Annotated in this window: 55 protein-coding genes and 2 other annotated features (1 of these 57 running past the window's edge); of the genes, 4 read left to right on the forward strand and 51 right to left on the reverse strand. The window is 42.1% G+C overall.

Going from position 1 to position 57,671, the window contains the following annotated elements; all coding sequences use genetic code 11:
- Window positions 1-194 precede the first annotated feature (194 nt).
- The 12 genes from trxA to zapA all read right to left on the reverse strand — a co-directional run bounded on the left by trxA (window position 195) and on the right by zapA (window position 12,254).
- Complete coding sequence (gene trxA / locus BK139_RS15875; protein WP_035330252.1) at window positions 195-509, reverse strand: thioredoxin; 315 nt, start codon at window positions 507-509, stop codon at window positions 195-197.
- 170 nt (window positions 510-679) lie between these two features.
- A complete protein-coding gene (locus tag BK139_RS15880) occupies window positions 680-1,657 on the reverse strand; it encodes an electron transfer flavoprotein subunit alpha/FixB family protein (protein WP_076260617.1) in 978 nt (325 codons plus the stop codon).
- Between the two features lie 41 nt (window positions 1,658-1,698).
- A complete protein-coding gene (locus BK139_RS15885; RefSeq protein WP_076260620.1) occupies window positions 1,699-2,472 on the reverse strand; it encodes an electron transfer flavoprotein subunit beta/FixA family protein in 774 nt (257 codons plus the stop codon).
- 265 nt (window positions 2,473-2,737) lie between these two features.
- The gene (locus BK139_RS15890; RefSeq protein WP_076260623.1) at window positions 2,738-3,511 is read right to left on the reverse strand and encodes an enoyl-CoA hydratase; all 774 of its coding nucleotides are present in this window, start codon (window positions 3,509-3,511) and stop codon (window positions 2,738-2,740) included.
- Between the two features lie 39 nt (window positions 3,512-3,550).
- Window positions 3,551-4,135, reverse strand: a complete 585-nt coding sequence (locus tag BK139_RS15895; protein ID WP_076260626.1) for a fatty acid metabolism transcriptional regulator FadR — start codon at window positions 4,133-4,135, stop codon at window positions 3,551-3,553.
- Between the two features lie 274 nt (window positions 4,136-4,409).
- Window positions 4,410-6,113 (reverse strand): AMP-binding protein, encoded by a 1,704-nt coding sequence (locus BK139_RS15900; protein ID WP_076260629.1) that lies wholly within the window; start codon window positions 6,111-6,113, stop codon window positions 4,410-4,412.
- Entirely contained in the window at window positions 6,088-6,345 is a 258-nt protein-coding gene (locus tag BK139_RS24055; protein ID WP_076260633.1) for a hypothetical protein, read from the reverse strand. Before BK139_RS24055 ends, BK139_RS15900 begins: the two co-directional genes overlap by 26 nt.
- Window positions 6,346-6,463: 118 nt before the next feature.
- A complete protein-coding gene (locus tag BK139_RS15910; protein WP_076260637.1) occupies window positions 6,464-6,871 on the reverse strand; it encodes a DUF350 domain-containing protein in 408 nt (135 codons plus the stop codon).
- A 64-nt stretch (window positions 6,872-6,935) separates the two neighbouring features.
- Complete coding sequence (locus tag BK139_RS15915) at window positions 6,936-9,293, reverse strand: endonuclease MutS2 (RefSeq protein ID WP_076260639.1); 2,358 nt, start codon at window positions 9,291-9,293, stop codon at window positions 6,936-6,938.
- Window positions 9,294-9,323: 30 nt separating this feature from the next.
- Window positions 9,324-11,042, reverse strand: coding sequence for a DNA polymerase/3'-5' exonuclease PolX (gene polX / locus BK139_RS15920; RefSeq protein WP_076260641.1), 1,719 nt, complete (start codon window positions 11,040-11,042; stop codon window positions 9,324-9,326).
- A 400-nt stretch (window positions 11,043-11,442) separates the two neighbouring features.
- Entirely contained in the window at window positions 11,443-11,985 is a 543-nt protein-coding gene (locus BK139_RS15925; protein ID WP_076260643.1) for a CvpA family protein, read from the reverse strand.
- 2 nt (window positions 11,986-11,987) lie between these two features.
- Window positions 11,988-12,254 (reverse strand): cell division protein ZapA, encoded by a 267-nt coding sequence (zapA, locus tag BK139_RS15930; protein WP_009333202.1) that lies wholly within the window; start codon window positions 12,252-12,254, stop codon window positions 11,988-11,990.
- Window positions 12,255-12,410: 156 nt separating this feature from the next.
- Here zapA and rnhC point away from each other — a divergent pair, with 156 nt between their 5' ends.
- Window positions 12,411-13,349: a ribonuclease HIII gene (rnhC, locus tag BK139_RS15935; RefSeq protein WP_076260645.1), complete on the forward strand. Its 939-nt coding sequence runs from the start codon at window positions 12,411-12,413 to the stop codon at window positions 13,347-13,349.
- Window positions 13,350-13,512: 163 nt separating this feature from the next.
- Here the strand turns inward: rnhC and pheT are convergent, their stop codons facing one another.
- The 3 genes from pheT to BK139_RS15950 form a co-directional block, all read right to left on the reverse strand.
- Window positions 13,513-15,927: a phenylalanine--tRNA ligase subunit beta gene (gene pheT / locus BK139_RS15940; RefSeq protein ID WP_076260648.1), complete on the reverse strand. Its 2,415-nt coding sequence runs from the start codon at window positions 15,925-15,927 to the stop codon at window positions 13,513-13,515.
- 42 nt (window positions 15,928-15,969) lie between these two features.
- Window positions 15,970-17,007 (reverse strand): phenylalanine--tRNA ligase subunit alpha, encoded by a 1,038-nt coding sequence (pheS, locus tag BK139_RS15945; protein WP_076260650.1) that lies wholly within the window; start codon window positions 17,005-17,007, stop codon window positions 15,970-15,972.
- 65 nt (window positions 17,008-17,072) lie between these two features.
- Window positions 17,073-17,351, reverse strand: a binding site (T-box leader).
- A gap of 76 nt (window positions 17,352-17,427) precedes the next feature.
- On the reverse strand, window positions 17,428-18,177 hold the full coding sequence (locus BK139_RS15950) for a TrmH family RNA methyltransferase (RefSeq protein WP_076260652.1): 750 nt from the start codon (window positions 18,175-18,177) through the stop codon (window positions 17,428-17,430).
- A 140-nt stretch (window positions 18,178-18,317) separates the two neighbouring features.
- On the opposite strand from BK139_RS15950, the gene sspI reads away from it, so the two are divergent.
- Window positions 18,318-18,524: a small acid-soluble spore protein SspI gene (sspI, locus tag BK139_RS15955; RefSeq protein ID WP_035330267.1), complete on the forward strand. Its 207-nt coding sequence runs from the start codon at window positions 18,318-18,320 to the stop codon at window positions 18,522-18,524.
- A 148-nt stretch (window positions 18,525-18,672) separates the two neighbouring features.
- Here the strand turns inward: sspI and BK139_RS15960 are convergent, their stop codons facing one another.
- Window positions 18,673-19,758 carry a M42 family metallopeptidase gene (locus BK139_RS15960; protein ID WP_076260654.1) on the reverse strand — a complete coding sequence of 362 codons (1,086 nt, stop codon included), beginning with the start codon at window positions 19,756-19,758 and terminating at the stop codon, window positions 18,673-18,675.
- A gap of 107 nt (window positions 19,759-19,865) precedes the next feature.
- Window positions 19,866-20,357 (reverse strand): dUTP diphosphatase, encoded by a 492-nt coding sequence (locus tag BK139_RS15965; protein ID WP_076260656.1) that lies wholly within the window; start codon window positions 20,355-20,357, stop codon window positions 19,866-19,868.
- A 141-nt stretch (window positions 20,358-20,498) separates the two neighbouring features.
- Between BK139_RS15965 and BK139_RS15970 the strand changes: the two genes are divergently transcribed.
- Window positions 20,499-20,912, forward strand: coding sequence for a sigma-w pathway protein ysdB (locus tag BK139_RS15970; protein ID WP_076260658.1), 414 nt, complete (start codon window positions 20,499-20,501; stop codon window positions 20,910-20,912).
- A 27-nt stretch (window positions 20,913-20,939) separates the two neighbouring features.
- Here the strand turns inward: BK139_RS15970 and BK139_RS15975 are convergent, their stop codons facing one another.
- The 26 genes from BK139_RS15975 to BK139_RS16100 form a co-directional block, all read right to left on the reverse strand.
- Window positions 20,940-21,509 (reverse strand): TVP38/TMEM64 family protein, encoded by a 570-nt coding sequence (locus BK139_RS15975; RefSeq protein WP_076260660.1) that lies wholly within the window; start codon window positions 21,507-21,509, stop codon window positions 20,940-20,942.
- Between the two features lie 65 nt (window positions 21,510-21,574).
- On the reverse strand, window positions 21,575-21,847 hold the full coding sequence (locus BK139_RS15980) for a DUF1294 domain-containing protein (protein ID WP_076260662.1): 273 nt from the start codon (window positions 21,845-21,847) through the stop codon (window positions 21,575-21,577).
- Window positions 21,848-21,964: 117 nt separating this feature from the next.
- Window positions 21,965-22,324: a 50S ribosomal protein L20 gene (rplT, locus tag BK139_RS15985; RefSeq protein ID WP_009333214.1), complete on the reverse strand. Its 360-nt coding sequence runs from the start codon at window positions 22,322-22,324 to the stop codon at window positions 21,965-21,967.
- A gap of 26 nt (window positions 22,325-22,350) precedes the next feature.
- On the reverse strand, window positions 22,351-22,551 hold the full coding sequence (gene rpmI, locus BK139_RS15990) for a 50S ribosomal protein L35 (protein WP_009333215.1): 201 nt from the start codon (window positions 22,549-22,551) through the stop codon (window positions 22,351-22,353).
- Between the two features lie 14 nt (window positions 22,552-22,565).
- Window positions 22,566-23,069, reverse strand: a complete 504-nt coding sequence (infC, locus tag BK139_RS15995; protein ID WP_048008086.1) for a translation initiation factor IF-3 — start codon at window positions 23,067-23,069, stop codon at window positions 22,566-22,568.
- Between the two features lie 176 nt (window positions 23,070-23,245).
- Window positions 23,246-23,369: a sequence feature (ribosomal protein L20 leader region), on the reverse strand.
- Between the two features lie 240 nt (window positions 23,370-23,609).
- The gene (gene thrS / locus BK139_RS16000) at window positions 23,610-25,541 is read right to left on the reverse strand and encodes a threonine--tRNA ligase (protein WP_076260664.1); all 1,932 of its coding nucleotides are present in this window, start codon (window positions 25,539-25,541) and stop codon (window positions 23,610-23,612) included.
- A gap of 462 nt (window positions 25,542-26,003) precedes the next feature.
- Window positions 26,004-26,888, reverse strand: coding sequence for a putative sporulation protein YtxC (gene ytxC / locus BK139_RS16005; protein ID WP_076260666.1), 885 nt, complete (start codon window positions 26,886-26,888; stop codon window positions 26,004-26,006).
- Window positions 26,889-27,031: 143 nt separating this feature from the next.
- On the reverse strand, window positions 27,032-27,961 hold the full coding sequence (gene dnaI / locus BK139_RS16010; RefSeq protein WP_076260811.1) for a primosomal protein DnaI: 930 nt from the start codon (window positions 27,959-27,961) through the stop codon (window positions 27,032-27,034).
- Window positions 27,961-29,391 carry a replication initiation and membrane attachment family protein gene (locus tag BK139_RS16015; protein ID WP_076260669.1) on the reverse strand — a complete coding sequence of 477 codons (1,431 nt, stop codon included), beginning with the start codon at window positions 29,389-29,391 and terminating at the stop codon, window positions 27,961-27,963. The genes dnaI and BK139_RS16015 overlap by 1 nt, the downstream gene beginning before the upstream one ends.
- Window positions 29,392-29,528: 137 nt before the next feature.
- A complete protein-coding gene (gene nrdR / locus BK139_RS16020) occupies window positions 29,529-29,990 on the reverse strand; it encodes a transcriptional regulator NrdR (protein ID WP_048008385.1) in 462 nt (153 codons plus the stop codon).
- 102 nt (window positions 29,991-30,092) lie between these two features.
- The gene (locus tag BK139_RS16025; protein ID WP_076260671.1) at window positions 30,093-30,497 is read right to left on the reverse strand and encodes a hypothetical protein; all 405 of its coding nucleotides are present in this window, start codon (window positions 30,495-30,497) and stop codon (window positions 30,093-30,095) included.
- Window positions 30,498-30,630: 133 nt separating this feature from the next.
- Complete coding sequence (speD, locus tag BK139_RS16030) at window positions 30,631-31,005, reverse strand: adenosylmethionine decarboxylase (protein ID WP_048008383.1); 375 nt, start codon at window positions 31,003-31,005, stop codon at window positions 30,631-30,633.
- Window positions 31,006-31,325: 320 nt separating this feature from the next.
- A complete protein-coding gene (locus BK139_RS16035; RefSeq protein WP_048008382.1) occupies window positions 31,326-32,357 on the reverse strand; it encodes a glyceraldehyde-3-phosphate dehydrogenase in 1,032 nt (343 codons plus the stop codon).
- 247 nt (window positions 32,358-32,604) lie between these two features.
- On the reverse strand, window positions 32,605-33,204 hold the full coding sequence (gene coaE, locus BK139_RS16040; protein WP_076260674.1) for a dephospho-CoA kinase: 600 nt from the start codon (window positions 33,202-33,204) through the stop codon (window positions 32,605-32,607).
- Window positions 33,205-33,227: 23 nt separating this feature from the next.
- Entirely contained in the window at window positions 33,228-33,863 is a 636-nt protein-coding gene (ytaF, locus tag BK139_RS16045; protein WP_076260677.1) for a sporulation membrane protein YtaF, read from the reverse strand.
- 94 nt (window positions 33,864-33,957) lie between these two features.
- The gene (gene mutM, locus BK139_RS16050) at window positions 33,958-34,785 is read right to left on the reverse strand and encodes a DNA-formamidopyrimidine glycosylase (RefSeq protein WP_076260679.1); all 828 of its coding nucleotides are present in this window, start codon (window positions 34,783-34,785) and stop codon (window positions 33,958-33,960) included.
- A gap of 51 nt (window positions 34,786-34,836) precedes the next feature.
- Window positions 34,837-37,470, reverse strand: a complete 2,634-nt coding sequence (gene polA, locus BK139_RS16055) for a DNA polymerase I (RefSeq protein WP_076260682.1) — start codon at window positions 37,468-37,470, stop codon at window positions 34,837-34,839.
- Between the two features lie 261 nt (window positions 37,471-37,731).
- Window positions 37,732-38,664, reverse strand: a complete 933-nt coding sequence (hflC, locus tag BK139_RS16060; RefSeq protein ID WP_076260684.1) for a protease modulator HflC — start codon at window positions 38,662-38,664, stop codon at window positions 37,732-37,734.
- On the reverse strand, window positions 38,657-39,622 hold the full coding sequence (gene hflK / locus BK139_RS16065) for an FtsH protease activity modulator HflK (RefSeq protein WP_076260687.1): 966 nt from the start codon (window positions 39,620-39,622) through the stop codon (window positions 38,657-38,659). Before hflK ends, hflC begins: the two co-directional genes overlap by 8 nt.
- A gap of 263 nt (window positions 39,623-39,885) precedes the next feature.
- Window positions 39,886-41,646, reverse strand: a complete 1,761-nt coding sequence (gene pnpS / locus BK139_RS16070) for a two-component system histidine kinase PnpS (protein ID WP_076260689.1) — start codon at window positions 41,644-41,646, stop codon at window positions 39,886-39,888.
- The gene (locus tag BK139_RS16075; protein ID WP_076260692.1) at window positions 41,643-42,359 is read right to left on the reverse strand and encodes a response regulator transcription factor; all 717 of its coding nucleotides are present in this window, start codon (window positions 42,357-42,359) and stop codon (window positions 41,643-41,645) included. The genes pnpS and BK139_RS16075 overlap by 4 nt, the downstream gene beginning before the upstream one ends.
- Window positions 42,360-42,570: 211 nt before the next feature.
- A complete protein-coding gene (locus BK139_RS16080) occupies window positions 42,571-43,047 on the reverse strand; it encodes a MaoC/PaaZ C-terminal domain-containing protein (protein ID WP_076260694.1) in 477 nt (158 codons plus the stop codon).
- 185 nt (window positions 43,048-43,232) lie between these two features.
- Window positions 43,233-44,174 (reverse strand): malate dehydrogenase, encoded by a 942-nt coding sequence (gene mdh / locus BK139_RS16085; RefSeq protein ID WP_076260697.1) that lies wholly within the window; start codon window positions 44,172-44,174, stop codon window positions 43,233-43,235.
- Window positions 44,175-44,383: 209 nt separating this feature from the next.
- The gene (gene icd / locus BK139_RS16090) at window positions 44,384-45,652 is read right to left on the reverse strand and encodes an NADP-dependent isocitrate dehydrogenase (RefSeq protein ID WP_076260699.1); all 1,269 of its coding nucleotides are present in this window, start codon (window positions 45,650-45,652) and stop codon (window positions 44,384-44,386) included.
- A 212-nt stretch (window positions 45,653-45,864) separates the two neighbouring features.
- Window positions 45,865-46,986, reverse strand: a complete 1,122-nt coding sequence (citZ, locus tag BK139_RS16095; protein ID WP_076260701.1) for a citrate synthase — start codon at window positions 46,984-46,986, stop codon at window positions 45,865-45,867.
- A gap of 656 nt (window positions 46,987-47,642) precedes the next feature.
- Window positions 47,643-48,104: a DUF441 domain-containing protein gene (locus BK139_RS16100; RefSeq protein WP_076260703.1), complete on the reverse strand. Its 462-nt coding sequence runs from the start codon at window positions 48,102-48,104 to the stop codon at window positions 47,643-47,645.
- A gap of 374 nt (window positions 48,105-48,478) precedes the next feature.
- Here BK139_RS16100 and ytvI point away from each other — a divergent pair, with 374 nt between their 5' ends.
- Window positions 48,479-49,600, forward strand: a complete 1,122-nt coding sequence (gene ytvI, locus BK139_RS16105) for a sporulation integral membrane protein YtvI (RefSeq protein WP_076260705.1) — start codon at window positions 48,479-48,481, stop codon at window positions 49,598-49,600.
- Between the two features lie 177 nt (window positions 49,601-49,777).
- On the opposite strand, the gene BK139_RS16110 is transcribed toward ytvI, so the two are convergent.
- The 8 genes from BK139_RS16110 to dnaE form a co-directional block, all read right to left on the reverse strand.
- Window positions 49,778-50,164, reverse strand: coding sequence for an FxsA family protein (locus BK139_RS16110; RefSeq protein ID WP_076260707.1), 387 nt, complete (start codon window positions 50,162-50,164; stop codon window positions 49,778-49,780).
- 121 nt (window positions 50,165-50,285) lie between these two features.
- A complete protein-coding gene (gene pyk, locus BK139_RS16115; protein WP_076260709.1) occupies window positions 50,286-52,046 on the reverse strand; it encodes a pyruvate kinase in 1,761 nt (586 codons plus the stop codon).
- An 85-nt stretch (window positions 52,047-52,131) separates the two neighbouring features.
- Complete coding sequence (pfkA, locus tag BK139_RS16120) at window positions 52,132-53,091, reverse strand: 6-phosphofructokinase (protein ID WP_035330297.1); 960 nt, start codon at window positions 53,089-53,091, stop codon at window positions 52,132-52,134.
- A gap of 399 nt (window positions 53,092-53,490) precedes the next feature.
- The gene (accA, locus tag BK139_RS16125; protein ID WP_076260711.1) at window positions 53,491-54,468 is read right to left on the reverse strand and encodes an acetyl-CoA carboxylase carboxyl transferase subunit alpha; all 978 of its coding nucleotides are present in this window, start codon (window positions 54,466-54,468) and stop codon (window positions 53,491-53,493) included.
- Window positions 54,453-55,331, reverse strand: coding sequence for an acetyl-CoA carboxylase, carboxyltransferase subunit beta (accD, locus tag BK139_RS16130; protein ID WP_048008363.1), 879 nt, complete (start codon window positions 55,329-55,331; stop codon window positions 54,453-54,455). The genes accA and accD overlap by 16 nt, the downstream gene beginning before the upstream one ends.
- Window positions 55,332-55,493: 162 nt before the next feature.
- Window positions 55,494-56,117 carry a FadR/GntR family transcriptional regulator gene (locus BK139_RS16135; protein ID WP_076260714.1) on the reverse strand — a complete coding sequence of 208 codons (624 nt, stop codon included), beginning with the start codon at window positions 56,115-56,117 and terminating at the stop codon, window positions 55,494-55,496.
- 8 nt (window positions 56,118-56,125) lie between these two features.
- On the reverse strand, window positions 56,126-57,364 hold the full coding sequence (gene ystJ / locus BK139_RS16140) for an NADP-dependent malic enzyme (protein ID WP_048008362.1): 1,239 nt from the start codon (window positions 57,362-57,364) through the stop codon (window positions 56,126-56,128).
- Window positions 57,365-57,553: 189 nt separating this feature from the next.
- On the reverse strand, window positions 57,554-57,671 hold the final stretch of the coding sequence (gene dnaE, locus BK139_RS16145; RefSeq protein WP_076260815.1) for a DNA polymerase III subunit alpha. Its footprint extends 3,242 nt past the window's final position; 118 of the gene's 3,360 nt are visible here — the last part of the coding sequence; the start codon falls outside the window, past its right edge; the stop codon is at window positions 57,554-57,556.

Raw genomic sequence — 57,671 nt, forward strand, 5'->3', positions numbered from 1 at the left:
GGAGTGCTTTTCTTCCCATCAGCTGATTGGCTTATGACCTCGAGCCCCTAGGAGCCGCAGCTAGATCGGGCAGTTTGATCCCCGCTTATCCTCCTTTGTTTCCTCTGAGTCTTGAAGCGGGGGTCTTACTGCCCGTTAGACTGCGATAAAAAAATCCCGATGTCCGCATGGGACACCGGGAAATTTCTTTTAGATTAAGCATGTTTTGAAAGTAATTCAGCAAGAGCTTCTTTCGGCTGGAAGCCAACCGCTTTATCCACCACTTCACCGTCTTTTAGTACGATCAAAGTTGGGATGCTCATTACGCCAAACTTGCCGGCTGTTTCCTGGTTTTCGTCAACATCGATTTTTACAATTTTGACTTTATCGCCCATTTCAGAATCAAGTTCTTCTAATACAGGAGCGATCATTTTACAAGGGCCGCACCATGGAGCCCAGAAATCTGCCAATACTAATCCCGAACCAGTTTCAGCAGTGAAATTTTGGTCAGTCGCGTGTGTAATAGCCATTTGATATGCCTCCTAAAATTTAACTCAAATACTAACGACAGTATATCATCGTTTATTCTATGATGCGAACAATCTGCTCGATCGTAATTTACCCTATGTAAAGCAAATTATTCTCTTCTTTCTTATGGACTTTATGTATAATGGGCGGCCATCTGCCGCCCATTTGTACTTTATGCGTTTACTTTAAGCTTTTTGAACTCTTCTGTTAACAGAGGAACAACCTCAAACAGGTCTCCGACAATACCGTAATCAGCTACTTTAAAGATATTGGCTTCCGGATCTTTGTTAATCGCTACGATTACTTTGGAGTTGGACATCCCCGCTAAGTGCTGAATAGCTCCGGAGATACCGCATGCAATATACAGATCTGGTGTTACAACCTTACCCGTCTGTCCAATTTGCAGTGAGTAATCGCAATAATCAGCATCACAGGCTCCGCGTGATGCCCCTACCGCTCCGTTTAAAACAGAAGCAAGCTCTTTTAATGGCTCAAAGCCTTCCTCGCTCTTAACACCGCGGCCGCCGGCAATAATAACCTTAGCTTCGGATAAGTCAACGCCTTCACTCGCTTTGCGGACAACTTCCTTAATGATTGTGCGAAGATCCTTGATCTCTGCAGCAACAGAAGCAACCTCTCCTGATCTTGATTCATCCTTTTCCAAAGGAGCTATGTTATTTGGACGGATTGTGGCAAAAAGGAGACCATCTGTCACAATCTTCTTTTCAAAAGCTTTGCCTGAATAAATCGGGCGTGTGAAGACCAGATTGCCGCCTGCTTCTTCAAGGCTTGTTACGTCAGAGATTAAACCAGACTCTAGCTTGGCAGCAATTTTAGGAGCAAGATCTTTCCCCATTGCTGTATGTCCAAAAATAAGACCATCCGGACTTTCGGAATCAATCACAGCCATTAAAGCCTGTGAAAAACCATCAGGCGTATACTGCTTCAGCTTCTCATCTTCAACAGTTACAACACGGTCAGCACCATAATGAATCATCCCACTCGCTAAAGCGCTTACAGAATCACCAATTAAAACTCCTACAACTTCTCCGCCTTCTGATGCAGTCTTACCGGCTGCAACAGCTTCGAAGGATACATTACGCAATGAACCGTCACGGACTTCACCTAACACTAATACTTTTCTAGCCATATGTTTTACCCCCTGCGTTATTATTAATCAGTTATTGATGATCAGACAACTTTAGCTTCAGTATGAAGAAGCTTCACCAGTTCCTTAACTTGATTTTCCAATTCGCCTTCAAGAACTTTACCTGCTTCTTTTTTAGGCGGCATATAGATTTCAATTGTCTTTGTCTTAGCTTCAACATCGTCCTCATCAAGATCAAGATCGTCAAGCTCAAGCTCATCAAGAGGCTTCTTTTTCGCCTTCATAATTCCTGGCAAGGATGGATAGCGAGGCTCATTCAGACCCTGCTGGGCAGTGACCAATAATGGAAGAGATGCCTCAATTACTTCTGAATCCCCTTCAACATCACGTACTACTGTGGCAGAACTGCCATTAATATCAAGTTTAGTGATAGTTGTTACATAAGAAATTCCTAAAATCTCTGCTACACGCGGTCCAACCTGTCCGGAACCCCCATCAATTGCTACATTCCCAGCAATGATTAAGTCAGCATCTTTGTCTTTCAGGAATTCAGATAAGATTTTTGCCGTCGTGAACTGATCCCCATTCTCAACGTCATCTTCTGTATTTATTAAAACAGCTTTATCAGCACCCATCGCAAGAGCGGTACGAAGCTGCTTTTCAGCTTCTTCTGTTCCCACAGAAACAACTGTTACTTCTCCGCCATTCGCATCGCGAACCTGGATTGCTTCTTCAATTGCATATTCATCATAAGGATTAATGATAAATTCAGCGCCATCTTCATTGATTTTGCCGCCGGAGATTGTAATTTTTTCTTCAGTATCAAATGTTCTCTTCATTAATACGTAGATGTTCATGATTTCCCTCCTAGTAATTAAGCATTGTCCTATAACAAAGCCATTAATTAAAACATTTCTTCACTTCGAAAGATTGAAAATATTTAATGCGTACAGAAAGGTTCATCTGCTTCGAAGTGCCCGCTTATTTTAAAATTGAGCGGGCGCTCGCTCACAGACCATAACTTAACCAATGAATCTTCTGAAGATTAAATTAACCGCTTACATGTCTATTATAATAGATTATTAAGATGAATGTAATCTTTCAGCTCAATTCTTTTAACTGCTATTTTCCGGTGAAGTTTGGCTCCCGCTTATTAATAAATGCAGATATGCCTTCCTTGCCATCTTCAGATACAAACACTTCTCCAAACAATTCCGCTTCTTTCTTTACACCTTCGTAGAATTGTCCGGTTTTTCCGAAGTTTAATAGCTCAATAGCCGCCTTGATGGAGCCTGGGCTCTTCTTGGCAATTTTCTTTGCCATATTATAGGCATTTTCCAAAAGCTGCTCCTCAGGAAAGGCATGGTTAGCCAAACCGTATTGAACTGCTTCAAGCCCGGTGATCGGGTCGCTTGTGAACAGCATTTCAGCTGCACGAGCAGTACCTACATAGCGGGGAAGCCGCTGAGTTCCGGCAAAACCGGGAATTAATCCAAGCTGAAGCTCCGGAAGACCGAGCTTTGCGTTATCAGCTACAAGACGGAAGTGACAGCCCATCGCAAGCTCCAGGCCGCCGCCAAGTGCTGCACCATGAATGGCTGCAATAATTGGCTTAGGGAACTTTTCCATCCTCTCAAAGAGATTCTGTCCATAGGCCGCTAAGCTTGAAAAATCCTCTCCGCTTTCAATAGTAGTAAATTCTTTTATATCAGCTCCTGCTGAAAAGAATCTGCCTTCTCCGTGAATTAAAATAACTCTAACGTCACTATTATCTTCAACTTCATCCAGGACAGCTGAAAGCTCTTTTAATACACCTGATGAAAGAGCATTCGCAGGCGGACGTTCAATTGTAATCGTCGCTACGAAGTCGTTATGGGACCATTTCAGGTATTCCATCGTATCCCTCCTACAATATTATTGAGCACTTTATCATTTTCAAGGTTTTCCGCACCCGCTGATTAAAAGTTTATGGACAGGTCCTGCCAATGCCGTAAGATCATATTTCTGCTCATTCATTACCCATGTGGTCACGGTTTCGTCCATGGTGCCAAAAATCATCTGACGCGCCAGCCTGATATCCAGATCTGCTGAAAACTCACCGTTCTCCCTGCCGTCATCAAGAATCCTTTCCACTAAAGTGAGGTAGCCTTTGAGCACCTCATTAATTTTGTGGCGCAGGTCTTTATTGGACTGCCTCAACTCGAGCTGGGTTACAATTGCCAGGTGCTTGTCTTCCGAGAGCATTTTAAAGTGCGATTCTACCATCATTAATAGTTTCTCTGCAGCTTTCTCTTTTCCTGCAATTTTTTCCTCAATTTTCTCAACAAAGTAGCCCATTTTATCCTGAAAGAGGGATATTAATATATCTTCTTTGTTTTTAAAATATAAGTAGATCGTGCCATCAGCGACACCAGCCTGTTTGGCAATCTTTGATACCTGAGCCTGGTGATAGCCATTTTCAGCGATCACGACTACAGCCGCATCAATAATTTGCCGGTATTTAGGCTTTGTTTTTTTCATGTGGCTCCCTCCTTTCAGAATAAACGGGGCATTGATTTCTATCGGGCAGCAGTGCGGGGAAATTCCTATCCTGCTGCCGGGATCAGCCAATCCACTGGGTTTATTATTTTTAAACTAAAATGAATGAATCATCATTCATATTTTTATAATAGTAGGACAATTCATTTGTGTCAAGAATTTCCCTGTAAATATATTTTATTATTACATTTCCTTTATATCTAGACAAGCTTATTGATTCAAAAATAAAGAGCCGATTGAAAATCGGTCTCTGAAGCTAAGCCCGCTTTTCCTCTTCTTCTTTAAATTTCTTCTTTTCTTCATCCACTAACGCCCTTCTCAGTATTTTTCCAACTGCTGTCTTAGGAAGCTCTCTGCGGAATTCATATAGCCGTGGAACCTTATAAGCTGCCAGATGCTTTCTTGCAAACTGATCCAGTTCATCTTCCGTTGCCTCTTTTTCCTCCTTCAGCACAATATAAGCTTTTACTGTTTCTCCGCGATACGGATCCGGTATTCCGGCAGCAACCACTTCCTGTACTGCTGGATGCTCATATAGCACTTCTTCTATTTCACGCGGGTAAATATTGAATCCTCCTGCAATAATCATATCCTTTTTCCTGTCCACTACATAGAAATATCCCTTCTCATCCATGTAGCCCAGGTCACCTGTGAGCAGCCAGCCATCTCTTAAGGTTTGCTCCGTTTCTTCGGAGCGGTTCCAATAGCCTTTCATTACCTGAGGCCCTTTAACCGCAATTTCGCCAACTTCTCCTGCCGGAAGTGCTTCTCCTGTCTCCAGTGAGAAAATTGCTGCATCTGTATCAGGCCATGGGACACCTATACTGCCTTTGACACGGGGGCGGTCCCATAAGAAGTTCGCATGAGTAACAGGTGATGATTCAGTCAGACCGTAGCCCTCTACAAGCTTGCCTCCTGTTATTTCTTCAAATTTCTGCTGGACTTCAACTGGCAGGGCAGCAGATCCGCTAATGCAGGAGTCTATAGAAGACAGATCATATTTTTTTATATCCGGATGGTTCAATAACCCAATGTAAATAGTAGGTGCTCCAGGAAATAAGGTTGGCCTTTGTTTATGAATGGTTTTCAGGGTAGTTTCAGGGTCAAACTTCGGAAGGAGGACCATTTTATGCGCATCCATTACAGATAAAATCATGACTGTTGTCATTCCATACACGTGAAAGAATGGAAGTATGCCAAGCACCGTCTCCTCGCCGCGCCTGCACTTATAAAGCCAGGCCTTGCACATCGCTGTATTGGATACAAGGTTGCTGTGAGATAGCATGACACCCTTAGGGAAACCGGTCGTGCCGCCTGTGTACTGCAATAATGCCAAATCTTCTTCAAAATCAAAGTCATGGATTCTAAGAGGCTCTGCCGGTCTTTTTAATATTTCTGTCAGCAAATGATTATGACCTTCATGTTTTACATTAACAACGATTCCATATTGTTTTTTCTGGATAAAAGGGTATATTAAATTTTTTGGGAATGGAAGTGCATCTTTGATTGCCGTTACAATTATATGCTTCAATTCTGTATGCGGCATCACTTTGGTCACTCTGGGAAATAAGATATCCATTGTAATGATCGCTTTTGCTCCTGAGTCTTTCATTTGGTATTCCAATTCCCGTTCCATGTACAGCGGATTTGTCTGGACAACAATCCCGCCAGCCATCAGAATTCCATAATAGCTGATAACGGACTGAGGAGTATTCGGAAGCATGATCGCTACCCGGTCTCCCTTTTCAATTCCAAGACTCTGCAAATATGCAGCGAGCTTCAGGGAACATTCGTATATATATTTATATGTGAATTCCTTCCCCATAAAGTGGATTGCTATTTTTTCCGGAAATTCTTCTGCAGCATTTTTCAAATAATCCTGTACCGGCTGTTTTGGATATGACAAAGTTGAGGGGATTTCTTCCGGATATTGCTTAAGCCATGGTTTTGCTTCTGCCATTTTGTCCCTCCTTCATTCTTGCTAAAGTTTCAGAATAGCGATGTACTCCTTCTGAACTTTTTGAACATTCTAACTGTTCGTTCTTATTATAATATAATGCTGGATCTATGACAATTAGAATAAGACCTTGCACACAGGAAGAAATTTTTCCATAGGCTGTCCAATCTATTTGCAATATTCTTCTAATGATTAAAATAAAAAAAATCGCCATATAAATTGGCGATTTCTTCATTTCCCTATTTCACAAAAATATTATGCAATGAAAAATAAATAAATGGCCCCAATAAGAAGAAATACTCCGCTAAGAACCAGCAGAACTTTTGCTAACTTTTCCAATGTTAATTCTCTCCTTATAATAAACCTGCACCAATGACATAAGACAAACCAATTGACAGCACCATGGAAATAAAGCCGACAGCTTTGTTATTATTCTCAATTTCTTCGTCTATTCTAAACTTTGGTGTTAAAAATTCAAATATGAAATAGCCTATTAACAAAAGAAAGAAGCCAAAAACACCCCAGGTAATCATTGTCAGCAAGGTATCATTATGCATAATGGAGTGCCTGAAGATATTGGCGATCCCAAAAATTTTCCCGCCGGTCGCCATCGCTACTGCAAGATTACCGTTTTTTATTTCGTCCCAATTGCGGTACTTGGTGACTAATTCAAAAACGGCTAAAAAAACGATCAAACACAAAATGACAACACTGTAATAAGCAGCTGTCTGGATAAACTCATTTTCCCAAAATTCTTTCATTTATATTCTCCCCGCCGGTATTAAATCCCCTTCCCCTTTGAATAATCATAAGGGGATGGGAAGCTTATTTGAATTCAACGATTGTAACCCCTGTACCGCCTTCTCCAGCTTCACCAAACCGGATTTTCTTTACAGATCTGTGATTTCTCAGAAATTCCTGCACACCCTGCCTCAATGCACCGGTCCCTTTACCATGAATAATGGAGACACGGGGATATCCAGCCAGCAGGGCATCATCTAAATATTTCTCGACTCTTAAGAGCGCGTTTTCATAGCGCTCGCCACGTAAATCAAGCTCAAGGCTGACGTGAAAATCTCTTCCTTTCACCGTTGCCACTGGTTTTGTTTCCACAGGTTTTGGGCTTTTAATGTACTCCAGATCTTTTTCGGCAACTTTCATTTTCAGGATACCAATCTGAACCTGCCATTCATTTTCAGACACCTTTTCAAGCAGATGCCCTTTTTGCCCAAAACTCAGAACTTTAACCTCATCGCCAGCTTCAAAAACGTGCTTAGTATTCTTTGGCTTTAGTTTATTTTTGGCTGTACTCATCTGGGGCGCAGCATCGGACAGGCGTTTCTTTGCTTCTATTAGCTCGTGTTCCTTCACCTCAGCATGTTTCTCCATCCGCATCTTTCTTAATTCACGGATAATCTCTTCTGCTTCAGCCTTGGCTTTCTCAACGATATCGCCTGCTTTCTCTGCAGCCTTCTCATGCATAGCATCTTTTTGCTCATAAAATTCAGCCATTTGCTTTTGCAGATCTTTATGGAGTTTTTCAGCGCTTTTTAAAAAGTCATTGGCTTCTTCCATATCAGCCTCTGCTTGTCTGCGGCTTTCCTCCAGTGAAGCAATCATATTCTCAACCTGATTTGTATCTGTTCCGATATAGGATCGTGCTGTCTCAATCACTTGATCATTGAGGCCGAGCCGTTTGGATATTTCAAAAGCATTGCTTCGGCCCGGAACCCCAATCAGCAGCTTATAGGTCGGGCTTAGCGTTTCAATATCAAATTCTACACTGGCATTGATAACTCCTTCTCTGTTATAGCCATAGGCTTTCAGTTCAGGGTAATGAGTTGTGGCAATAACTCTTGCCCCCCGCTTGTATACTTCATCAAGAATGGAAATCGCGAGAGCTGCACCTTCCTGCGGATCTGTGCCTGCACCAAGCTCATCGAATAAAACCAGACTATTGAAATCAACCTGGTTAAGAATATCCACGATATTAACCATATGAGAAGAAAAGGTACTTAAGCTTTGTTCAATTGACTGTTCATCTCCGATATCAGCATAAACATTTCCGAAGACCGCTGTTTCAGAACCATCAAGCGCCGGAATTTGCAGACCGGCCTGTGCCATCAATGTGCAAAGCCCTACTGTTTTTAAAGTAACAGTCTTACCGCCGGTATTAGGTCCCGTTATGACTATTGTTGAATAATCATCTCCGAGCTTTATATCATTTGCCACCACTTCATCATATGGAATAAGCGGATGCCGGGCTTTGAATAATGAAATTTTCCCTTGATTATTAACTTTTGGCTTGGAGGCTTTTATGCGTTTACTGTATCTGGCTTTCGCAAACGTAAAATCGACTTCTCCAAGCACATCTACAATGGTTTCCAGTTCACTGCTATTCTCAGCTGTCTGTCCTGACAGCACTATGAGAATCCGTTCAATCTCCTGCTGTTCTTTTACCCTGATGCCCTGTAATTCATTGTTCAGCTGGACAATGGACGCGGGCTCAATGAATAATGTCTGGCCGGAAGAACTTTGGTCATGGATTATGCCTCCATAATGGCCCCGGTATTCCTGCTTAACCGGTATGACAAACCGGTCATTTCGGATCGTTATAATCGCATCGGAAAGCATTTTTTGTGCGCTGGTAGACCGAATCATGCTCTCCAGCCGCTCCCTTACACGCGATTCTTTTGTACGGAGCTGATTTCGAAGGGAACGGAGAGTCTCGCTCGCACTGTCAAGAACTTCCCCATTATCATCGACCGCATTGCGGATAGATGTTTCCAAATCAGCCAGAACAATAATTTTATCTGTATATCCCAATAGGATCGGCAGGCTGCTTTCTTCCTCGGCAAATTCCTCGATGAACCGTTTCATCTGCCTGCTTGCATGAATCGTGCTGGATATCTGGTTAAGTTCCTGGGGACTAAGCATTCCGCCAATAACCGCCCGCTTCACATGAGGACGGATGTCAAAAATGCCGCCAAGCGGTACATTCCCTTTAATTCTAAGCACTGTTACGGCTTCATCTGTTTCTTCCTGCCTGCGGATTACTTCTTCATAGTCAGTTGAAGGAAGAATATTTAAGGCCTTTTTTCTTCCCAGGGACGAAGAAACATGTTCCAGCAGCTGTTCCTTCACTTTATTGAACTCAAGTATCTTCAATACTCTTTCTTGCATGAGGACTTTCCCCTTTCATGCCCAATTTTCCTACTGGCGTTCTTTCAGAAATTTGAACAAATCTTTTGTTTCCATGGCATTTAGAACGGATTCTTTCTTGATCCATCCTTTCTTTGCCGCAGAAACACCGATTTCCATGTGATTTAAAGTGTCTATTTTATGTGCATCTGTATTAATCACTATCTTCACACCGGCTTCCTGAGCTTGTCTGATATGTTCGGCAGCAAGATCAAGCCGGTTCGGATTTGCATTCAGCTCAAGGGCTGTATTTGTTTCCCTGGCGAGCTCGATGAGCATTTCCATGTCTACTTCATAGCCTTCCCTGCGCCCGATCAATCTTCCCGTAGGGTGGGCAATAATGTCAACATGGGCATTCTGCAGCGCCGTTTTCAAGCGGGCCATGATTTTTTCCTTCGGCTGTGAAAAAGAAGAATGGATGGAAGCAATGACAATGTCCAGCTCCTCCAGAAGTTCATCGTCATAATCGAGCGATCCGTCAGGCAGAATATCCATTTCTACCCCTGATAAGATGGTGAAATCATCGAATTGCTCATTAAGCCTCTTTATTTCTTCTTTCTGCCTTCGAAGCCTTTCGGCTGTCAAACCGTTCGCCACTCTCAGGTATTGGGAGTGATCTGTTATAGCCATGTATTTATAGCCTCGGGCACGGCACGCTTCAATCATTTCCTCTATGGAATAGGCGCCATCACTCCAGGTTGAGTGCATATGAAGATCACCCTTAATATCTTCAAGTGAAATGAGCTCCATGTCCTGCGTGTATTCATCTACTTCCTTCCCATCCTCCCTAATTTCAGGAGGGAGAAATGGAAGCCCAAAATGTGCGTAAAAATCCTCTTCATTTTTAAATGTAAGGATTTCACCTGTTCCTGTATTTTCGACTCCATATTCACTGATTTTTTCCCCGCGCTCTTTTGCGAGCTGGCGCATTCTGACATTATGGTCCTTTGATCCAGTAAAATGATGGAGGGTTGTGGCAAATTCATGCGGCTCAACTAATCGGAAATCAGCCGATATATCATAGGAATGCTGAAAGACAACGGAAACCTTTGTATCTCCTGCGGCAATTACTTCTTTAATGCCGGCAAGGCTTAATAACTGTTCTTTCACAGAAGCAGGATTGTCAGTAGCTATTATAAAGTCGAGGTCTTTGATTGTTTCCCTCATTCTCCTTAAGCTTCCTGCCCTTGAATACTTATCGATATCCTTCATTTCAGCCAGGGCTGCTTCTATGCCTTCTGCTATCGGGAGCATGAATGCAAGCGGGAGCCGTTCCGGTCTGGTTCCTGCATTTTCAAGGGCTGCGAGTATCTTATCTTCAGATTTTTCCCCGAAGCCTGCCAGTCCCCGGACCTTCTGATTGCGGCACGCATCCTCAAGGTCTGCTGCATTTTCGACGCCCAGCTCTTTATATAGCTTGGCTATTTTCTTGCCGCCAAGTCCCGGGAGCTGAAGCAGAGGAATTAATCCAGCAGGGACTTCTTCTTTCAGTTCATCCAGAACAGAAGACTTACCTTCTTTGATGTACTCCTCTATAACAGCAGCGGTTCCTTTTCCGATGCCGGATAGCTTTGTAAAGTCATCAATTTCAGTCAAGCTTTCATCATTTGATTCAAGTGCGAGTGCCGCTTTCCGGAAGGCGGCTGTTTTAAACGGATTTTCTCCTTTTAACTCCATATAAACAGCGATCGTTTCTAAAAGTCTGACTACATCTTTTTTATTTATACTCATGAAAACCACCTGCCCGTAACTGTATTCGTAACCGTATTATCTCTTATTTTGCAGTGCAACTTCAAATCATGGCTATTTTCAAAAGACTGTTTTTCGCAATGTTTGTTGCTTTTTATATATTATATTCACTGAGTTGATTGGAGCGGAAGGTGCGAGATCCTCGAAAATGCATTCGTATTTACTTCGTGCGGTGTTTACTCAAGGAAGCTTATTCAAAGTCCAGCGGGAGTAGCGGGACAGGTGAGACCCAACAGACGCGCAGCGTCGAGGAGGCTCACCGCCCGCCCCGCGGTTCGCTGAGCAGCCTGGAGCGGAAATCAACGGACAACATAGCTGGCGAATAACAACATTTTTTACAAAACAGCCTTTCAAAAAGAAAACTCCTCTAGAAATAGAGAAGTTACGCAGCCATATATTCAACCCACATTTCTTTGAGCTGGTCAGAGAGAACAGGCGTATTCTTAACCATTAATTCTGCCATAAAGGAATTATTGATCGGTCCCTGCAGGACTTCGATTGGAACGAGTGCTGCTATGTATAATAGAATAAACATGATAAGATAGACTTCGATAAATCCGAGAATTCCGCCAGCCCAAACATTCAGCTGTTTCAGGACCGGAAGATGGGCAACAAAGTCGAGCATGCTTCCAATAATCTGCAGTAATATTTTTACCGCAAAAAAAATCACGACAAATGCAATGGCGCGATAGTAAGCATCTTCAAGATCCCCATTCTCAAATAACGTCTTAATCGCCGAGTCACTGCTAAAGCTTGGATATGGTACCCATAAGGTCAGCTTAGGCGCAAGCTCACCGTAATACATACGGGCAACAATGAAAGCAATGATGAATCCGGTCAAATGAATTAATTGGAGGATAAACCCTCTTTTCAAGCCTATTAAAAAACCAAAAACCAAAATAATGATAATTGCAAGATCCAGCATGACTACTTTCCGTCCTTTACTCTATTTAATTCGTTTTCCAGCCGTTCCAGACGGTCTGTTAGCTTTATATAATCATTAACTGCATTAACTGCGGTCAGCACGGCCAGCTTACTAATGTCGAGTGAAGGATTCTTCGAACTGATCTCACGCATTTTATCGTCAACCAGCGAAGCGACAAGGCGAACATGGCTGGAGCTTTCTGAGCCAACTATTACATATTGCTGTCCATAAATATCTACACTTGTTCGGTTTCTTTGTATCTCTGACAACGTCCATGCCCCCTTCTTTAAAGAATCCTAATCAATATCATAACACGAACGCATATTGGTGGGAAGTCAAAGCATGTCAGATGAGCTCAGTTAATGCAGGTTTTTTCCAAATAGAGGGAATAAATTCAACAGTACACTAAGATGAGGAGAATTAATATGAGCCAGGTAGTACTATTAAAAAAAGCAAGTGAAATCTCAAAAATGAAGGCCCATTATTCAGGCAGCCTAAATGACAAACAGCCTCCGGGAAGCGTATTTGCTGCAAAAGTGCCAGGATGTTCGATCACTGCCTATAAATCAGGCAAGGTTCTCTTCCAAGGGAGCGGATGTGAAGCAGAGGCCAAAAAGTGGGGAGATACCGCCCGCAGTGCACAGCCCAGCAAAAAAACCAGCCCTGCCGCAGCAAACCTGCCTGAAAATATCAGTTCCCTTTCAGTCGTCGGTTCAGATGAAGTGGGTACCGGGGATTATTTTGGCCCCATTACGGTGGTTGCAGCTTACGTAAAAAAAGATCAAATTCCTTTGCTGAAGGAGCTTGGAGTTAAGGATTCAAAAAACCTCGGAGATGAAAAGATCATCGAAATCGCAAAGCAGATCAAAGATATCGTTCCCCACAGCCTGTTAACACTGCATAATGAAAAATATAATAAACTTCAGCAATCAGGGATGTCACAGGGGAAAATCAAAGCATTGCTGCACAATCAGGCAATCGGGCATGTTTTAGGGAAAATCTCTCCTGAAAAGCCTGAGGCCATTCTGATTGACCAATTTGCCAAGGAAGAAATTTACTACAATTATATAAAAAACCAGCAGACCATACAGAGGGAACGGGTCTTTTTCAGCACAAAAGCGGAAGGAATCCATCTGGCAGTTGCAGCAGCATCCATCCTGGCACGCTATGCATTTGTGCGCCACTTTGAAAATCTTAGCACAAAGGCCGGTTTCCGGCTCACTAAAGGCGCCGGTCCGAAGGTTGATGAGGCAGCTGCCCGGCTTATAAAGGAAAAAGGACGAGAGGTATTGCCTTCTTTTGTAAAACTGCATTTTGCCAATACTGAAAAGGCCATGAAGCTGTATAACAGGAAATATAATTGATAATGAAGCATTCAATCTAATGAGAGATTGGATGCTTTTTTGTTTAAGAGACCTTCATTCTTCTGAGTATATCTTTTCAGCCAACAATCAGAATTTATCGGCTACTTTTGGGTATTTATCGGCCAAACGAAGAAAAGGCAGCCCCCAGGCTGCCTTCCTTATTTTATCCTCTCAATACTGCTCCGGCTTTTTCCTTCACAGCTTCCAATACTTTGTCATGCGCTTTTGTTACATCTTCATCCGTCAGAGTACGTTCAGGGTCGAAGTATTTAAGGGAGAAAGCAAGCGATTTTTTGCCTGGCTCCATCCTTTCGCCTTCGTACAAGTCAAAAACAAGGACGTCTTTCAGTAATTTGCCGCCAGCTTCTTTAATGATCCCTTTAAGCTCGCCTGCTGCTGTTTCCTGATCTGCCACAAGTGCAATATCCCTTGTGATTGAAGGGAAACGCGGAATAGCTTCATACTGCAAAGGTGAAACCTCTTCTTCCAGAATCGCTTTTAATGAAAGCTCAAATGCATAGGTTTCTTTCAAATCAAGCTCTTTCTCGACAGTCGGATGGATTTGGCCGACAAATCCCACTGATTCCCCGGAAAGGAATACTTCTGCTGTTCTGCCAGGATGCATTCCATCCTTTTGCGCTTGACGGAATTCAAGCTTATCAGAAAGCCCCAGCTTTTCAAATAACCCTTCAAGGATACCTTTTACAACGTAGAAATCTACCGGCTTCTTTTCTCCCTGCCATGGATGGCTGTGCCATAGACCAGTAACCGCACCGGCAAGATGCTCACGCTCTTCAGGCAATTCCTCTTCTCCATTGGAGAGGAACACTGCTCCTGTTTCATAAACTGCCAGGCTGTCGTTCTGGCGTGCCGAATTATATTTTAATACCTCCAGAAGCTGCGGAACAATACTTAACCGAAGCAGACTGCGATCCTCACTCATAGGCATTGCCAGCTGCACAGGCTTGCGTTCCTCCAGTGCATATTGAGCCGCCTTTGCTTCATTTGTTAATGAATAAGTTACTGCCTGATATAGTCCCGCACCTTCAAGAAAGCGGCGGACCAATCTGCGTTTATTCTGGTATTGGGTAAGATGCCCTGGTGTAGATGAGCCAACCGGTAAAGTTGATGCTAGGTTATCATAGCCAAATAAACGGCCAACTTCTTCAATCAGGTCTTCTTCAATCGTGATGTCGCCTCTGCGGGTCGGAACTGTAACAGTAATTGTATCGTTATCAGTATTCGCTGCAAATTGAAGGCGGGCAAAAATATCCTCTACTTCTTTCATGGATAATTCCGTGCCAAGGACACGATTGATTTTTTCAAGCGTTACAGACACCACAGCAGGCTCCACCTGCAGTGCATCAGCTTCCACAGAACCTTCAAGCACTTCCCCGTCCGCATATTGTGCAAGCAATTGAACAGCTCTTTCAGCAGCAGCTCTAACTCTGTTTGGATCCACACCTTTTTCAAAGCGTGCACTTGCTTCGCTTCTTAATCCATGGTCTTTTGAAGCTTTTCTAACCGTTGCCCCTTTAAAATAAGCTGATTCGATAATCACATTTTTAGTGTCAGGCTGCACTTCAGAATTTGCCCCGCCCATGACACCCGCAAGTGCAATTGGCTCTGTCCCATTTGTTATTAAAAGATGATCTGATGTTAACTCACGCTTTGCATCGTCAAGAGTGACAATCACTTCGCCATCATTTGCTCTGCGGACAAGGATTTGCTTTGATCCCAGCCGGTCATAATCGAAGGCATGAAGCGGCTGGCCGTATTCAAGCAAAATGTAGTTTGTAATATCCACCACGTTATTGTGAGGACGAATGCCTGCTGCCATTAAACGAGCCTGCATCCATACAGGAGATGGGCCAACCTTTACATTTTTAACAACCTTCGCAACGTATAGTGGATTATCTTCTTTTGCGTCCACCTGAACATCGATGTAATCAGATGCCTTCTCTGAAGAAGTCTCTGCTTGAGGTGCAGGAAGCTTTACTTCCCTTCCTAAAATAGCTGCCACTTCATATGCAACACCCAGCATGCTTAAGCAGTCAGAACGGTTAGGAGTCAATCCAAGCTCCAGAATCTGGTCGTCACGATTAAGCTGCCGAAGAGCATCCCCGCCAACCTCTGTATCATTAGGGAAAACATAAATGCCTTCAGAGTATTCCTTTGCAAACAGCTTACTTTCAATGCCGAGCTCTTGAAGCGAACAGATCATTCCATTCGATTCCTCGCCGCGCAGCTTGGCCCGCTTTATTTTAAAATTGCCTGGAAGAACAGCTCCTACTGTAGCCACGGCCACTTTCTGTCCCTTATCCACATTCGGGGCACCGCAGATGATCTGTACAGGCTCACCAGCCCCTGTATCGACTAAACATTTATTCAGTTTATCAGCATTTGGGTGCTGTTCCCTTTCAAGGACATGCCCTACAACCACACCTTTGATGCCTTCATTCAAAACCTCTACGCCTTCAACTTCTATACCGCTTTTAGTAATCTTTTCTGCAAGCTCTTCAGGTGTAACGCCTGATAAATCAACATATTCCTGCAGCCATTTATATGAAACGAACATTTGTGATCCTCCTTAATTATTGTCCAACTCCGGGCTTTCTAATTATTCATGAATTGAAAATTGCTTCAAGAAACGCACATCATTTGTATAGAAATGACGAATATCATCGACACCATACTTCAGCATGGCAATTCGCTCAGGACCCATTCCGAATGCAAAGCCTGTGTATTTCTTAGAGTCGAAGCCTGCCATCTCAAGAACATTTGGATGAACCATTCCTGCACCAAGAATTTCAATCCAGCCAGTGCCTTTACATACGCTGCAGCCTTTTCCGCCGCATATCTTACAGGAAATATCCATTTCCACAGATGGCTCTGTAAACGGGAAGAAACTTGGACGAAGACGGATTTCTCTGTCATCACCAAACATTTTCTTTGCAAAGACCTCCAATGTTCCTTTTAAATCAGTCATACGGACGTTTTCATCTACAACAAGCCCCTCTATTTGCATGAACTGGTGAGAGTGTGTAGCATCGTCATTATCACGGCGATATACTTTACCCGGACAGATGATTTTAACTGGTCCCTTGCCTTCATGCTTCTCCATTGTTCTTGCCTGTACCGGCGAAGTATGGGTACGAAGGAGAATGTCTTCTGTAATATAGAAGGAATCCTGCATATCCCGGGCAGGATGGCCTTTAGGAAGATTCAATGCTTCAAAATTATAATAATCTTTTTCAACTTCAGGGCCTTCAGCTACCGTATAACCCATTCCAATGAACAGATCTTCAATTTCTTCGATAATTCTTGTCAGCGGATGGTGATTTCCTGATTTAACAGGTCTTCCCGGAAGAGTGACATCAATTTTTTCTGCAGCCAGTTTTTCCTGAACAGCCGCTTCCTCCAGGTGCTTTTGTTTTTCCTCAATTCCGGCAGCAATGCTGTCCCGCACTTCATTCGCAAGGGCCCCCATTTTTGGACGCTCATCAGCAGACAATTTCCCCATTCCTTTAAGCACTTCAGTAATAGGGCCTTTTTTGCCTAAATAGGATACACGGATATCATTTAGCTCTTTCAAATCAGCGGCGGTGCTGATCTTTTCTAACGCTTCAGTTTGCAGTTCCTTTAAACGCTCTTGCATCTAAAAATCCTCCTTGAAATTAATACTTTTACTTTTTTGGCCAAAATAAAAAACCTCTATCCCCATAAAGGGACGAGGTTTCGCGGTACCACCCTTTTTAACACATATATGTACTTCATGCACGTGTTCACTTCATTGGGATAACGGCTTATGCCGGTACATCTTTACATCGAAAATCGGAAGCGGCTCGCTCAGCAGAGCGCCAACATTACTTTTCAATGGTCCCGATGCCAACTCTGGAGGTGAAACTTCTCTTGCATTTCCTGTAAAAATGCTTTCAGTCTTAGGCATTTTCTCCCTGAAAAGGCTGACTGCAAGGTACTGGTCTCCGTCATCGTTTTATTATTATAATTTTGCTGTTAATTATATTACATTCTTAAGGCTGTTTCAAACGGTTTTCATAAAATTGCCGCCCATTTTCTATTTTCTTAGATGATAAAGAAGAATTCCGGCAGCCACCGCCACATTAAGTGATTCGCTTTTCCCGAATATCGGTATATAAAGGTTTGCTGCTGTATTAGCCAGGAGCTCTTCATTTACCCCGTTTCCTTCATTTCCAACGAGCAGAGCGAAGGAATCTGAGGAATCATAATTCGTGTATTCCCGGGCATTTTCCAAAGCGGTTCCATAGACAGGCACATTACTTTCTTTCAATCTGACGATCCAGTCAGAAAGGTTTGCTCTTAAAACAGGCAAATGAAAGTGGCTGCCCTGTGCAGAACGGAGTACCTTCGGGTTATATGCGTCAACGCTGCCTTCACCCACAATAACAGCATCAATTCCAGCAGCATCAGCCGTCCTGATCATCGTACCCAGATTGCCGGGATCCTGGACTGCATCAACTAATAAAAACTGTTTTCCCTTCACTTCCTCAGTGGATGGCTCCTGGCTGCATACAGCAAAAATTCCCTGTGGTGTTTCCGTATCCGCCAGCAATCCGATGATTTCATCTGTAACCATTGTTACAGGGATGTCGCCATAATCCCAGCCGGGAGGCATATTTTTATTTTCATTGATGATTATTTCTGCTATTTGATTGGCTTTAAGTGCTTCTTCCACCAAATGAAAACCTTCAACTAAAAAGGTTCCTGTTTTGTCACGCTCTTTTCTGGCCAGAAGTTTCTTCCATTCTTTAACTTTAGGATTTTTTGCAGATTGTATATGCTTCAACACGGTCTCTCCTTTTAAAGAAAATCCCATACAACCGGAATTTTTCTGTACAGTTTTTCATTATAGCTTATTTGAAATACATAATAAAAGCAAAATTAGAGAAGATAATAACGAATTAAATCTGGAAGGAGTGCATTATGGTGAATTTAAACCTGCGCAATGCCATTTTACACAATGTATCAGGCAACTCTCAAGATGAACTGAAAGATACAATCGTGGATGCCATTCAAAATGGGGAAGAAAAAATGCTGCCTGGCTTAGGTGTATTATTTGAGGTAATCTGGAAAAACTCCTCTGAAGAAGACAAGCTGGAAATGCTTCAAACCTTGGAGAGCAGTCTTAAATAAAGTGAAACTTCAATCAGTGGGGATTTTCCTTATCCCCCACTGATTGTTAGTCGCGTTCTAGTGTCGCTAAGATCTCCGCTAACGCTTCGATCAATCGACACTGCGATAAAACGGAAAAAACTCCGGAAAGTGCCGGAGTTTTTTCATTTTATTCAAATGTAATCTTATCAACTGTTTCCCTGTCAAGCTTCTTGATCACTTCAGCAATCAGCTTTACTGCATTTTCATAATCATCACGGTGAAGCATTGCTGCATGTGAATGGATATACCGTGTTGCAATGGTGATTGAAAGGGATGGAACTCCATTATGTGTAACATGAATCGCTCCTGAATCTGTTCCTCCGCCAGCAATGGCATCAAATTGATAAGGGATATTCAGTTCATCTGCAGTGTCTGTTACAAGGTCACGCAGGCCTTTGTGAGAGACCATTGATGCATCATATAGGATGATTTGCGGACCTTTGCCCATTTTGCTCATGGCTTCTTTTTCAGAAATGCCCGGTGTGTCGCCTGCGATTCCAACGTCTACACCAAATGCGATATCCGGCTCGATTTTTTGCGCAGAAGTACGGGCTCCGCGAAGACCAACCTCTTCCTGTACCGTTCCTACACCATAAACTTCATTTGGATGTTCAGCATCCTTCAATTGCTTGAGCACGTCTATGGCAATTGCGCAGCCAATGCGGTTATCCCAGGCTTTCGCCAAAAGCATCTTTTCATTATTCATAACCGTAAACTCAAAATACGGAACCACCATGTCACCAGGTTTTATGCCCCATTCTTTCGCTTCTTCACGGCTTGAAGCACCAATATCAATAAACATGTCTTTAATTTCAACAGGTTTTTTGCGTGCATCCGGTGATAAGATATGCGGCGGTTTTGAACCAATTACCCCGGTAACATCTCCTTTCGATGTTACAATCGTCACGCGCTGGGCCAGCATAACCTGTGACCACCAGCCGCCAACTGTCTGGAAGCGGATGAAACCTTTATCATCAATGTTTGTTACCATAAATCCAACTTCATCCAAATGGCCGGCTACCATAATCTTCGGGCCGCCTTCTTTGCCGGTTTTTTTAGCAATGAGGCTCCCCAGTCCATCTGTTGTCACTTCATCAGCATATGCTGTTATGTATTTTTTCATAACCTCGCGCGGTTCGCGCTCATTTCCCGGTATTCCTTTCGCATCTGTTAAGTCTTTAAGCATCGTTAATGTTTCATCTAATTTAGCCATCATTTCGACTCCCTTAATATTTATTTAATCCTATTATACCGAACATCGAATTCAATATAAAGAATTATCAGACGGATAATCCCTCAGGCTGCAGGCGGAAAAATCGCTTAATATCCTTCAGCCTGCCTCTTATAATTTACTTCATTCTTGTCTATATATGCTTTTTCTATATGCGAAGAGTTAAATCCAAGCATTTCCCCCAGATGTAAGTAGACTGCAATAAGGTCTTTATAATCCGTTAAAGAACGGCTGGTCCGAAACTTTCCGATAGCTTCATAAACAGACAAGAACTGGCCATTCACTGAAACCTCCTTTTCCACCGAAACAGTAAAGTCCTTTTCCACGTCAAATCCGCATTCAATTCCAAGCGATAAAATGAAATGTATACCGTCTACAAACTCCTCCAATACTGTTTCCTGAGGGGAGGAAGTCTTAAGGCTCCAGAACTTAAAGCATCTTGTCTCATTTGCAAGCTCTCCCAATTCAACAAGCAGCGCCAGTATCTTACGGTCAAATAAGTCTTCTTCCTCTAAACCATGGTTTGATTCTATATGGCTGTCCAGCCCTTTTTGCATTTGGAATAATTGCTGATAATTCATTTTCCACCGTCCTATATGAAATTAATGATTAACTTACATTATAATGCCCATCAAAAAAATTATAACAAATCGCAAAAAAGTTGAAACTTTTTTTTAGCTCATCCGTATAGTAAGGAAAATAATAATGGAGGGCTGGTTACTATGTGGCTCCTGCGTATGCTATTGTTTGCTCTGATTCTTTTTCTTATATACACCACGGTAAAATATCTGCTCAATTCCAAGAGAAAGCTAGAGCTTGCCCACGAACAGAAACGATATTATTTTTGGGATGACCAGGAAAATGTCAGGAAGAACTTCCTGATTACGTATAAAGGAGTTTTATTTGAAGGTGAAAAGTATTTGGGTACCACCGATAATGCTTTTGATGTGGTCTCTATTTTCCTCTGGCCACACAATACATCGGCCCTTAAAGGGATGGTAAGGGAGGATTTTCTTTTTATTGAAAGAAAGATAAGCGAGGCCTATCCTACTGCAAAAATTGACTGGAAAAGCCCTGTGAAGGAGTTCATGCATAAAACAGCTTCTCCAGGCGAGGAAATTAAGGATCATTTTTAAAAAACGTTCGGCATCCCCGAACGTTTTTTATGCTGTTTTGAAGAATTCCTTCCATTTAATAACTGTCACCTTTTCCCTCAGTACAAATACTAAAACAGAAAGTGACAGCAAAATCAGGACAATCATTGAAGGAGTAAATCGGCTGATGAATTCTCCGAAAACGGTATAAAAAACAGCCAGCGGCATATTAGTGATCCATGAATTTTTAAGAAACTGATTAAATCCCTTGTTTCTTTCCATCAGACAAAAGCTCAATAAATGATAATGAATAAAAGGGATAAGCCTTAAAACTGCAACCTGGCCGACAGTTAAATTCCGATACTCCCCGAACCACCGCCTCTTTAATAAAGAAAGCTTCTCATGCGTCCCCGGCATTTTTGTGATTAGAAAATAAAAAAGAATGCTGCTGATCATTAACCCTGCAAGAGAGAAAACAGAGCCAAAAAAACTGCCAAAAAGAACTCCCCCTGTTATGCAGACAAGCGGTACCGGAATAAATAGAAACTGCCGGATAATATGAAAGAAGATAAAAGCAATGGGAGCAAGAATGCCGGCAGTCTCTGCCATAGCAAACAATAAAGTCAATTGATCATTCATGTGCCTCCACCTCTCCCCGATGACTTTCCTGCTGTTCCCTAAAGCTTATGGATGGCGCTGGCTGTTTATGACAATTGAATAACCAGGTACAATAGCAGGCCTGCTTCAAGCAATGCCAAGAAAGGCAGTCCCCATTTAAACTGAACATGCTTTGTTTTATGCCTGAAGGTCTTCATACCCAAAGTCATTCCCGCTGCTCCGCTCAAAAAGGCAGTGATCCAGAGGTTCTTCTCGCTTATACGGAACTCATTCCGTTTTGCTTTTTCTTTATCAAGCTTCATCAGGCAAAAGCCAATCACATTCATGATCAGATAGATAAGAGCAATTGTTTTAATCATGAGCTTTCTCCTTTATATGTATTAAGTCTGTATTGAGCTTAAATGAAACGAAAGCTTTCTTTCCATTAAAAGCAAATTAAAAAGCCATCCCCATAGGAATGGCTTTTGTATAAAATATTACTTGCTAAGCTGCTGCTTTGCAACTGATGCTAATTCAGCAAATGCTTTTTCGTCAGCGATTGCTAATTCAGCAAGCATTTTGCGGTTTACTTCGATGCCAGCAAGCTTTAAACCATGCATTAAACGGCTGTAAGAAAGACCGTTCATGCGAGCTGCTGCGTTAATGCGAGTAACCCAAAGTTTGCGGAAGTCGCGCTTTTTCTGGCGACGGTCGCGGTAAGCATACATTAGGGATTTCATAACCTGCTGGTTAGCAACTTTGTATAATGTATGTTTTGAACCGAAATAACCTTTAGCTAATTTGATGACTTTTTTACGACGTTTGCGAGTAACTGTACCGCCTTTTACACGTGGCATATTATTTCCCTCCTAATTTCGAGATATTACTTAAGATTTACTAATAAGTTACGGATGCGCTTGTAATCGCCTGAAGAAACAAGAGTTCCTTTGCGAAGCTTACGCTTTTGCTTTTGTGATTTGTTCGCGAACATATGGCTTCTGTAAGCATGAGAACGCTTCAGTTTACCAGAACCTGTTCTTTTGAAACGCTTAGCAGCGCCGCGGTGAGTTTTCATTTTTGGCATGGGAATTCCTCCTCTTACTTGTCGTTTTTCGGTGCTAGCACCATAAACATGCTTCGGCCATCCATTTTTGGATGTGATTCCACTATTGCAACTTCATTGCATGCTTGTGCGAATCGAATTAGTACACGCTGGCCAATTTCCTTATGGGTAATGGCACGTCCTTTGAATCGGATCGATGCTTTTACTTTATCGCCTTTTTCAAGGAATTTAATAGCATTGCGAAGCTTTGTATTAAAGTCATGTTCTTCAATAGTCGGGCTAAGACGAACTTCTTTAATACTGATAATCTTCTGGTTTTTGCGAGCTTCTTTATCTTTCTTCTGCTGCTCGAATTTGAACTTTCCGTAGTCCATGATACGGGCTACCGGAGGTTTCGCACTCGGTGCAACCAGAACAAGATCCAGATTGGCACGAGAAGCAATTTCAAGTGCGTCGAATTTTGATTTAATACCTAACTGCTCGCCGTTTTGGTCAATAAGACGGACTTCGCGGGCGCGAATGCCCTCGTTTAACAACATATCTTTGCTAATAGCTAGACACCTCCAAGGTTTAATGCGAACACAACGTTTGGGTCAAGAAAAGCGCAAGCGCCTGCTTAGCAGACAACTTTAAAGCTGTAAGCTGCACCGGACCAAAGCTGAATCGCAAGTTATGCAACATTTCTCTTCCGTGACGGAATCAGAGCTGTTTTTAACCAAATAAAAAAGTGCGGATGAAAACACCCACACTTACGTGTATAAACAGAAAATGTTCACGTAAAACCTGCCAACTGCGCTTTGCGTCAATCAGGTGAGAAGCGGGTGCTTCTTCTTTTCCTCAAACTGTATTCATTTACCTTAGCTACTATATCACAAAGAATGATTCCGTGTCAAACGAATAACTTTTATCACAACGAAGAAAAGCATAACAAAATTAATTGATTTTGGCAATACGATTTTAATATTTTTTCAAAATGAATTTAATGCCAGCTCCTTCGTTTGTCTCATCCGGCTCTTAAATGTTCTATGGAATAACTTATCAAAAAGGGCTGCAGCACATGCTGCAGCCCTTTTTGATTATTATCGTTTAACTTCAGCTTTTAGTGCTGAGATGAAGTCCTCAAATAAAACAGTTTCTGATTTTTGCTCTCCATATTTGCGGACATTGACAGCTTTTTCAGCAACTTCATTGTCTCCAACAACAAGCATGTATGGAGTTTTTTGCATTTGAGCTTCACGGATCTTATATCCGATTTTTTCGTTGCGGTCATCCAGCTCAACGCGGAAGCCCTCTGCCTGAAGCTGCTCCTGGACTTTTTTCGCATAATCAAAGTGAATATCAGGAGAAACCGGAATGACCTGGACTTGAACTGGGGCAAGCCAAGTTGGGAATGCTCCCTTGTACTCCTCAATCAGGAATGCCACAAAACGCTCCATAGTGGAAACTACTCCGCGGTGGATAACGACCGGGCGATGAGGCTTTCCATCTTCCCCTACATATGTCAGGTCAAAACGTTCTGGAAGCAGGAAATCCAGCTGGACAGTAGATAGTGTCTCATCCTTGCCAAGCGCAGTTTTAACTTGCACATCCAATTTAGGACCGTAGAAAGCCGCTTCGCCTTCTGCCTCAAAATAATCGAGGCCGATTTCATCCATCGCTTCTTTAAGCATTGCCTGTGCTTTTTCCCACATTTCATCGTCATCAAAGTACTTCTCAGTATCCTGCGGATCTCTGTAGGAAAGACGGAATGAGTAGTCATTGATATCGAAGTCTTTATATACTTCGAGGATCAGATGTACTACGCGCTTAAACTCTTCCTTGATCTGGTCAGGTCTTACAAAGATATGTGCATCATTCAAAGTCATGCCTCGTACACGCTGAAGGCCGGATAGGGCTCCTGACATTTCATAGCGGTGCATTGTTCCAAGCTCTGCAATACGGATTGGCAGTTCACGGTAGCTGTGGATGCCATTCTTATAGATCATCATATGATGCGGGCAGTTCATTGGACGCAGAACAAGCTGTTCGTTATCCATCTCCATTACAGGAAACATGTCTTCCTGGTAATGATCCCAGTGGCCGGATGTTTTATAAAGATCCACGCTTCCCATGATTGGAGTATAGACATGGTCATAGCCCAGTCTTTCTTCCTTATCCACGATATAGCGCTCGATATTGCGGCGGATTGCCGCCCCTTTTGGAAGCCACATTGGCAGGCCCTGGCCTACTTTTTGCGAATTCATGAACAGGTTAAGCTCTTTGCCGATTTTACGGTGGTCACGCTCTTTTGCTTCCTCAAGGAGACGCAAATGCTCTGCCAGGTCTTCTTTCTTGAAGAAAGCTGTTCCATAGATCCGCTGAAGCATCTTATTGTCACTGTCGCCTCTCCAATACGCTCCGGCAATGCTTAATAGTTTGAACTCTTTCAATTTGCCTGTAGAAGGAACATGAACACCGCGGCAGAGGTCAAAAAATTCGCCCTGCTCATAGATTGTCACTGTTTCATCTTCAGGAATAGCCTCGATCAGTTCAAGTTTATATTCGTCATCTATTTCTTTGTACATCTCAACCGCTTCATTGCGACTGACCTCTTTGCGGACAATATCAAGGTTTTCATTAATAATCTTTTTCATTTCTTTTTCAATCACTGGAAGATCTTCTGGTGAAAGCGATTCTTCCAGGTCGATATCATAATAAAATCCGCCTTCAATGACTGGTCCTACCCCAAGCTTTACATTTTTATATAAACGCTTGATTGCCTGAGCCATCAAATGGGCAGTGCTGTGGCGAAGAACCTCCAGGGCATCGTTTGAGTCCGGTGTTACAATTTCAATAGCTCCATCCTTTTCGATTGGACGGCGAAGATCATACATTCCTCCATCCAGCTTTCCGGCAATTGCCTTTTTCTTAAGGCCCGGGCTGATCGAAGCTGCAATATCTTCTGTTGTCGTTCCCTTTGGAAACTCCTTTACAGCTCCATCCGGAAACGAAACTTTAACAACTTCTGACATGATATTTCCTCCCTTATTATAAAGCGCAAACGCCTCGATCAGCCCCGACAAGCACAAGACGAGCCTCCAAAAAAGGCGTTCTATCCTTTTTTGGAGGATTGGCTTGTGACCTCGAGGGGCTAGGCGCTGGAGCTGGATTCAGATTTTGCTCCTAAAACGCGTTTTACACTAAAAATAAAAAAACCCGTCCCTAAAAAAGGGACGAGTTATTATTAACACGCGGTTCCACCCTACTTCTCGCTTTCATAGAAGACAAACGACTCTGTAGTAAGATAACGGTCTTTTCCCGCCAGCCCATTTCCTGGCTGGAGTTCAGAGGCGGTAAGCATTCAGATCGTGTTAGGAAGGTTTCAGCCTTGCCTTCCCTCTCTTTAAACCGTATTAGAATACCCGTATCCTCATCGCAACTTTTGCTTAATTTTTGTAATATGTAGGTTATTATAGTTTGTTATTTCAGGAAAATCAAGGGTATCTTTTACATTTTTCATTATCAGCATAAGAATGGGCGTTTTGATAATGATAAAATGCTGCAAGAGGGCTTAATTGAAGCCTTTCTTCAAAAATATTGCGGATTGTTCTGACCAGCGGCTGGTCAAAATCATCTGAATAGAGATAAATAGCTGAAGGCGCTATAGAGAGCAGCGGCGCAATTGTAACAGAATCCACATATACAGGATGATTGGATAATAGCTTGCGGTCAATCATTCTTAAGAGCTCGCCGCGTTTAATTTCACACAATTGTTCATCATAAAAATAAACACCTTCATCCATAAGGACATGGATCGTATTCATTTTTGGCTGCCTGCCTGACAGGAAATCTCTTAATGTATGAATGAACATCTGATATTCCTGTTCCATTTTGTACTCATCGATGGAGACTTCCACATACTTGGTCATTTCATTCATAAGCGGGCGCATCCGGAATTTTACGAATGAGTCAAAAGAAAAGGAAATGTTATTTTGAAACAACTGATCAATTGCGCTTTTTAGGCTTTCTTTTACATTCAGTCCACTGACAAACGCAGCAAGATCCTCACGGCTTCCTTCCAGGATAGAGTGAATGATTTCAAGGATCTGCTGCTGCTCGCCTTCATCATCATAATAATAATGCTCCATCAGTATCCGTTTAAACCAATCATCCTGCTTCTGGTTCACGATAAATTGAAAGAATGCTGTCTTAACAGTATTCAGGATATTGCCGCTATTTCCAGCAGAAACTCTGACTATATGTTGATCTTCAAAATGAAGAATATTATTATCACAATGACAAAAAGACTGCAGCTGTTCATAAAGATGCTCATAAAAATTCCTCGCATCCATGCTGCTCTGGAAAATGATTTCGATCAACCAAATCCCCCCTTTATACAAATTTCTATTCTATGTATATGGCGGACTTGGCCAAGTTAGAAGCGGGATTAGCCTTTTAGTACATTAAACTATTGCAAATTCAATAATAAAAGCTGCCGAACACTTTATCGGCAGCTTTCAGATTATACTCTCCTGTTCGGTCCTTCTACAAGCACCGGTTCAGCAAGGTATTTAATGCGTTCCATGATTCTTCTTGCTTTCATTTTCTCTTCCTCGCCGCGCTGGCTATAGGATAAATGATGTTCGAGGCCCTGCAGGTCGAAATTGGAAGTGAAGAAGGTTGGGAGGCTTTCCTGCATGCGGAACTGCAGAATCGGCCCTAAAATCTCATCCCTTGTCCAGCTGGACATGGTTTCTGCACCAAGGTCGTCAAACATTAAAACAGGCGCTTTCTTAATGGTTTCCATCTTGCTGTTCAGAGTCTGATCTCCAATTGAATTTTTCAATTCCCTGAATAATTCAGGAACATAGACAATCATGGAGGATACTTTCCGGCTTGCAAGCTTATTGGCAATAGCACCAAGCAAATAAGATTTGCCTACACCGAATTTCCCGTAAAAGTAGATCCCCTTTTGCTTGGACCCCGGCTGGTAGTCCATTACAAAAGATGCAGCCTTATCCACAGCCTCAATGCGGTCGTCATCATCATAAATCGAGTCAAAAGTGGCATGAAGGATATCAGTTGGCACATATAAACTCTGGATTAACTTTTCATTTCTCCGCTTTTCATCGTGCATGATCTTGCGCGGGCACTTATCATACTTCAGATCGATTGATCCTCTTTGAATCACAAGTTCAGGATGATAGCCCTGCATAAAATTCACACAGCCCTCCAGGCTCGGACATTTATTGCACTCCTTGCTCTGCTGTGTATATTCAAAGAGCTTGCTAAGACTCTTTTCAACCATTTCAGATGTCAATTCATCCCGATGAGTTTGGATAAAATCCTTGACTTCAGGGTGATTAAGCGTTTGGTTCCTCATCATTTCATATCTTTTTTGAAAGCCTTCATTGCCTGCAAGGCGCCTTAATGTTTCGTTAATTTTTTCCATCAATCAGTCACCTCCTGTGATCGCAGTTTTTTTAATTTTTCTTTAAGTTCCCTTTTTTTCAATTCCCGCTCATACTGTTCCTTTTCGCTGTTTGGCTGCTGGGCCTGTTCCTTCTTGGAGGCTTTGCTGCTATTTTCATCAAACCAGTCCGGAAGCATCTCTGTCCTGATCGGCTTCCTTTTGTTCCCCGTGGGGCCTGCTGTTTTCTTTCCTTCTGCCCAATCAAGGTATTGGCGATGTTCTTTTTTAGCTAATTCAATAGCTGCCTGGGGTGTTTTAATCTTCTTTCTTGCCCAGTGGCCTGCTATTTTTTCTACGTACCCTTTGGTCAGCTTCATATCTGTTTTGAGCATAACATATTGAATCAGCACATTAATTACCCCGGGTAAAAGCTTTTGCTGGAACATGACATCTTCTATAATCTGCAGATCACCTTTTGAAGGTTCCGCTCCTCCGGAAATATCTTTTAAAAGCTGCCTTGGTGAGGTTATTTCCAAATAACGGATCAATTCTTCTTCCTGTGTTTCAGGCTGCTTTTTTTGAGATTGATGGCTGGCAGGCTGAACCCTGTCAATCAGGGATGGCAGCATATCCTGGTTTTGGAATTGATACCAATCACGTGCAGATTTTCTTAATTCATCAATGTTTATCTCATTATCTTCATTCACGGCGCTGATGACAATATTTTTCATCTGAATAGGGTCGATTCCATATAAAAAAGCAAGATTGCTGATGGATTCCTTTACTTTAACTGTAAGGGCTTTTTTTGGTACAAGCGATTCATTCAGCCCTGCCTGAAGCAATTCAAAATTAAAATCTTCATTCCCGATCTGAATGCCTTCCTGCTCACGCCTTCCAATATACCCTTCCTCATCTGTTTCATTCATCAGCTGCACCACTTCATCGTCAAACGAACCAGGGTGCCCGGATTGAAATACATCCTGGAAAGCCTTTGTTACTTCCTTGTACCCTCTGGCCGGCTGCACCTTCTGATCCGAGAAGAAGCGCTTCAGTCTCATAAATTGGTTTTTGCCCAACTTCTTATAAAGATAGATATTGAGCATGCCGTCAAGAAAGAATTGTTCAGGTGTCAGCGGTGGAAGCAGTTCGTAAATGAATGACCTTGTCTCTTCATCCTTGTTAACATATACCTTTAAAAGTCCTATTCCTTCAAGCTTGAGACGGGCTTCATAAATATCCTTAAGCCCCATCCCCATGAAATTCATTAAACTATGGTGTGAATTTGAAGATGACCATAGCCGGTTTTCTTCAAGCTCTGCCCATAAAGTCATATACAAACTGAAGCACTCAGAGCCAATGAGCGGCTGGTATAACAGTGTCAGCACTTTCCGGTCATAATCATGCAAAAGCCCGCTGGCTGCTACTGTATATCGATCAATGGGGAGCATCTCCTGCCAATGCTGGGCCATGGTGTTCACCTTTTTCTATTTAAATTTTTATCAGGCTGTTTATCAAAAGCATATCCCGCAAAAAAAGAGCCAAAGAAAACCTTCAGCCCATCAGCCTAATTCATCAAAAATCAGCGGCAGCTGCAAAACTGACCTGATTATGATTGTTCTTTTTTAATTAGTTCCTTGAGTTCATCAATAAACACATTGATATCTTTAAATTGCCTGTATACTGATGCGAAACGGACATATGCGACCTCGTCCACATTTGCGAGCCTGTCCATGACCATTTCGCCAATTTCATCGCTTTTTATTTCAGAGACACCATTGCTGCGGAGTTCTTTCTCCACTTCAAAAGTAATGTCCTCCAGATCTTTAAGGGCTACCGGCCTCTTTTCACAGGCTTTAATAAGGCCTCTCAGAATTTTTTCCCGGCTGAATTCCTCTCTCGTACCTTCTTTTTTCACAACGATTAACGGAATTTCTTCCACTTTCTCAAAAGTCGTAAACCGGTATCCGCATTTCTCGCATTCCCTTCTGCGGCGGATGGATCGGCTGTCATCCACAGGACGGGAATCGAGCACACGGGTATTATTGTTTTGGCATGAAGGGCATCTCATACAATCAGCTCCGAATTTTTTTATAAGTTGGCTTTAAACAAATTACCGAATATTATTTGATACTCTTATCTTATAAAAAAGGAGTTGACAGTACAAGTACAACTATTTATCTGCGTTTCTTGCAGAACCGAGAAAGTCATGCCGTTTATTTAATTTTTCATATATCGAAAGTACTTCTCTTTTAAGAATTGGATGCACACCTGCCGGTGAGGACTGCTCAGTTGAAATATTGATATCTACAGCCGTTTCAAAAGGCTTGACAGTCACGACTGTCACAATCGCAAAACAGGTTTTGTCTTTTTTAAGTTCTGCTGCAATCTCGCCGTGTTCTTTAGAAATGCTGAGAATGTTTACATTGCGATCTGCTTTGAATAACTCTTCAATCGTCTGCAGCATTTGTGCTGTATTGGTTCTATAATATCTTGTAGCGAGCTCAGGGTCAGAGTGATTTTCATTTGTTTCACACTGCTTTTTATAGCGGCTGGCAAGCTGCCTGAAAATTGACATTCTCTTTCCTCCGTATATTATTTGTATCCTTATTGTACTATTTTTTATTAAGATACTAAAGGCAATGGATTTTAGGCAAAATAAAAAGAGGTGTATCAGATACACCTCTGGATTGCCTAAGTTCATTCTAGTATTAAAGTACTTGAGCTTGTTTAACTTGAACTGGACCCATACCGCGAGGAATTTCGATATTCTCACGCGTTTGAGCTCCTAACGCTTCTGCAATAAAGTCTGCAGCGATGTTAGGGTCAAGATCTCCACACGTATACACATCAATGCTGGCATAGCCATGCTCCGGGAAGCTGTGAATAGTTAAATGAGATTCAGAGATGATCACCACTCCGCTTACACCCTGTGGTGCAAACTTATGAAATGCAACCTCGCGAATTTCAGCACCAGATTTTAATGCAGCATTTACGAATGTCTGCTCAATAAAATCCATATCATTTAACTTTTCAAAATCGCATCCCCAAAGTTCTGAGATAACGTGACGACCCATAGTTTCCATATTCAAATTTCCCCCTTTAAACTTTTAAGCTATTAATTAATGAAATTCCAGATTTATACTGGTCTATAACTACCACGGGGGAAAGTTAGTCCAGAGAGGTCCTAACCCTTTAAGTAGCTACCATACCAAAACCTCGGAGAAGTTCACGAGGATTAGTATACTTTGTTTAATTTCTTTTTGCAACACATTGTTTTACATTTTTTTTGGCAAAATTTCTGAAGACTTTTCCTTCTCAGGATTTAATTTTGTCCAAAAAAAGGAGCCTGCTGGGATGGCAGGCTTTAAGGGTATGGGTAGTTCTATTTAAAAGAGATTGGCAATTATCCAACTTTTACGGCAGATGCCTGAAAAAGTTCCTGTGCAACATATTTTGTCAAGTCTACGACACGGCAAGAATAGCCCCACTCATTATCGTACCAGGCAAGCACTTTCACTTTGCTGGTGCCGATTACCATTGTAGATAATCCATCAATGATGGCAGAGTGTTCATTTGTGTTGAAATCGATTGACACTAACGGTTCGTCAGTAATATCCAGGATGCCATGCAGCGATCCTTGTGAAGCTGTAGCAAATGCTGCATTCACTTCTTCAATTGTAACGTCCCGCTTCAAGTCTACCACGAGATCCACTAAGGAAACGTTAGGAGTCGGCACACGCAGTGCCATACCATGCAACTTGCCCTTTAAATGCGGCAATACCAGTGACAAAGCTTTGGCAGCACCAGTGGAGGTCGGGATGATCGACTGTCCGCAAGCACGTGCACGGCGCAGATCTTTATGCGGGTTATCAATATTTTTTTGATCATTTGTATATGCATGAACTGTTGTCATAAGTCCGTTTTCAATGCCAAATTGTTCATCAAGGACTTTTGCAACAGGTGCAAGGCAGTTTGTTGTACAGGATGCATTTGAAATAATATCATGTTCTTCGATTTTTAATGCGCTTTCATTTACGCCCATAACAATAGTCACATCTTCATTTTTTCCAGGAGCAGTAAGTATGACCTTTTTAGCGCCGGCATCAAGATGAAGAGCCGCTTTATCACGGGAATTAAACTTTCCTGTAGCTTCAATAACGATATCGATATTCATTTCTTTCCAGGGAAGTTCTTCAGGATTCCGGCTGCTGACAAGCTGAACCCTTTTACCGTTCACAACAATAGCATTGTCTTCCGGAACAACGCTTCCCTCGAATGGTCCATGGTTGGTATCATATTTAATTAAGTGTGCCAAAGTTTCAGCCGGATAGCTTGCATTTATGGCAGCCACTTCAAGATTTTCATCAAGGATGGCTTTTCTAAAAACCATACGTCCAATTCTTCCAAAACCATTAATCGCTATTTTCGCCTTCATGTTACGGCCCCTTCCGCATTAGTGTTATACTTTTTATTACCCTAAGATGTAATTAGTATAACATATTGAAGATCATTTGTGATGAATAAAATGCGGAATTTTTAATGTTCAACAATTCAGAAATATCAGCTCACGCTTTTTCTGTTTTTTATAAGGTAATAGTCTATCTTACAGACACATGGCTGATTATTTTTGTCATACTAATTAGGCTTTAAGCACATCAAAAAAAGAGCCTGTCACAGGCTCCTCAGACAGCTTTCCATTTTTTTAAAATACCCCATAATTGTTTTTCTGTTTCTTCAATTGTGCCATTATTATCAATTACAGCATCGGCCAATGCCTTCTTATCTTTTAAAGGCATCTGGGATTGAATTCTTGCCATCGCTTCTTTCTCGGTTAGCTGATTTCTTTGCATCAGCCTTTGCAGCTGTATAACTTCATCTGCATATACTAATAAGGTTTTGTCGCACATATATTGTAATTTGCTTTCAAATAAAAGAGGTATATCAAGTATGATCAGCTGCTCATTGCGGCTGATTGCTTGTTCCTTTTTGGCTGTCATCCTTTTGCGGACTGCAGGATGTACTATGCTATTCAGGGTCTTCCGCTCTTTTTCATCGTGAAAAATAATGGAGCCCAGTTCTCCGCGATCAATTGAACCGTCTTTAAGAAGAACTCTTTCCCCAAAATGACGGACAATTTCCTGATATGCTTCCTCTCCTATTTCAACAGCTAACCTCGCTTCTATATCCGCGTCTATTACAGTATATCCTTTTTCGATCAGGAGAGAAGAAACGGTGCTTTTCCCGCTTGCAATCCCGCCTGTCAAACCTACAGTCATTGACATAATGTGTTCCTTTCATATAAATGCTAAATTTTTAGTATCCCGATTACGATTAAAATAATGCCTGGAATGAATGAGAACTTTTGGACCCATCCGCTTTTTGAGAAAATAGCCCCCACCTGCATTCCCATAAATACAAACAGAGAGCTCATAACGGCGACCGTCATTGCCAGGTAGTAAGGTGAGTACCCCAGCATAGCTGCACCAATCCCCGCTCCAAAAGCATCAAGTGATAGGGCGAGCCCGAGCATTAGTGCTTCAATTCCTGTGATGGCACCGGATTTGTCAAAATCGGCGGACATCGGCTTTTTCAGAATATTAATGACAAGCCCAAGAGATTTGATTTCCAGATTTACAATTGTCTTTTCATGCGGGAGGACATCCTTCACCTTTTCCGGCCTGAAAAATTGATAAAGGACCCAGGCACCGAGAAAAATCAGAATGACTCCTCCTAAACTTTCAGCTAAAGCCGGAGAAAGAAAGGCTTCTATTAAATGGCCGATTGTCATGGCGGCCATTAATGTGAGAGCTGAACAGCAAGCGATTATACTGATCGATTTAAATGGTATGCTCATTTTCCTTAAACCATATGTTAAACCGACACTGAAACTGTCAAGACTGACAGCAAAAGCAAGTATCAAAAGTGAGAATATATGCGCCATAGAATAGAGCTCCTCCCTGTCAATCGCTACGATAGTATATGGAAGGAGCCCATCCAATGTTATTCAAAACGAAGTTAAGCTCTATTCGGAATTATTATTTTCTCTGGCAAGCCGGACAATAGACTGTGCCCCTGCCTCCAGTTATGATCCGCTCAAGTGTGCTTCCGCAGACTTTGCAATCTTCGCCTTTTCGCCCATAAACAAAAAGCTCGAGCTGGAACATGCCAATTTGCCCCTGGGAATTAACATAGGAGCGAATGGTGCTCCCTCCTTTATCTACCGCTTCTCTCAGGGTATCTGCAATTTCTTTGTGAAGTGTCTCCAATTCGCTTCTTGCTAAGCTATTTGCCGCTCTTTCAGGATGAATTCGTGAACGGAATAAAGCTTCATCCACATATATATTGCCAAGCCCTACGATCGTTTTCTGATCGAGAAGCGCAGTTTTGACATGGCGGGAGGTCCGGGCAAGCCGGGCAGCAAGGTCGTCCACCGTAAATTCTTCTGCAAATGGTTCCGGTCCCAGTTGTGCCAGAGGAAGTGTCTTAAGTTCTTCACCCTTTGCATATAGGTGCATCGTTCCAAATTTACGAACATCTTTGTATCTGAGTTCAGTGCCATCTGTAAGATGAAAAATGACATGAGTGTGTTTTTCCACAGGTTCTTCTTTAGCGTAAAGGCCGTATCTGCCTTCCATTCTCAGATGGGACACAAGTGCATAGTCATTGGTGCAGAGAATTAGGAACTTCCCTCTCCTGCCAATGTCCTGAAAGGTTTGGCCTGCTAAAGCATCCTTGAATTGACCAAGCTCTTCGGGATGCTTAACCATTTTTGGCCAGAAAACCGAAACATGTGAAATGGTTTTGCCGATCACCAATTCCTGCAATGTTCTTCTGACTGTTTCAACTTCAGGAAGTTCGGGCATGGTTACCCCTCCTTTGTCATGCATTTTCTTCATTCAAAATACAGATAACTATTATTTCGCATCAAACCATGTCGGACCATAGGAGTAATCAACTTTAAGCGGAACTTTCAGTTCTACTGCATTTTCCATTACGTCCGGCACGATTTTTTTAAGTGTTTCTATTTCATCCTCAGGTGCTTCGAAGATCAATTCATCGTGAACTGACAGCAGAAGCCGTGCTTTGAGTTTTTCTTTTCTTAAGCGGTCAGCCATTTCAATCATGGCCTTTTTTATTATATCTGCCGCACTTCCCTGAATTGGCGTGTTCATAGCGGTGCGTTCTGCAAAGCTTCGCAGGTTGAAGTTCCGGCTTGTAATTTCAGGCAGATATCTTCTTCTGTGAAGAAGGGTCGAGACATATCCTTTCTGTTTTGCTTCATGGATAATATCGTCCATGTACTGCTTAACACCAGGATAGCTTTCAAGATACCGGTCAATAAATTTTCCGGCTTCTTTCCGTGTGATGCCAAGGCTCTGGGAAAGGCCGTAATCACTGATTCCGTATACTATTCCAAAGTTGACTGCCTTAGCATGGCGCCGCATATTGGACGTAACCTCATCGGCATGAACATGGAATACTTCCATTGCCGTTTTGGTGTGAATATCCATATCCTCAATAAAGGCTTCAATCAGCTTTTCATCATCTGCAATATGAGCCAGCACTCTCAATTCAATCTGGGAATAGTCTGCAGCAAAGATAGCCCAGCCGGGTTCTGAAGGAACAAATGCCTGCCTGATTTTCCGCCCTTCCTCCAGACGGATTGGAATATTTTGCAAGTTCGGATCAGTTGAGCTTAATCTTCCTGTCTGGGTAAGTGCCTGATTGAACCTGGTGTGGACTTTGCCTGTTTCCTTGTTAACTACCTTCAGGAGGCCTTCAATATAAGTGGACTGAAGCTTGCCAAGCTGGCGGTAGTGCAGGATGTCCCGGATTATTTCATGGGCGTTCTCAAGTTTTTCAAGAACATCTGCCGAAGTGGAATAGCCTGTCTTCGTTTTTTTAATGACTGGCAGCCCCAATTTTTCAAAAAGGATTACTCCGAGCTGTTTAGGAGAATTGATATTAAAAGCTTCCCCTGCAAGCTCATGTATCCGCTTTTCAATTTCATCTAATTTGGAGAGCAGATCTTGTCCCATTGTCCTCAGGCGTTCTAAATCCACTTTAACTCCAGTTGATTCCATATCTGCTAATATTAAAGAAAGTGGCATTTCCAGGTCATAAAACAGCTCGGATTGCTGGTTTTCCTTTAAATCACTATCAAGCTTTTCCCTCAATGTCATCAAGGCTGCTGCTTTTCTTGCTAAATGTCCGCCAAGTTCTTTTTCTTCCGGAATCCGCCTTTTTGCTCCTTTGCCGTAGAAAGCTTCATCAGATTGAATCGCATGATAGCCATGATTTTTTGCAATAGATGCTATATCCTCAATAGTCTGAGACGGGTTAATAATATATGAAGCAATATAAAGATCAAAGTCTGCTCCCTTTAGATGAATCCCATGATGCCGGAGTGACACTTCAGATCTTTTTGCATCATACACTGTCTTCTTTTTCGTTTCATCTTCAGCCCATTTTTTAAAGACATCTGACTCTAGTGCCTTATCTTTGGAGAAGAAGAAATTCCCTTTATCGTTCGCAACGGAAAAACCAATGATGTCTGCATAATGGTAATTATCCTCTAGAAGCTCAACATAAAATGCATTTTCATCAGAAAACATATCTTCTTTAATTTCGTCTGCTATGCTAAATTCAATTTCATCCAGATTCTCTTCGATTGCTTCAGTGTCTCCGCCGATTTTTTCCAGCAGCGAGTTAAAGCCAAGTTCTTTAAAGATACTTATAACTTTCTCTTTTTCAAAACCTTCATATTCAATGTCTTCAACTTTTATTTCAACGGGAGCTTCCCTCGTGATAGTAGCAAGTTCTTTACTCATTAAAGCTTGATCCCTGAATTCTTCCAGCTTTTCTTTCAGTTTTTTTCCGCTCACCTTATCAACAGATTCCAAGAGCTCTTCAAGGGTTCCAAACTCTTTCAGCAATTTAAGGGCTGTTTTTTCGCCCACTCCCGGCACACCTGGAATATTATCTGAACTATCACCCATCAGGCCTTTCATATCAATAATCCTGTCAGGTGTGATTCCGTATTTCTCTTCTATATGAGCCGGCGTATATTCTTCAATATCTGTAATTCCTTTGCGGGTAATGCTGACTGTGACAGAATCGGAACTTAACTGCGTTAAATCCTTATCCCCTGATATAACTTTAACTTCATAGCCATCTTTTTCGGCATGGAGGGACAGTGTTCCAATGATATCATCCGCTTCATAATTTTCCAGTTCATATCTCGAGATTCCATAAGCATCAAGAAGCTCTCTTATATAAGGAAACTGCTCTGATAGCTCAGGCGGGGTTTTCTGCCGGCCGCCTTTATATTCACTAAAGGTTTTATGGCGGAAGGTTGTTTTTCCGGCATCAAACGCCACAAGGAGATGAGTCGGTTTTTCATCCTCCAGAATCCTCTGCAGCATCATGGTAAATCCGTAGACAGCATTGGTATGTATTCCTTTATCATTGTTTAAGAGCGGCAAAGCAAAAAATGCCCGATAAGCGATGCTGTTGCCATCTATCAGAACAAGCTTTTTTTTATCCAATTAATATCTCCTCCTTATTAAGAAAAGCGGAAGCGCCTTGGTCACCCCCGACAAGCACAAGACGGGCCTCCCGGAAAGGCGTTCTTTGCCTTTTTGGGAGGGTTGGCTTGTGACCTCGAGGGGGTAGGCGCTGCAGCTAGACAGTTGTCTAACTTGAAAAGGGCAAGTGCCCTTGCCCACAATAAATAAGCCGTTATTTTCCTTTATTCTATCATGAGCAGATAGAGAAAGAAAAATAACGGCTTTTCACTTAAATGCTATTTAATGAGTATTCCCCATCAGCAGACGCGCATATGGTGAATCAGAAGGCAGAACAATTACAGTCTCGCCATTGATAGTCTTTTTATAGGATTCAAGTGTCCGGAATAAGGAATAGAATTCAGGATCTTTTGAGAATGCTTCATTGTAGACCTTCGCGGCTCCCGCTTCCCCTTCTGCCCGAATGACTTCAGCATCTGCCTGGGCCTTCGCAAGCATTTCCCTGACGGTCCTGTCTGTTTCAGCGATAATAACATTCTTCTGGGCATCACCCCTGGACAGATATTCCTGGGCTGTCGACTGGCGCTCGGAAATCATCCTGGTATACACAGACTGTTCATTTTCAGCCGGCAGATCAGTCCTTTTAATGCGAACATCTGTTACCGTGATTCCATAATTATCATTTGCAAGCAGCTCATTCACTTTTGTGGTGATTTGATCATTCAATGATCCTCGTGAAGATTTTTCATCATTGATGATTTCTTCATAATTCAGCCGGCCCAGTTCGGAGCGGGTCACGGAGTAGATGAACTCTTCCATTCTGGCCTCCGCTCCCTCCAATGTTCTGGCGTTTGAAATCATTTTTTTCGGATCCTCAATCTTCCAGACTGCATAGTTATCGATAATCATGACCTTTTTGTCCTTAGTATTGATTTCAGCTTCAGACACGTCATAAGTCATTTGATATTTTGGAAGTGTGGTAACACTTTGGATGAATGGTATTTTATACGCTAATCCAGGTTCACTCTCAATCCTGACCACCTCTCCAAATTGCCGGATAACCTTGTATTCCCCTTCCTTTACAATAAACAGGTTGCTGAACAATATCCCTAGTCCTGCAATGATGAGCACCAGGATGATTCCTAGTTTGGTATAGCTTCTCCACTTGAAATTTCCGCCCCGTTCATTGATATTCACAATATTTTGATCACTCATTATCCGTGCCTCCCTCCTCTTTCGGTTTAGCCTGTTCTTTCTCCAGAGGCCTGATCGGGAAATACTTCATAGTGTTTCCATCGTCATTCATAATGTAAATCTCTGCACCTGGAAGAACTTGCTCAAGGGTTTCAATGACAAGACGCTCTCTTGTTATATCAGGATTATTTTTATATTCCCCATACAATTTATTAAAGACTGCTACATCTCCACGTGCTCTTTCGAGACGGGCTGCCTTTTCCCCATTTGCTTTAGAGATAAGTGCTTTCTTCTCACCTTCTGCTTCATTCATTCTCTGATTCTTATATTTATCTGCTTCATTTTTTTTAGTATTTGCGGTTTCCCTCGCATCGGTTACATCCGTAAAAGCTTTTCTTACATCATCATTCGGCAGCTCGACATCCTGGAGTTTTACTGCAAGAATGGATATGCCAATATCATATTTGCCAATTAAAGAGGTTAGGAGCTCTCTGACATCCGCTTCGATATCTGCTTTACCTGAAGTCAGCGCGTCATCTATCTTCGATCCTCCGATAATACTTCTTAAGGATGAGGAAGTAGCATCATATAGAATTTCTTCCGGCTCCTCAGCATTATAAAGGTATTTTTCCGGATCAGTAATTTTCCACTGGACAACCAGATCTGCAAGAACGATATTTTCATCCCCGGTTATCATCTTTGTCTCATCGGGAAAATCCTTTATTTTGCCATCTTTTTCTTCATATCCAAACTGCAGTGAGAATGTTTCCTTTGAAAGCTTCTCCACGCTTTGGACAGGCCACGGCAATTTAAAGTGAAGGCCCGGCTCCGTAATGCCTTCCTCAACTTTTCCAAATGTTAAAATGACTGCCTGATCCGATTCATCGACGGTATACCATGTTGTAAAGGCAACTATACTTAAAATAACAATTGCGATAATTAGCCCTGCGATTGTATAAATCCGCTTTAAGCTGATCATTTCTCTCTCCCCTTCCCAGCAATTTCTATAACTTTTCATACGATTTATTTACGTAAAGGTTTCATAAATATGACAAAAGTTAAAGAAAGAAGGAAAGTCGAAGAAAATGAAAAAGGCGAAAGCGGGGTCAGCTTTCACCTTTTTCTATGGCTCCTTGGATGAAGGGGTTTAACAATTATGATTTTATCAGCTGAATGTAAAGGGAACATAAATCTACTGTGAAAATAATGTAAAGTTAATCCTGCCACTTCATCCATTTTTTCCTATATTTTTTTCGGAAGTTCAATAATAAAGGCGGTGCCTTTGCCGACCTCGCTTTTTACTGAGATGGTTCCCTTATGTGCTTCAACGAGATGCTTTACGATTGCAAGCCCCAGCCCTGTTCCTCCGGAGTTCCTGCTTCTGGCTTTATCAACCCGATAAAAACGTTCAAAGATACGCGGAATTTCTGCGGCTTCAATTCCAATCCCCGTATCCCTTATTTCGGTTAAAACTGTGCTGCCTGAATCTGCAGACGAAATATAGACGACCCCTTGATTTGGCGTATAAGAAATTGCATTTGATATGATATTTATAAACACCTGCTTAAGCCGGTGAACATCACCTTCAATATATACAGGTTTATCCACTCTCTTATATTCCAAAACGATTTCCTTTTCCGCTGCTTTTCCTTTCATGATGGCTACCACATCTTCGAGCACATCAGCCAGATCCAGTTGCTGAATGGACAAGCTAAAGCCTTGTTTTTCGATTTTTGACAGATCCAGCAATTCCTGAATAAGAGATTGCAGGCGATCACTTTCCTTTAAAATGATGTTGAGAAAATCATTAAGAGTCTGCTTGTTTTCCATCGCACCATCCAAAAGAGTTTCAGAGAAGCCCTTTATAGAGGTAATAGGTGTTTTCAATTCATGAGAAACGTTCGCTACAAAATCCTTCCTCATCTGCTCAAGCTTCTTCAGTTCTGTAATATCATGAAAAACCAGCAATATCCCTTTCCATTCATCATTCGTGCCGATAATTGGAACTCCATATACTTCAAAATAACGTCTTTCGATATTGACGGGAATAATGAGCTGTTTTTTTACTTTCTGCTCGGTCATAAAAATTTCTTCAACCACTTCGTTAATACCTTTATGTTCTATCACTTCATAATAAAGCTTGTAAAGGTATTCGGAGGGATTGACATTGAAAACCTCTTTATATGGCCGGTTCACTAAATTAATATAGCCTCTGCTGTCAATTAGAATCAAACCGCTTCCCATGTTTTCAATGAGCGCCCCAAGTCTGTCCTGCTGCATTTCCTGGGATTTCACCATTTCCTGAAGATTTCTCGCCAGTACATTGATAGACTTACTCAGCATACCTGTTTCATCTTCCTGATCTTCATATGTTCTTGCCCGATAGTTTCCCTTAGTAAGTTCAATCGCAACCTGTGTTGCTGACTCGATAGGCTTTGTATATCGAGCCATAATTCTTGACCCGAGCAGAATAATCATAAATAAAGACAGCCCAAGACTGACCGCTAAAATCCACCAAATCTGCTGATAGGCCTTTTGGAATTCAGCCAGCTTCGTGCTTAAGAAGATATAGCCTTCCTTCTCGCCATTTATCATGACAGGCTGCCAATAATAGTGCAGATTAAACCCTCCGGCCACTTCCCATCCTGATTCATATGCAGATTTCTTTTTTAATACTTCAAATATGATTTCCTGGTGCCTGTTTTGCGTTGTCTCATTTTTGATGCTGCTATCCATTAATATTCTGCCCTTGCTATCAGTAGCAGTTACATGCACATCAAGTATGTCACCAAGCTCATTGATTCTCTCAATACTAATGGATCCAATTCCTCCATTGCCCTCAATATAGCTCGCAGCCATTTCAGTCTCTTTTTGAAGACGTGCATCAAATGTATTTAAATAATAGCTTTTAAAAAGCTGGCCTAAAAGAAGGCCTAATGCAATTAAAACAACCAGAATTAATGAAAGCAATGCGAAAAGCAGGCGGGTGCGAAAGGTCGTCATTCTCCTTTAGGCTCCTCCAATTTGTAGCCCAGTCCGCGAATGGTCTTGATATATACAGGTTTTTTTGTGTTTGCTTCGATTTTCTCTCTTAAATGGCTAATATGTACATCAACGATTCTCGTGTCTCCTGCAAAATCATAATTCCAGACTGCACTAAGCAGCTGATCCCTTGTAAGGACACGGCTTTTATTCTTGGCAAGATATAATAGCAATTCAAATTCTTTCGGAGTTAATTCAAGGAGTTCTTCTTCAAAATAAGCTTCGTAATGCTGCGGAAAGATTTTAAGACCGCCAATCCTAAAAGAATCACCATCTTCTGCTTTCTCTTCGGAAGCTTCAGGCACAAATTGTGTTCTCCGCAAGATCGCTTTAACCCTGGCAACCACTTCCCGGGGGCTAAAAGGTTTTGTCATGTAATCATCTGCACCCAGTTCAAGACCAAGCACCTTATCAAACTCATCATCCTTGGCCGTCAGCATTAAAATAGGCGTCACTATTTTCTGCTGTCTAAGCTGTTTGCATACTTCTATTCCATCAAGCTTTGGCAGCATAAGATCAAGTACAATAAGATCCGGCTTTTCAGAAATGGCCAGATCTTTGCCCTCCTGGCCATCCATGGCTGTAATTACTTCATAGCCCGCCTGCTGCAGGTTGTATTGAAGTAAAGTTACGATAGATTGTTCGTCATCTACAACTAGAATTTTCTTATCCATACGATCCTCCGAGTGAATGAATTACCCCTGTTTAAACTTCACTGTTGTTTTTCAGCGATTCTTTATAAAAAGCAGGTATCCCTCCTGCCTATTAAACCCCTTTTGCCACATATCTTTATTATAATATAGTTCATGATTTTTTTCGGGTCAATTGTTGTAAAGGAAGGATTTCATCAAAAAAGATGTGCATATGCTGCACATCTTTTGACTATCAGAAATTATCCAAAGCATTGCCATCCATAGGCTGAGGCTTGTATGGAGGGCATACAAGGAGCTGTCCATTAATAACCGTCTGGTCCTCTTCATTTGTTCCCTGGACCTTAATTTGCACGGTATGATTTGATGTGTTCACTTCTGTTACTTCAAATAAAAATTGAACCGTACCATAATGATAGACAGGCTTCGTGTACTCGATTTCCTGTTTTAATACATGGCTTCCGGGACCCGGCAAATATTTTGATATGGCGGAGTTAATGATGCCATTCAGCATAACACTTGGTACAATTGGTTTTTTATAAGGGGTTTGTGAAGCATAATCATGCTGAATATATAAAGGGTTTGCATCGTTTGTAAGGCCCAGATACAGCAATAGATCCTTATCTTCTATTTTTTCTGTTAGCGTCAATTTTTCGCCCACAGATATTTCTTCTATGGATCTTCCCAGTTTTCTTTTCTTTCCAAGCAGCATAGCTAAGCACCTCCGAGTTTTGTAACCGTTTACATAATTACTGTAAAAAAATAGACTAATCAATATTTTAAATTATTCAGTCTATTTTCTCTATGATATCATCTTATACTATTTCCCAAAAGGGCTTCCAGTAAAAAAAATCCGGGAGAAAGCCCCCCGGAATTTCTTACATAGATTAGACCATCCTAGTAAGCTAATACTTCCATTACCTTGCGAACTGAATCTGCCGACTTATCGAGGGCAGCTTTTTCTTCACTTGTCAGTTCAAGCTCTATTACTTTTTCGATTCCGTTTGCTCCAAGGATTGCAGGCACACCCAGATAGATTCCTTCGTAGCCATATTCTCCTTCAAGGTAAGCAATGGAAGGCAGTACGCGGCGCTGATCTTTAAGGATGGCTTCACACATTTCCACAAGGGAAGCAGCTGGAGCATAGTAAGCACTTCCATTGCCTAATAAGTTGACGATTTCTCCACCGCCTTTGCGTGTACGCTCAACAATGGCATCCAGACGATCCTTTGAAATTAATGATTCTAAAGGAATGCCGCCAGCATATGAATAGCGGACTAGCGGAACCATGTCATCACCATGTCCGCCAAGTACAAATCCTGTAATGTCTTTAACAGACAAATTCAGTTCCTGCGCGACAAATGTCCGGAAGCGGGCTGTGTCAAGAACACCTGACTGCCCAATTACACGGTTTTTCGGGAAACCTGATTCCTTGAAAACTGTATAAGTCATTGCATCCACTGGATTAGTCAGCACAACAATATAGCTATTAGGAGAATGTTTTGCAATCTCCTGCGCTACACTTTTCATAATCTTCTGGTTCGTTTGAACAAGGTCATCACGGCTCATGCCCGGCTTCCGTGCAATGCCAGCGGTAATAACTACAATGTCAGAGTCTTGTGTATCTTCATAGCTTGAAGTACCAGTGATATTCGAATCGAATCCCTGAACAGGACTTGCTTCAAGCATATCAAGAGCTTTTCCCTTTGTAGGGTTTTCCATTTGCGGAATATCGACCAGCACGACATCCCCAAGTTCCTTTTGAGCCAGTAAGAATGCAGTTGTTGCTCCAGTAAATCCTCCACCGATTACAGAAATCTTTTTGCGTTTCAATGACATGAGCAGTTCCTCCTTTTGGAAATGAAAGTTTCAGGATTTGCATCCTTTATGTAAGAGGCTGTTTCAAGGAACAGCCTTCCTATATACACAATTTCAGAGAATCGCCAGCTGCCCGGCAAAAGAAGTTTTCCTCAGGGAAGCACACAAAATATACTGCATGAATAGTATATTAATCAAAAGCGCCTTTTATTAAAGGCGCTTTTACTTTTTTATTCCATGTTTTTAATTAGTTCGTCGGCAAATTCAGAGCATTTTACTTCAGTTGCTCCATCCATTAGACGCGCAAAGTCATATGTTACAACTTTAGAAGCAATAGATTTCTCCATAGATTTAACGATCATGTTTGCAGCTTCGTTCCATCCAAGGTGCTCAAGCATTAATACACCTGAAAGAATAACAGATGAAGGATTAACCTTATCAAGACCGGCATACTTCGGAGCTGTACCATGTGTTGCTTCAAAGATCGCATGTCCAGTTTCATAGTTAATGTTTGCTCCAGGAGCAATGCCAATTCCGCCTACCTGTGCAGCAAGAGCATCAGAAATATAATCACCATTCAAGTTCATTGTTGCAACAACATCAAACTCTTTTGGACGGGTAAGGATCTGCTGAAGGAAAATATCAGCAATCGCATCTTTAACAATAATTTTGCCGGCTGCTTCTGCATCTGCCTGAGCTTTGTTTGCAGCTTCAACACCCTGCTCATCCTTAATGCGGTCATATTGAGCCCAAGTGAATACTTTTTCTCCGTACTCTCTTTCAGCAAGCTCATAACCCCAGTTCTTAAAGGCACCTTCAGTAAATTTCATGATATTGCCTTTATGTACAAGTGTTAGGGATTTACGGCCTTCTTTGATTGCATACTCGATAGCTGCGCGTACAAGGCGGCTGGTTCCCTCTTCTGAAACAGGCTTAATGCCGATGCCTGAAGTTTCCGGGAAGCGGATCTTATTAACACCCATCTCATCCTTAAGGAATGAAATTAGCTTTTTAACGTCATCAGAGCCTTTTGCGTACTCAATGCCGGCATAAATATCTTCAGTATTTTCACGGAAAATAACCATATCAGTATCCTGAGGGCGTTTGACTGGAGAAGGAACACCTTCAAACCAGCGAACCGGACGCAGGCACACAAACAGGTCAAGCTCCTGGCGAAGCGCAACGTTTAGAGAACGGATTCCGCCGCCGATTGGTGTTGTTAATGGACCTTTAATGGCAATAAGATATTCATTGATCACGTCAAGTGTTTCGGAAGGGAGCCACTCGCCAGTCTGGTTGAAGGCTTTTTCCCCTGCTAACACTTCTTTCCAGACAAGCTTGCGCTCACCTTTATATGCTTTTTCTACAGATGCATCCAATACACGGGAAGCTGCCGCCCAAATATCAGGTCCTGTTCCGTCTCCTTCGATAAAAGGAACGATTGGATTGTTTGGTACGTTTAGTACACCATTAGTAACTGTGATTTTTTCACCTTGCATTGTTATACCCTCCATTTTGAAAAGTGCAAGCATCAGCCTTTTTATTTATATAGTTTTCGGTCGGCGCAATGCTGCATCAGTATATCAGATTCAAAGGTTAGAAGGCATATGCCCCTAACCTTTTCCCTGCTCTCTCTATTACATCAATTTTTTGATAAAAAGTAAAATGCTGAGTAATAATTTTAGTTCTTTTAATCTGTTTTTTCAGCCTATTATAGACCTCTTTGCTCTACTGGCACGTATTTTTGCATTCCCGGGCCTGTATAGTCTGCACGCGGGCGGATCAAACGGTTATTTTCATATTGTTCGAGAATATGAGCCAGCCAGCCAGATACACGGCTAACAGCAAAAATCGGCGTGAACAGGTCATGGTCGATTCCCAGGCTATGGTAAACAGAAGCAGAATAGAAGTCGACATTTGGCGGAAGTTTTTTCTCCCCGGTAACGATCGCTTCAATTTGCGTGGACATTTCGTACCAGTGTGGTTCCCCGGTAAGTTCTGTAAGCTTTTTAGACATTTCTCTTAAGTGCTTGGCACGAGGATCGCCCTGACGGTAAACACGATGGCCAAATCCCATAATTTTCTCTTTCTTTTCAAGCTTTTCACGGATATACGGCTCTACATTTTCAAGAGTGCTGATATCAGTAAGCATCTTCATTACCGCCTCATTGGCACCGCCATGCAATGGTCCTTTCAATGCGCCAATAGCCGCTGTAACTCCTGAATAGATATCTGACAAAGTAGCTACACACACCCGTGCAGTGAACGTGGAGGCATTCAGTTCATGGTCCGCATGAAGAACCAGCGCTTTATTAAATGCTTCAATTGCGATTGGTTCAGGCTCTTCGCCTGTAAGCATGTATAAGAAGTTGGCTGCAAATCCAAGATCTGTTCTAGGAGCAATTGGTTCAAGACCTTTTCTTACTCTTGCAAATGCCGTTACGATAGCAGGCATTTTAGCTTGAAGGCGAATTGCTTTTTTATAGTTCGCTTCTTCATCCATCTGGTCTGCTTCTTCATCATAAAGTCCCAATAGAGACACTGCAGAACGAAGGGCAGCCATTGGATGCACTTTGTCAATTGGATATGTTTTAAAATGGTTCAGAACTTCCTCTGGAAGAGAGTAGTTTGCTGCAAGCTGACTCTTTAACTCATCCAGTTGGGTTTGAGCAGGAAGCTTTCTGTGCCATAAAAGATAAATAACCTCTTCAAAGCTTGCATTTTCAGCCAAATCATCAATATTGTAGCCAGCATAGGTTAATGTATCGTCTATGATGGAGCTGATAGACGAAGTAGTAGCTACTACCCCTTCAAGACCGCGTGTTACTGTCATACCGAATCTCTCCTTTACATAATAAAATTTCCCCATACCCATTTTTGTCTGTACATTAAACATAAGTAAGGCGAACCTGATTTTTCATCTTTCAGAAAAGCTTCCTCGTCATGTCCGAATTCTGCTTTCTCTTTTTGGGACACTATTATAGGGCTGCAGGACAGCCATTGAAAAGCCGGCTTTATCAGCCGATCTACAGACCAAATTTATGAAAGGTGCAACCTTCATTTGGCGAACTCCCGATATATGGAAGAAATAAACTTTCACTTGGCATGCATTAATCGAGCGGTTGCTCGGTACTCACTAAAAAAAAAAGAAAATGCTTACATTTTTCCAAAAATGAAAAAATAAATATATTAATAACATTTTAATAGAGCTTAACTGAATTTAATAGGTACCGTGAAATAGGTTACGCTTACAAGTCCTATTATAAACAATTATCTGACTTTTGTGAACGAAAAGCACTTAATTTGTTAAAAAATATTATTTTTCAAGAAAAGTTTATTTGCATTATTGCCCAAAGGCAATAAGAAAAGCGGAAGCGCCTTGCCCATCCCCGACACCCCGAGGGGATAGGCGCTCGAGCTAGACAGACATCAAAGTTCACAGTTTTCTTTCTTCTTTTCAAAAAAATCTATCATGAGCACTTTAATCATTCATTTAAAAAGCTCAAAGACTTTCATTGCCATATACGCAATCCCTGCTCCTATCAGAGGACCGACGGCAATGCCTTTAAAAAGGGAGACAGCAAGAATGGTCCCCAGAACAAGAGCAGTTGTAATATGGGGATCTTCAGCCAGCAATACGATGCCGCCTTTTGCCAGGAGCGCAACTGCAATCCCTGAGACTAGAGCAACCCACGCATAAGGAGATTTAAATGCCCCGCCTAAATCCCGGAAGCCGATTTCACCACTGGCTATAGGTGCAAGGACAGCAATGGTAATAATGGTTACACCCCAGTTAATTCCCTTGGACTGCAGAAATGAAAAGGTTTTTGAATCCAGGCCGGCTGTTTTAAGGATAATCAAAACAAAGACAGCAATGATCAGTGATTGATTTTTTGCTATTACACCTATCCCCAGCAATAGAAACAAAAAAATGAGTGATTGGGAAAACATCTGCTAATTCACCTGCCAGCTTTCTATATTATCGTAACATAATTTAAATCAATTTAATAATTTCCGGGTTCTTTGCCGGATATTTTAAAATAGAATAAGTACTAATAGAATATATCTAATTATTTTTAGCTCTAGAAAAAATGATGTATGATATGACTAATAACATTACATAAAGTGAAACTTCAATCAGTGGGGGGTCCTTATCCCCCACTGATTGTTAGTTGAACCAATCGGGCCTTTACGGGCAGTTTGCCCCCCACTTACCCTCTTTTGGTTCCTCTGAGTCTTAAAGTGGGGGCTTACTGCCCGTTAGACTGCGATAAAGCAAAGCTGCAATGACTTAGTCTGTTCAAATTTAATAAGGAGGCTATTACTTGAACCCGGCATATATCTATCGGACCGTAAGATTTTTCTTTGTCATTGGAGTGGTGATCTTAAGTCTCTATGCTTTCCTATATTTATCCAAAGTGACTTATCCTTTCATTATTGGACTGGCCATTGCCTTTCTAATTAACCCTTTGGTCAATATAATGGAGGTTAAATGGAAATTACCGAGGGCTCTTGCAGTCCTCATTGCACTGATTCTTATCTTTGCCATTTTTGCCGGATTAATCACATTGCTGGTGGCAGAGATCGTATCAGGTGCGGATTATTTAGCAAAAGTAGTACCGCAGCACCTTGATACCTTAATAGGTTTTGTTGAGCAATTCTTTGCAGGGCAAATCATTCCTCTTTATAACCAGCTGGCAAGTTTATTTAATAACTTGGGAACAGGACAGCAGGATACCATTATGACGAATATAGAAAATGTCGGAAAGCAATTCGGATCTACACTGGGAGACTTTATCCAGGCGTTTTTCGAAAAAATCCCTAACATTCTTTCATGGTTTCCCAATGCTGCAACTGTCCTGATCTTCTCGCTGCTTGCCACTTTTTTTATCAGCAAGGATTGGCACAGGCTTTCAGGTATATTCAGCCGCATGCTCCCCAGCCGGGCAAAAAAAAGCGGCAGAACCGTATTTGCCGATCTGCAGAAGGCTTTATTTGGTTTCGTCAAGGCACAGGCTACATTAGTATCTATTACAACGGTTATCATACTTATCGGACTTCTTATTCTGCGTGTCGATTACGCCATCACCATTGCACTTGTGACTGGCCTTGTCGATATTATTCCCTATCTCGGAACAGGGCTGATTTTTGTGCCGTGGATTATATATGAGGCGATCGGCGGAGAAATGAGCAGGGCACTCGGGCTGGGCATTCTTTATATCATTGTTTTGGTCCAGCGCCAGATAATGGAGCCAAAGATTCTTTCATCAAGCATCGGGCTTGATCCTTTAGCTACCCTGATTGCTTTATTTGCCGGTTTTAAGCTGATTGGTTTTTTGGGCCTGATTGCAGGTCCGGTCACTCTTGTACTCCTCACTACTCTTCATAAAGCTGGGGTATTCAGAGATATCTGGCTGTTTATAAAAGGCAGCGAAAAAGCCGATTAGGGTTATAAATTCTGGCACCCCTTAAGCCATGCTATGCTGAGGATTGGATATAGGGCACTTGCCTGACATCTCCCCGCTCAATGGCAATAATTCCACTGAGCGGGACAATATTGCCATCTCCCAGTAAATTAAACCAGCCGCTCCAATGAATCGGAGCGGCTTTTTATATAGCTATTTTTACCTTATTATCGTGATCGTTCCCTTGTTCATCCACTTTTTCAGCCCTATATAAAGCATGTTTTTGAGGACTTTTCTTGCAGAAGGAAGAAGCAAAGTAAAACCTAATGCATCTGTAATGAAACCGGGTGCCAAAAGCAGCGTCCCGCCAATAAGGATGCAGGCCCCTTCAAGAATAGCGTCACCAGGCATTTGCCCGTATCGCAGCTGATCCTGGATTTTTCTGATTGTTTCAATACCCTGCTTTTTAGCAAGATAAGCACCGAGAACACCCGTAAGCAGGATAATCGCAAGTGTAGGCCATAGACCAATTGTATTGCCTGAAAGTAGTAAAACGCCTATTTCAGCTGCTGGAACGATTATCATCAGCAAGAGAATGTAGCGCATTAAGCCACCTCTATTTTGTTTAAGACTTACCATTATTATATCAAACAAGGCACTGAGAATATAACTATTTGTCCGGGAAAATAAAAAAAGGAAGGGAGCCCCTTCCTTTTACAAATTCAAATTATAATACGCTTGCGTGGCCGTTATAAATTACACCGCGCTGAGAGTCAACAGTGATTTCCTGCCCATCCATTAGCAGGCTTGTTGCATTTTCAACCCCTACAATGACAGGTATGCCAATATTAAGGCCAACAACAGCTGCATGGCTTGTAAGCCCGCCTTCTTCTGTAATGAGCGCACTGCATTTCTCAATCGCAGGCACCATTTCACGGTCTGAGCCGATTGTAACCAGAATAGAGCCTTCTGTTACCTTCGCTAATGCTTCCTCTGCATTTCTTGCTACAACGACTTTTCCGAAGGCTGATTTCCGCCCGATTCCTTGTGCCTTAGCAAGAATGTCCCCCACTACATGAATTTTCATTAAGTTGGTGGTACCTGCTTCACCCACAGGAACTCCTGCTGTAATTACAACTAAATCTCCTGAAGCAACAATTCCGCTGTTCAAGCTTTCTTCAACGGCGATATCAAGCATATCGTCTGTTGTAGACGCTTTTTGGCCAATTTGAGGGTATACACCCCATGTTAAAGATAAACGCCGTGACACATAATCATTAGAAGTAACGGCAACGATTGGTGCTTTAGGACGGTACTTGGAAATCATCCTGGCTGTATGGCCGCTTTCAGTTGGAGTGATAATTGCGTTAACATCCAGGTTTAGAGCTGTATGTGCCACTGATTCTCCGATGGCATCAGTAATGTTATGCTCATTATCTTTGCTGCGATTTGACAAAATTTCTTTATGATCTAATGCAGATTCCGCTCTTGATGCAATGTTGTGCATTGTCTGCACAGCCTCGACAGGATAAGAGCCCGCAGCCGTCTCACCGGATAACATGATCGCATCAGTACCATCAAAAATGGCATTTGCTACATCACTCGCTTCTGCGCGTGTAGGACGCGGGTTGCGCTGCATCGAATCGAGCATTTGAGTTGCAGTAATGACTGGTTTTCCCTGTGCATTGCATTTTTTAATTAATTGCTTTTGTACGAGCGGCACCTCTTCTGCTGGAATTTCAACTCCAAGGTCTCCGCGCGCTACCATAAGCCCGTCAGAAATTTCAAGTATTTCTTCAATATTATCTACACCTTCCTGATTTTCAATCTTAGGAATGATGTTGATATATGATGCATTGTGCTCTTCAAGCAGCTGTCTGATTTCCAAAACATCAGATGCTCTTCGGACAAAAGAAGCCGCAATGAAATCGACGCCCTGTTCAATTCCGAAGATGATGTCCTGCGCATCTTTCTCTGTTATGCCGGGAAGATTCACAGAAACACCTGGAACATTGACGCCTTTTTTATTTTTAAGTGTTCCGCTATTTAAAATTTTTGTGTGGATTTCACTGTTGGCCTTATCAATTTTTGTCACTTCCAGACCAATTAAACCGTCATCAAGCAAAATTTTGCTTCCTGTGTCCACATCTTCAATAAGGCCTGCATATGTAACAGAAAACTTTTCTGCTGTTCCTTCAACCTCGTTCATAGAAATAATAATGTTTTCTCCAGCTTGCAGTTCAATCGCGCCATCCACCATATTATTTGTGCGGATTTCCGGCCCTTTAGTGTCTAAGAGGATTGCTACAGTCTTGCCGGTCTTTGCTGAAGCTTCACGGATATTCTGAATTCGCTGGCCATGCTCCTCGAAATCACCATGGGAAAAATTTAACCGGGCAACATTCATTCCTGCTTCAATAAGCTGTGTTAACTTTTCAACACTCTCACTGGCAGGTCCAATAGTACAAACGATCTTCGTTTTACGCATTATAATTTACCTCCTGAATTAGTGCAGCTAGATTACCGGCACAGGCGGCTTTCGGGAGCCGCGTGCAGGTTTATATGTGGCAAAATTAAATAGACAGCTCTTTCGAGAGTTTGTAGAGATCCAGGTCAAGTGTATGCTCTCTATCCAATATTTCAATTATATCATGGTCAACCAGTTTATTATTTTGAATTCCTACTGCACGTCCGCCTTTTCCTTCAAGAATAAGCTCTACTGCATATGCTCCAAGGCGGCTGGCAAGCACCCGGTCGAATGCAGTTGGGGAACCGCCCCGCTGCATATGGCCAAGCACGGACACACGTGTATCAAAATTTGTTGTTTCTTTGATTTGCTTGGCAAATTCCACGCCGCTGCAGACTCCTTCTGCAACTACAATGATACTGTGTTTTTTGCCGCGTTCATGTCCCTTTTTCAATCTCTCTGCAATTTCATCCATACTATAGCCTGCTTCAGGAATGAGGATTGTCTCCGCACCGCCTGCTAATCCTGCACACAAAGCGATGTCTCCTGCATCTCTTCCCATAACTTCAATGATAAATGTTCTTTCATGGGAAGTAGCTGTATCACGGATTTTATCAATTGCATCAATAACCGTATTTAATGCAGTGTCAAAGCCAATAGTATATTGCGTTCCCGGAATATCGTTATCGATAGTGCCAGGTACGCCAACACAAGGAAATCCATGCTCTGTCAAAGCTTTTGCTCCTCGGTATGATCCATCCCCGCCAATAACGACAAGACCTTCAATTCCGTGCTTGTTCATTTGTTCAATGCCCTTTTGCTGGCCTTCTTTTGTTTTGAACTCTTCGCTTCTTGCTGAATGCAAAACTGTACCGCCGCGATGGATGATATCACCAACCGAACCGAGGTCAAGCTTCTTAATATTTCCTGACATCAAGCCGGAGTATCCGCCATAAACACCATACACTTCAATATTATGATAGATCGCTTTACGGACAACTGCACGTACAGCCGCATTCATTCCAGGAGAATCGCCGCCGCTAGTTAAGACTCCTATTTTCTTCACAATAATCACCTCAAATGTAATTTATATCACCATAAGAAAACGCGTTTTCTTGCTGTGCTGTATTTTAACAGCCTATAAAGAATGTACATGCCTGCCCGAAAATTCTGTATGTAATAAAGGCTCTCTATATGTAAAGCAGAGCATTCTATGCTTATCTTATTATTGAACAAAACGCTATTGAATATTTCTAAAATACCATGAAGAAGGGAGCATCTCAACTTAATCAGACAATTTAAAAGAAATACAGAATTGTCGGGATACTGAAAGCGTTTTATATAGAAGAAACTGCTTTTTTCTACTATACAGACAGTATTATTGCGACTCTCCAACGTCTAAGTGGCCCTCGCTTTTCTGCACAGCCAGCTATGAAAAAATAAAAACGTGCCCGAAAGCACGCTTTTATTTTACCCCAATAAATTCCTTTAAAAACGAATATTCTCCAATCGATTTGAACTTGTTGTACCGGTGATCGATCAGCTGGTCTTCAGTAAGATCCATCAGATCCTTCAATGAGTGAGTAAGGACTTCTCCGATTTCCGCAGCTTGAACCTTGACATCTTTATGGGCTCCGCCCTTTACCTCTTCAATAATCTCATCAACCACACCCAGTTCCTTTAAGTCCGGTGCAGTAATTCTCATGGATTCTGCAGCCTTCTTTGCCTGAGTTGCATCTTTCCAAAGTATAGCAGCCGCTCCTTCTGGAGAAATAACCGAATAAGTGGAGTTTTCGAGCATATGGATATGGTTTCCTACACCAAGAGCAAGAGCTCCGCCGCTTCCACCTTCACCAATGACGATACAGATAACCGGGACTCTGAGGCTTGCCATTTCAAACAGGTTCTTGGCAATTGCCTCACTCTGTCCCCGTTCCTCTGCAGCTTTCCCTGGGTAAGCACCCTTTGTATCAATGAAACAGATAATAGGCCTCCTGAATTTATCGGCCTGCTTCATAAGCCTTAATGCTTTGCGGTAACCTTCGGGATGCGGCATTCCAAAATTTCTGCGGATATTCTCTTTTGTGTCTTTTCCCCGCTGGTGGCCGATGACAGTAACCGGAATTCCCCTAAACTTTGCGATACCGCCAACAATCGCCTCATCATCACCAAAAGCACGATCCCCATGACACTCGAAAAAATCCTCAAAAAGGTGAGAGATATAATCCAGTGTAGTCGGTCTTGCGGGATGCCTTGCAATCTGCACTCGATCCCACGGTTTCATATTTTCATATATATCGGCTTCTAATTTTTCCAGCCGCGCCTCCAGCTTCTCTATCTCGGAAGATAGGTCTACATCGGCTGTTTTGGTAAACTCTTTTAATTCAGCAATCTTTTTTTTCAGTTCCATAACCGGGCGCTCAAATTCTAATTCTCCTGCCATTGGAAGTCACCTCCTGGTTGATGTATGGATAAAATAGCTGATATTTTTTCTTTTAACTCTGTTCTAGGTATTACTGCATCCAATTGACCGCATTTTAATAAGAATTCTGCTGTCTGGAAGTCTTCCGGCAATTCTTCACGAATCGTTTGTTCTATGATCCTGCGTCCCGCAAATCCAATCAGCGCACCAGGTTCTGCCAGATTATAGTCGCCCAGTGAAGCAAAGCTTGCAGATACTCCGCCTGTTGTCGGGTGAGTCATGATTGAAATAATGAGTCCTCCATTATCACTGAATCTTTTTAGTGCGACACTTGTCTTGGCCATTTGCATCAGGCTCAAGACTCCTTCCTGCATTCGTGCACCGCCTGAAGCGGTAAAAATAATAAAAGGAACCTGTAATTCATCAGCTTTTTCAATGGCTCGGGTAATTTTCTCTCCGACTACTGAACCCATGCTTCCCATTCTGAAAGTGGAATCCATAACAGCTACTGCAATTTTTTGGCCATTTACAGTGCCTGTCCCAGTCACTACCGCTTCATTTATCTTTGTCTTTTCCCGATCCTTCTCCAGCTTTTCAATATAATCCGGGAAATTCAGAGGATTTTCAGAAATCATGTTCGCGTTAATTTCTTCAAAACTATTAGCATCCAAAAAGCTTGCTAAACGCTCTTTTGAATTCATGGTATGGTGGTAATGACAATGGAAACACACTTTAAGGTTCTTAACCAATTCTTTGGTATACATGATTTTCTTGCAGTTTGGACACTTTGTCATGATTCCTTCCGGCACATCCTGCTTTGCCGTTTCCGATGGAATGGTAGCATATTTCTTCTTCTTCGTCTTAGTAAAAATATCTTTAAGCAAGATGAAACCTCCCTGATAATAGCTGAATCATTTCCATTAATTTCATCAGTGGTCAGACCACTAATGTAAAAATGAATGCCTAACTTTTCTAGGCTTCATTTATGCTTGTCTGATTATTTAAATATAGATGATATCAAAAATTAATTCTGCAAAAAATTGTCGTTAATCCTTCGACAAATTTCTTAATTTCCTGTATACGCGAATAACTTCGGAATCTTTTCTGGAAATCAAGGTGTCAATCAGCTCTGCATATTGCTGCTTGGTGATCATCATTTTCTCTAAATCCAAAGAATTGTAATAATCTTTGAGAATGATCCAAATACGGAGGAAAAGATGATTATCTGCGAATGTGACGATTTCAAGAAAAAAGTCATCATCTGTGTAGTCTGCTTCCAGGGTCCATTTTTTGAACCTCAGAAGCCGATCTTCATCAGCCTTTTGAATAATTAGCCATAAACAGTCAAGTTCGATAAGAAACTTGGTTTCTTTTACATCTCTTATAGATTTCTTATCCTGAAGAATAAACGTGCTGAGCAGCTGTACGAGCTGATGCCCCCTAAAATCCCTCATAAAAGTTCCCTCGCCTCTCCTTGTCTCAATTAAGCCAAGAAGTTCAAGAGCTCTTAATGCTTCCCGAACGGAAGAGCGCCCGACACCCAGGCGCTCTGACAGCTCTCTTTCGGAAGGCAATCGATCTCCAGGCTTAAGGCCATCATGTTCAATCATGGTCCTAAGCTGTTTGACAATGCCGATATAAACCTTCGTGTTATTTTGAGGTGAATTCACTTATGGAATCACTCACCTTTTCCAATGACTGCAAGTTGCTTCGTTTTTTCCTTCACTTCTTCAGGATCGACTTTAATGCGGGCAACGCCGGTTTCCATAGCTGCCTTTGCTACAGCAGCTGCAACTTCCGGTGCTACACGGGGATCGAATGGCCCCGGGATGACATAATCTGCATTCAATTCATCCTGATGCACCAGATTAGCAATGGCTTCTACAGCAGCCACTTTCATTTTCTCATTGATATGAGTTGCCCGGACATCCAGTGCTCCGCGGAAGATTCCTGGGAAAGCCAGCACATTGTTTACCTGGTTTGGAAAATCGGATCTTCCGGTTCCAACCACCATTGCCCCAGCCGCTTTCGCTTCTTCAGGCATAATTTCAGGAGTTGGATTAGCCATAGCGAATATAATCGGATCCTGATTCATAGTGCCAATCATTTCAGCCGTCAGGGCTCCGGCAGCAGAAACCCCGATGAATACGTCAGCCCCTTTAATAACATCTGCAAGGCTTCCATTCGCATTCTCGCGATTCGTGTACTTTGCAACTTCATTTTTAATTTCATTCATACCCTGAGGGCGGCCTTCATAAATAGCACCTTTGGTGTCACACATTATGATATCGCGTACACCGTAGCTGTATAAAAGTTTAATAATGGCAATCCCGGCAGCACCGGCACCATTTGCGACTACCTTAATTTCATTCATCTTCTTCCCGGAAAGCTTCAGGGCATTTACAAGGCCTGCAACAGTTACAATGGCAGTGCCATGCTGATCATCATGAAAAACGGGAATGTTTGTTTCCTTCTTTAGTCGCTCCTCTACATAAAAGCAATTGGGAGCAGCAATATCTTCAAGGTTTACGCCTCCAAATGTAGGCTCGAGCAGTTTTACAGTCTCAACAATTTTATCTACGTCTGTCGTATTAAGGCAAATTGGAAATGCATCCACTCCTGCAAAACTTTTGAAAAGTACAGCTTTTCCTTCCATTACAGGCAGGGCAGCTTCCGGCCCGATATTCCCCAGTCCCAGCACTGCTGTTCCATCGGAAACAACCGCGACCATGTTGCCTTTCATTGTATATTCATAGACAGTTTCCGGCTTATCATAAATTTCCTTGCAGGGCTCAGCAACCCCCGGTGAGTAAGCAAGACTTAAGTCTTTGGCATTTCGCACCTGTACTTTAGATTTAGATTCCAATTTCCCTTTATTAGCTCTATGCATATGCAAAGCTTCTTCGCGTAAGGTCAAAATTTTCACTCCTCATATTCCGGATAGGATTATATATAAACATAGACTTGACGAATACATGCTTTAAACCCAGCTGCAGTTCTGTTTCAGTATCAGATTGAGCAGGGCTTTTCTTTCACTCACAGTGGTCAGACCAGTTTATTTTTCTTCTTACAAATATACCATAATTGTTATTGTTGTAAAGGGTAATTACTTTAAAACGACGTTATTCCGGCCAAGCAGCTGCATAAGTAAATTCAGGAAATCCACTGTCGGCGAGACCAGATCCTCTTCACCCAGGCGAATGGTTTTTCGGGAGGTTTCATAA

The organism is Paenibacillus sp. FSL R5-0490, from assembly GCF_001956215.1.
Classification (GTDB): Bacteria; Bacillota; Bacilli; order Bacillales; family Cytobacillaceae; genus Cytobacillus.

What these genes read in the sequence shown, in the direction of transcription:
- BK139_RS16035 (WP_048008382.1), bottom strand. Translation starts at nt 32,357, where the DNA reads ATGAAGGCGAAAATAGCGATTAATGGTTTTGGAAGAATTGGACGTATG.
- BK139_RS15890 (WP_076260623.1), bottom strand. Translation starts at nt 3,511, where the DNA reads ATGGAATACCTGAAATGGTCCCATAACGACTTCGTAGCGACGATTACA.
- BK139_RS16110 (WP_076260707.1), bottom strand. Translation starts at nt 50,164, where the DNA reads ATGCGCTACATTCTCTTGCTGATGATAATCGTTCCAGCAGCTGAAATA.
- rpmI (WP_009333215.1), bottom strand. Translation starts at nt 22,551, where the DNA reads ATGCCAAAAATGAAAACTCACCGCGGCGCTGCTAAGCGTTTCAAAAGA.
- BK139_RS16025 (WP_076260671.1), bottom strand. Translation starts at nt 30,497, where the DNA reads ATGTCAATTTTCAGGCAGCTTGCCAGCCGCTATAAAAAGCAGTGTGAA.
- BK139_RS16015 (WP_076260669.1), bottom strand. Translation starts at nt 29,391, where the DNA reads ATGGCCCAGCATTGGCAGGAGATGCTCCCCATTGATCGATATACAGTA.
- nrdR (WP_048008385.1), bottom strand. Translation starts at nt 29,990, where the DNA reads ATGAGATGCCCTTCATGCCAAAACAATAATACCCGTGTGCTCGATTCC.
- rplT (WP_009333214.1), bottom strand. Translation starts at nt 22,324, where the DNA reads ATGCCACGTGTAAAAGGCGGTACAGTTACTCGCAAACGTCGTAAAAAA.
- BK139_RS15965 (WP_076260656.1), bottom strand. Translation starts at nt 20,357, where the DNA reads ATGAATTATCAGCAATTATTCCAAATGCAAAAAGGGCTGGACAGCCAT.
- polX (WP_076260641.1), bottom strand. Translation starts at nt 11,042, where the DNA reads ATGAGTATAAATAAAAAAGATGTAGTCAGACTTTTAGAAACGATCGCT.
- BK139_RS15970 (WP_076260658.1), top strand. Translation starts at nt 20,499, where the DNA reads ATGTGGCTCCTGCGTATGCTATTGTTTGCTCTGATTCTTTTTCTTATA.
- BK139_RS15960 (WP_076260654.1), bottom strand. Translation starts at nt 19,758, where the DNA reads ATGGCTAAATTAGATGAAACATTAACGATGCTTAAAGACTTAACAGAT.
- pyk (WP_076260709.1), bottom strand. Translation starts at nt 52,046, where the DNA reads ATGCGTAAAACGAAGATCGTTTGTACTATTGGACCTGCCAGTGAGAGT.
- BK139_RS16100 (WP_076260703.1), bottom strand. Translation starts at nt 48,104, where the DNA reads ATGTTTTCCCAATCACTCATTTTTTTGTTTCTATTGCTGGGGATAGGT.
- BK139_RS15975 (WP_076260660.1), bottom strand. Translation starts at nt 21,509, where the DNA reads ATGAATGATCAATTGACTTTATTGTTTGCTATGGCAGAGACTGCCGGC.
- BK139_RS15915 (WP_076260639.1), bottom strand. Translation starts at nt 9,293, where the DNA reads ATGCAAGAAAGAGTATTGAAGATACTTGAGTTCAATAAAGTGAAGGAA.
- BK139_RS15980 (WP_076260662.1), bottom strand. Translation starts at nt 21,847, where the DNA reads ATGATTAAAACAATTGCTCTTATCTATCTGATCATGAATGTGATTGGC.
- accA (WP_076260711.1), bottom strand. Translation starts at nt 54,468, where the DNA reads ATGGCAGGAGAATTAGAATTTGAGCGCCCGGTTATGGAACTGAAAAAA.
- ytaF (WP_076260677.1), bottom strand. Translation starts at nt 33,863, where the DNA reads ATGGCGCATATATTCTCACTTTTGATACTTGCTTTTGCTGTCAGTCTT.
- thrS (WP_076260664.1), bottom strand. Translation starts at nt 25,541, where the DNA reads ATGTCAGAAGTTGTTAAAGTTTCGTTTCCGGATGGAGCTGTAAAGGAG.
- rnhC (WP_076260645.1), top strand. Translation starts at nt 12,411, where the DNA reads ATGAGCCAGGTAGTACTATTAAAAAAAGCAAGTGAAATCTCAAAAATG.
- dnaI (WP_076260811.1), bottom strand. Translation starts at nt 27,961, where the DNA reads ATGGAAAAAATTAACGAAACATTAAGGCGCCTTGCAGGCAATGAAGGC.
- coaE (WP_076260674.1), bottom strand. Translation starts at nt 33,204, where the DNA reads ATGTCAATGACTGTAGGTTTGACAGGCGGGATTGCAAGCGGGAAAAGC.
- infC (WP_048008086.1), bottom strand. Translation starts at nt 23,069, where the DNA reads ATGTTGTTAAACGAGGGCATTCGCGCCCGCGAAGTCCGTCTTATTGAC.
- citZ (WP_076260701.1), bottom strand. Translation starts at nt 46,986, where the DNA reads ATGACAGTAACACGCGGTCTTGAAGGGGTAGTAGCTACTACTTCGTCT.
- icd (WP_076260699.1), bottom strand. Translation starts at nt 45,652, where the DNA reads ATGCAAGGTGAAAAAATCACAGTTACTAATGGTGTACTAAACGTACCA.
- BK139_RS15925 (WP_076260643.1), bottom strand. Translation starts at nt 11,985, where the DNA reads ATGCTGGATCTTGCAATTATCATTATTTTGGTTTTTGGTTTTTTAATA.
- mdh (WP_076260697.1), bottom strand. Translation starts at nt 44,174, where the DNA reads ATGTCATTGAAACGCAAAAAGATTTCTGTAATCGGTGGAGGATTTACT.
- BK139_RS24055 (WP_076260633.1), bottom strand. Translation starts at nt 6,345, where the DNA reads ATGAAGAAATCGCCAATTTATATGGCGATTTTTTTTATTTTAATCATT.
- hflC (WP_076260684.1), bottom strand. Translation starts at nt 38,664, where the DNA reads ATGAGTGATCAAAATATTGTGAATATCAATGAACGGGGCGGAAATTTC.
- BK139_RS15900 (WP_076260629.1), bottom strand. Translation starts at nt 6,113, where the DNA reads ATGGCAGAAGCAAAACCATGGCTTAAGCAATATCCGGAAGAAATCCCC.
- pheT (WP_076260648.1), bottom strand. Translation starts at nt 15,927, where the DNA reads ATGTTCGTTTCATATAAATGGCTGCAGGAATATGTTGATTTATCAGGC.
- pheS (WP_076260650.1), bottom strand. Translation starts at nt 17,007, where the DNA reads ATGCAAGAGCGTTTAAAGGAACTGCAAACTGAAGCGTTAGAAAAGATC.
- BK139_RS16075 (WP_076260692.1), bottom strand. Translation starts at nt 42,359, where the DNA reads ATGGATAAGAAAATTCTAGTTGTAGATGACGAACAATCTATCGTAACT.
- speD (WP_048008383.1), bottom strand. Translation starts at nt 31,005, where the DNA reads ATGGAAACTATGGGTCGTCACGTTATCTCAGAACTTTGGGGATGCGAT.
- BK139_RS15880 (WP_076260617.1), bottom strand. Translation starts at nt 1,657, where the DNA reads ATGGCTAGAAAAGTATTAGTGTTAGGTGAAGTCCGTGACGGTTCATTG.
- mutM (WP_076260679.1), bottom strand. Translation starts at nt 34,785, where the DNA reads ATGCCCGAACTTCCTGAAGTTGAAACAGTCAGAAGAACATTGCAGGAA.
- BK139_RS15895 (WP_076260626.1), bottom strand. Translation starts at nt 4,135, where the DNA reads ATGAAAAAAACAAAGCCTAAATACCGGCAAATTATTGATGCGGCTGTA.
- BK139_RS15885 (WP_076260620.1), bottom strand. Translation starts at nt 2,472, where the DNA reads ATGAACATCTACGTATTAATGAAGAGAACATTTGATACTGAAGAAAAA.
- pnpS (WP_076260689.1), bottom strand. Translation starts at nt 41,646, where the DNA reads ATGACGACCTTTCGCACCCGCCTGCTTTTCGCATTGCTTTCATTAATT.
- BK139_RS16080 (WP_076260694.1), bottom strand. Translation starts at nt 43,047, where the DNA reads ATGCTGCTTGGAAAGAAAAGAAAACTGGGAAGATCCATAGAAGAAATA.
- hflK (WP_076260687.1), bottom strand. Translation starts at nt 39,622, where the DNA reads ATGATCAGCTTAAAGCGGATTTATACAATCGCAGGGCTAATTATCGCA.
- trxA (WP_035330252.1), bottom strand. Translation starts at nt 509, where the DNA reads ATGGCTATTACACACGCGACTGACCAAAATTTCACTGCTGAAACTGGT.
- BK139_RS15910 (WP_076260637.1), bottom strand. Translation starts at nt 6,871, where the DNA reads ATGAAAGAATTTTGGGAAAATGAGTTTATCCAGACAGCTGCTTATTAC.